Annotated in this window: 55 protein-coding genes and 2 pseudogenes (2 of these 57 running past the window's edge); 21 read left to right on the top strand and 36 right to left on the bottom strand. The window is 68.1% G+C overall.

Annotation, left to right across the window (positions count from 1 at the left end):
- From G6N07_RS19495 to G6N07_RS19465, 7 genes and pseudogenes are all read right to left on the bottom strand, one after another.
- Positions 1-1,258: the 5' portion of a virulence factor Mce family protein gene (locus G6N07_RS19495; RefSeq protein ID WP_085190589.1), read on the bottom strand. It extends 389 nt beyond the left edge of the window; the window shows 1,258 of its 1,647 coding nt (coding positions 1-1,258); it begins with the start codon at positions 1,256-1,258; the stop codon falls past the left edge of the window.
- Positions 1,259-1,272: 14 nt separating this feature from the next.
- A complete protein-coding gene (locus G6N07_RS19490) occupies positions 1,273-2,856 on the bottom strand; it encodes a virulence factor Mce family protein (protein ID WP_085190725.1) in 1,584 nt (527 codons plus the stop codon).
- Complete coding sequence (locus tag G6N07_RS19485; RefSeq protein ID WP_085190591.1) at positions 2,853-3,884, bottom strand: virulence factor Mce family protein; 1,032 nt, start codon at positions 3,882-3,884, stop codon at positions 2,853-2,855. Before G6N07_RS19485 ends, G6N07_RS19490 begins: the two co-directional genes overlap by 4 nt.
- The gene (locus tag G6N07_RS19480) at positions 3,881-5,101 is read right to left on the bottom strand and encodes an MCE family protein (protein ID WP_085190593.1); all 1,221 of its coding nucleotides are present in this window, start codon (positions 5,099-5,101) and stop codon (positions 3,881-3,883) included. The genes G6N07_RS19485 and G6N07_RS19480 overlap by 4 nt, the downstream gene beginning before the upstream one ends.
- Before the next feature lie 2 nt (positions 5,102-5,103).
- Positions 5,104-5,997 carry an MlaE family ABC transporter permease gene (locus tag G6N07_RS19475; RefSeq protein WP_085190595.1) on the bottom strand — a complete coding sequence of 298 codons (894 nt, stop codon included), beginning with the start codon at positions 5,995-5,997 and terminating at the stop codon, positions 5,104-5,106.
- Between the two features lies 1 nt (position 5,998).
- Positions 5,999-6,796 (bottom strand): MlaE family ABC transporter permease, encoded by a 798-nt coding sequence (locus G6N07_RS19470; protein WP_085190597.1) that lies wholly within the window; start codon positions 6,794-6,796, stop codon positions 5,999-6,001.
- 380 nt (positions 6,797-7,176) lie between these two features.
- Positions 7,177-7,551, bottom strand: a pseudogene (locus G6N07_RS19465) (AMP-binding protein); the annotation flags it as partial.
- A 116-nt stretch (positions 7,552-7,667) separates the two neighbouring features.
- Here G6N07_RS19465 and G6N07_RS19460 point away from each other — a divergent pair.
- Together G6N07_RS19460 and G6N07_RS19455 are read left to right on the top strand one after the other, a co-directional pair.
- On the top strand, positions 7,668-8,141 hold the full coding sequence (locus G6N07_RS19460; protein WP_109749307.1) for a GntR family transcriptional regulator: 474 nt from the start codon (positions 7,668-7,670) through the stop codon (positions 8,139-8,141).
- 274 nt (positions 8,142-8,415) lie between these two features.
- Entirely contained in the window at positions 8,416-8,760 is a 345-nt protein-coding gene (locus G6N07_RS19455; protein WP_085190599.1) for a hypothetical protein, read from the top strand.
- Here G6N07_RS19455 and G6N07_RS19450 read toward each other — a convergent pair.
- The gene (locus G6N07_RS19450; protein WP_085190601.1) at positions 8,757-9,203 is read right to left on the bottom strand and encodes an SRPBCC family protein; all 447 of its coding nucleotides are present in this window, start codon (positions 9,201-9,203) and stop codon (positions 8,757-8,759) included. The genes G6N07_RS19455 and G6N07_RS19450 overlap by 4 nt on opposite strands.
- Before the next feature lie 16 nt (positions 9,204-9,219).
- Positions 9,220-9,660, bottom strand: a complete 441-nt coding sequence (locus G6N07_RS19445) for an acyl-CoA thioesterase (RefSeq protein ID WP_085190603.1) — start codon at positions 9,658-9,660, stop codon at positions 9,220-9,222.
- Between the two features lie 41 nt (positions 9,661-9,701).
- On the opposite strand from G6N07_RS19445, the gene G6N07_RS19440 reads away from it, so the two are divergent.
- Positions 9,702-10,808: an alcohol dehydrogenase catalytic domain-containing protein gene (locus G6N07_RS19440; RefSeq protein ID WP_099050215.1), complete on the top strand. Its 1,107-nt coding sequence runs from the start codon at positions 9,702-9,704 to the stop codon at positions 10,806-10,808.
- Between the two features lie 63 nt (positions 10,809-10,871).
- Here G6N07_RS19440 and G6N07_RS19435 read toward each other — a convergent pair.
- From G6N07_RS19435 to G6N07_RS19425, 3 genes and pseudogenes are all read right to left on the bottom strand, one after another.
- Positions 10,872-11,314: pseudogene (locus tag G6N07_RS19435) on the bottom strand (acyl-CoA dehydrogenase family protein); the annotation flags it as partial.
- Positions 11,311-12,084 carry an SDR family oxidoreductase gene (locus G6N07_RS19430; RefSeq protein ID WP_085190607.1) on the bottom strand — a complete coding sequence of 258 codons (774 nt, stop codon included), beginning with the start codon at positions 12,082-12,084 and terminating at the stop codon, positions 11,311-11,313. The gene G6N07_RS19430 and the pseudogene G6N07_RS19435, both read right to left, overlap by 4 nt.
- Positions 12,077-12,736, bottom strand: coding sequence for a TetR/AcrR family transcriptional regulator (locus G6N07_RS19425; RefSeq protein WP_085190609.1), 660 nt, complete (start codon positions 12,734-12,736; stop codon positions 12,077-12,079). The genes G6N07_RS19430 and G6N07_RS19425 overlap by 8 nt, the downstream gene beginning before the upstream one ends.
- A 147-nt stretch (positions 12,737-12,883) precedes the next feature.
- Between G6N07_RS19425 and G6N07_RS19420 the strand changes: the two genes are divergently transcribed.
- A complete protein-coding gene (locus G6N07_RS19420) occupies positions 12,884-13,012 on the top strand; it encodes a hypothetical protein (protein ID WP_099050212.1) in 129 nt (42 codons plus the stop codon).
- 113 nt (positions 13,013-13,125) lie between these two features.
- Here G6N07_RS19420 and G6N07_RS19855 read toward each other — a convergent pair whose 3' ends face one another.
- On the bottom strand, positions 13,126-13,647 hold the full coding sequence (locus G6N07_RS19855) for a cation:proton antiporter family protein (RefSeq protein ID WP_179960008.1): 522 nt from the start codon (positions 13,645-13,647) through the stop codon (positions 13,126-13,128).
- Positions 13,648-13,763: 116 nt separating this feature from the next.
- On the opposite strand from G6N07_RS19855, the gene G6N07_RS19410 reads away from it, so the two are divergent.
- The 7 genes from G6N07_RS19410 (at position 13,764) to G6N07_RS19385 (ending at position 20,962) form a co-directional block, all read left to right on the top strand.
- Complete coding sequence (locus tag G6N07_RS19410; protein WP_085190611.1) at positions 13,764-14,450, top strand: SDR family oxidoreductase; 687 nt, start codon at positions 13,764-13,766, stop codon at positions 14,448-14,450.
- Positions 14,451-14,503: 53 nt separating this feature from the next.
- Complete coding sequence (locus G6N07_RS19405) at positions 14,504-16,039, top strand: Re/Si-specific NAD(P)(+) transhydrogenase subunit alpha (protein ID WP_085190613.1); 1,536 nt, start codon at positions 14,504-14,506, stop codon at positions 16,037-16,039.
- 3 nt (positions 16,040-16,042) lie between these two features.
- Positions 16,043-17,485 (top strand): Re/Si-specific NAD(P)(+) transhydrogenase subunit beta, encoded by a 1,443-nt coding sequence (pntB, locus tag G6N07_RS19400; protein WP_085190615.1) that lies wholly within the window; start codon positions 16,043-16,045, stop codon positions 17,483-17,485.
- A 9-nt stretch (positions 17,486-17,494) separates the two neighbouring features.
- A complete protein-coding gene (locus tag G6N07_RS19395) occupies positions 17,495-18,673 on the top strand; it encodes an acyl-CoA dehydrogenase family protein (protein ID WP_085190617.1) in 1,179 nt (392 codons plus the stop codon).
- A 10-nt stretch (positions 18,674-18,683) separates the two neighbouring features.
- Positions 18,684-18,818 carry a hypothetical protein gene (locus G6N07_RS20770; protein ID WP_263858051.1) on the top strand — a complete coding sequence of 45 codons (135 nt, stop codon included), beginning with the start codon at positions 18,684-18,686 and terminating at the stop codon, positions 18,816-18,818.
- Positions 18,819-18,935: 117 nt separating this feature from the next.
- The gene (locus tag G6N07_RS19390; RefSeq protein WP_085190619.1) at positions 18,936-20,162 is read left to right on the top strand and encodes an acyl-CoA dehydrogenase family protein; all 1,227 of its coding nucleotides are present in this window, start codon (positions 18,936-18,938) and stop codon (positions 20,160-20,162) included.
- A complete protein-coding gene (locus tag G6N07_RS19385) occupies positions 20,162-20,962 on the top strand; it encodes a tyrosine-protein phosphatase (protein ID WP_085190621.1) in 801 nt (266 codons plus the stop codon). Before G6N07_RS19390 ends, G6N07_RS19385 begins: the two co-directional genes overlap by 1 nt.
- A gap of 18 nt (positions 20,963-20,980) precedes the next feature.
- Here G6N07_RS19385 and G6N07_RS19380 read toward each other — a convergent pair whose 3' ends face one another.
- From G6N07_RS19380 to G6N07_RS19360, 5 genes are all read right to left on the bottom strand, one after another.
- A complete protein-coding gene (locus G6N07_RS19380) occupies positions 20,981-21,466 on the bottom strand; it encodes a DUF456 domain-containing protein (RefSeq protein WP_085190623.1) in 486 nt (161 codons plus the stop codon).
- A gap of 112 nt (positions 21,467-21,578) precedes the next feature.
- Complete coding sequence (locus G6N07_RS19375; protein ID WP_085190625.1) at positions 21,579-22,445, bottom strand: SDR family oxidoreductase; 867 nt, start codon at positions 22,443-22,445, stop codon at positions 21,579-21,581.
- Positions 22,446-22,474: 29 nt separating this feature from the next.
- Positions 22,475-23,887, bottom strand: a complete 1,413-nt coding sequence (locus tag G6N07_RS19370) for an aldehyde dehydrogenase family protein (RefSeq protein ID WP_085190627.1) — start codon at positions 23,885-23,887, stop codon at positions 22,475-22,477.
- 114 nt (positions 23,888-24,001) lie between these two features.
- Positions 24,002-24,940, bottom strand: a complete 939-nt coding sequence (locus G6N07_RS19365; protein WP_085190629.1) for a class I SAM-dependent methyltransferase — start codon at positions 24,938-24,940, stop codon at positions 24,002-24,004.
- Between the two features lie 58 nt (positions 24,941-24,998).
- A complete protein-coding gene (locus tag G6N07_RS19360) occupies positions 24,999-25,634 on the bottom strand; it encodes a TetR/AcrR family transcriptional regulator (protein ID WP_085190631.1) in 636 nt (211 codons plus the stop codon).
- A 165-nt stretch (positions 25,635-25,799) separates the two neighbouring features.
- On the opposite strand from G6N07_RS19360, the gene G6N07_RS19355 reads away from it, so the two are divergent.
- Both G6N07_RS19355 and G6N07_RS19350 read left to right on the top strand, forming a co-directional pair.
- Complete coding sequence (locus G6N07_RS19355) at positions 25,800-26,366, top strand: TetR/AcrR family transcriptional regulator (RefSeq protein ID WP_085190633.1); 567 nt, start codon at positions 25,800-25,802, stop codon at positions 26,364-26,366.
- A gap of 31 nt (positions 26,367-26,397) precedes the next feature.
- Positions 26,398-28,551 carry an FUSC family protein gene (locus G6N07_RS19350; RefSeq protein ID WP_085190635.1) on the top strand — a complete coding sequence of 718 codons (2,154 nt, stop codon included), beginning with the start codon at positions 26,398-26,400 and terminating at the stop codon, positions 28,549-28,551.
- A gap of 1 nt (position 28,552) precedes the next feature.
- Here G6N07_RS19350 and G6N07_RS21125 read toward each other — a convergent pair whose 3' ends face one another.
- Entirely contained in the window at positions 28,553-28,876 is a 324-nt protein-coding gene (locus G6N07_RS21125) for a pirin-like C-terminal cupin domain-containing protein (RefSeq protein WP_372507528.1), read from the bottom strand.
- A gap of 216 nt (positions 28,877-29,092) precedes the next feature.
- On the opposite strand from G6N07_RS21125, the gene mycP reads away from it, so the two are divergent.
- From mycP to G6N07_RS19325, 4 genes are read left to right on the top strand one after another with little or no spacing between them, the layout of a single operon-like run.
- Positions 29,093-30,439, top strand: coding sequence for a type VII secretion-associated serine protease mycosin (gene mycP / locus G6N07_RS19340; protein WP_085190729.1), 1,347 nt, complete (start codon positions 29,093-29,095; stop codon positions 30,437-30,439).
- Complete coding sequence (gene eccE / locus G6N07_RS19335; protein ID WP_085190639.1) at positions 30,436-31,833, top strand: type VII secretion protein EccE; 1,398 nt, start codon at positions 30,436-30,438, stop codon at positions 31,831-31,833. The genes mycP and eccE overlap by 4 nt, the downstream gene beginning before the upstream one ends.
- A gap of 50 nt (positions 31,834-31,883) precedes the next feature.
- On the top strand, positions 31,884-33,503 hold the full coding sequence (locus G6N07_RS20765; protein WP_085190641.1) for a PPE domain-containing protein: 1,620 nt from the start codon (positions 31,884-31,886) through the stop codon (positions 33,501-33,503).
- Complete coding sequence (locus tag G6N07_RS19325) at positions 33,500-33,832, top strand: YbaB/EbfC family nucleoid-associated protein (RefSeq protein ID WP_235849747.1); 333 nt, start codon at positions 33,500-33,502, stop codon at positions 33,830-33,832. Before G6N07_RS20765 ends, G6N07_RS19325 begins: the two co-directional genes overlap by 4 nt.
- 44 nt (positions 33,833-33,876) lie before the next feature.
- On the opposite strand, the gene eccD is transcribed toward G6N07_RS19325, so the two are convergent.
- The 12 genes from eccD to G6N07_RS19265 form a co-directional block, all read right to left on the bottom strand.
- The gene (gene eccD / locus G6N07_RS19320; protein ID WP_085190643.1) at positions 33,877-35,406 is read right to left on the bottom strand and encodes a type VII secretion integral membrane protein EccD; all 1,530 of its coding nucleotides are present in this window, start codon (positions 35,404-35,406) and stop codon (positions 33,877-33,879) included.
- A complete protein-coding gene (locus G6N07_RS19315; RefSeq protein WP_085190645.1) occupies positions 35,403-36,920 on the bottom strand; it encodes a MinD/ParA family ATP-binding protein in 1,518 nt (505 codons plus the stop codon). Before G6N07_RS19315 ends, eccD begins: the two co-directional genes overlap by 4 nt.
- Positions 36,921-37,025: 105 nt before the next feature.
- Complete coding sequence (locus G6N07_RS19310; RefSeq protein ID WP_085190647.1) at positions 37,026-37,313, bottom strand: WXG100 family type VII secretion target; 288 nt, start codon at positions 37,311-37,313, stop codon at positions 37,026-37,028.
- A gap of 30 nt (positions 37,314-37,343) precedes the next feature.
- On the bottom strand, positions 37,344-37,643 hold the full coding sequence (locus G6N07_RS19305) for a WXG100 family type VII secretion target (protein ID WP_085190734.1): 300 nt from the start codon (positions 37,641-37,643) through the stop codon (positions 37,344-37,346).
- Between the two features lie 92 nt (positions 37,644-37,735).
- A complete protein-coding gene (locus G6N07_RS19300; protein WP_085190649.1) occupies positions 37,736-39,082 on the bottom strand; it encodes a PPE family protein in 1,347 nt (448 codons plus the stop codon).
- Between the two features lie 41 nt (positions 39,083-39,123).
- The gene (locus G6N07_RS19295) at positions 39,124-39,417 is read right to left on the bottom strand and encodes a PE domain-containing protein (protein WP_085190736.1); all 294 of its coding nucleotides are present in this window, start codon (positions 39,415-39,417) and stop codon (positions 39,124-39,126) included.
- A 147-nt stretch (positions 39,418-39,564) separates the two neighbouring features.
- On the bottom strand, positions 39,565-41,343 hold the full coding sequence (eccCb, locus tag G6N07_RS19290; protein ID WP_085190651.1) for a type VII secretion protein EccCb: 1,779 nt from the start codon (positions 41,341-41,343) through the stop codon (positions 39,565-39,567).
- Positions 41,340-43,580 carry a type VII secretion protein EccCa gene (gene eccCa / locus G6N07_RS19285; protein ID WP_085190653.1) on the bottom strand — a complete coding sequence of 747 codons (2,241 nt, stop codon included), beginning with the start codon at positions 43,578-43,580 and terminating at the stop codon, positions 41,340-41,342. The genes eccCb and eccCa overlap by 4 nt, the downstream gene beginning before the upstream one ends.
- A complete protein-coding gene (gene eccB / locus G6N07_RS19280) occupies positions 43,577-45,070 on the bottom strand; it encodes a type VII secretion protein EccB (protein ID WP_085190655.1) in 1,494 nt (497 codons plus the stop codon). The genes eccCa and eccB overlap by 4 nt, the downstream gene beginning before the upstream one ends.
- 3 nt (positions 45,071-45,073) lie before the next feature.
- A complete protein-coding gene (eccA, locus tag G6N07_RS19275; protein ID WP_085190657.1) occupies positions 45,074-46,795 on the bottom strand; it encodes a type VII secretion AAA-ATPase EccA in 1,722 nt (573 codons plus the stop codon).
- Positions 46,788-47,318 (bottom strand): secretion protein EspD, encoded by a 531-nt coding sequence (locus G6N07_RS19270; protein ID WP_085190659.1) that lies wholly within the window; start codon positions 47,316-47,318, stop codon positions 46,788-46,790. The genes eccA and G6N07_RS19270 overlap by 8 nt, the downstream gene beginning before the upstream one ends.
- 13 nt (positions 47,319-47,331) lie before the next feature.
- Entirely contained in the window at positions 47,332-48,180 is an 849-nt protein-coding gene (locus G6N07_RS19265; RefSeq protein ID WP_085190661.1) for an ESX secretion-associated protein EspG, read from the bottom strand.
- A 542-nt stretch (positions 48,181-48,722) separates the two neighbouring features.
- On the opposite strand from G6N07_RS19265, the gene G6N07_RS19260 reads away from it, so the two are divergent.
- Complete coding sequence (locus tag G6N07_RS19260) at positions 48,723-49,946, top strand: MinD/ParA family ATP-binding protein (RefSeq protein WP_244949087.1); 1,224 nt, start codon at positions 48,723-48,725, stop codon at positions 49,944-49,946.
- Positions 49,947-50,064: 118 nt separating this feature from the next.
- Complete coding sequence (locus G6N07_RS19255) at positions 50,065-50,952, top strand: MPT63 family protein (protein WP_085190665.1); 888 nt, start codon at positions 50,065-50,067, stop codon at positions 50,950-50,952.
- A gap of 31 nt (positions 50,953-50,983) precedes the next feature.
- Here G6N07_RS19255 and G6N07_RS19250 read toward each other — a convergent pair whose 3' ends face one another.
- Positions 50,984-51,841, bottom strand: coding sequence for a hypothetical protein (locus G6N07_RS19250; protein ID WP_085190667.1), 858 nt, complete (start codon positions 51,839-51,841; stop codon positions 50,984-50,986).
- Between the two features lie 121 nt (positions 51,842-51,962).
- Positions 51,963-52,724, bottom strand: coding sequence for a transcriptional regulator (locus G6N07_RS19245; RefSeq protein ID WP_085190669.1), 762 nt, complete (start codon positions 52,722-52,724; stop codon positions 51,963-51,965).
- 359 nt (positions 52,725-53,083) lie between these two features.
- Here G6N07_RS19245 and G6N07_RS19240 point away from each other — a divergent pair, with 359 nt between their 5' ends.
- Complete coding sequence (locus G6N07_RS19240) at positions 53,084-53,377, top strand: WhiB family transcriptional regulator (RefSeq protein ID WP_085190674.1); 294 nt, start codon at positions 53,084-53,086, stop codon at positions 53,375-53,377.
- A 342-nt stretch (positions 53,378-53,719) separates the two neighbouring features.
- Positions 53,720-54,025: a GNAT family N-acetyltransferase gene (locus tag G6N07_RS19235; protein ID WP_085190676.1), complete on the top strand. Its 306-nt coding sequence runs from the start codon at positions 53,720-53,722 to the stop codon at positions 54,023-54,025.
- Positions 54,026-54,064: 39 nt separating this feature from the next.
- On the opposite strand, the gene G6N07_RS19230 is transcribed toward G6N07_RS19235, so the two are convergent.
- The 3 genes from G6N07_RS19230 to G6N07_RS19220 all read right to left on the bottom strand — a co-directional run.
- The gene (locus tag G6N07_RS19230) at positions 54,065-54,574 is read right to left on the bottom strand and encodes a pyridoxamine 5'-phosphate oxidase family protein (RefSeq protein ID WP_085190678.1); all 510 of its coding nucleotides are present in this window, start codon (positions 54,572-54,574) and stop codon (positions 54,065-54,067) included.
- A 186-nt stretch (positions 54,575-54,760) separates the two neighbouring features.
- Complete coding sequence (locus tag G6N07_RS19225; RefSeq protein WP_085190680.1) at positions 54,761-55,918, bottom strand: hypothetical protein; 1,158 nt, start codon at positions 55,916-55,918, stop codon at positions 54,761-54,763.
- Position 55,919: 1 nt separating this feature from the next.
- A protein-coding gene (locus G6N07_RS19220) for a GAP1-N2 domain-containing protein (protein WP_085190682.1) crosses the window boundary here: on the bottom strand, positions 55,920-57,100 show its end. It continues 1,321 nt past the right edge of the window; the window shows 1,181 of its 2,502 coding nt (coding positions 1,322-2,502); the start codon falls outside the window, past its right edge — the gene reads right to left on this strand; its stop codon occupies positions 55,920-55,922.

The raw sequence follows: 57,100 nt of genomic DNA, 5'->3' as shown, positions 1-57,100 counted from the left end.
ACAGCGTGTCTCGAGAGAAGATGCCCGGCACGGTGGTGTCCTTGTACCCCGCCGGCGGCTGCAGCCGCGGTTCGGAATACGCAATTTGCTTCGGCAACGTGCTGGCCGTGTTGATCGGATTCAAGCCGAACGGCAGGAAGTTGAACTTGATCGCATCCATGATCGGCGCCAGGTACTGCGCGCAGAGCTCCGCCGACTCCTGGTAGCCGAGCCGGCTACCGGCCTGGATAGCGCTGCAGATGAACTGCATTGGGTTGGCGAATGACGCTATCGCCGGTGCGGCTGACAGATTCCCACGGGTCGCTTCGTAGATGTTGACAACGTTGGCACCGGCATTCGGATATACGTGCAGGACCGTCTCTAGGCCGTTGAGCGGGCCCGGCTGCAGGAGCGCGTTGGTTACCTCGGCCAAATTGTTGACGTCGTCGACCAGCACCTCGCTGTTCTCGTCGAGGAACTCGCGGGTCGTTGTGAGGAGCTGGTCGAGGTCCTGCAGCGCACTCGCCAACTCACGGTCGGTGTTGGTGAACGCGTTGGTGAATTGAGCCAGGTCGTCGTTGAGCGCGACGAATTGCTGGTCGCTGCGGTACAGCGCGTTGACGAACAGCGCGAGGCTCTTGACCACGCTGAAGAAGTCGCCGCTGCCCTCGTTCAGGGTCGTCAGCGCCTCGGAGAGGTTGGTGAGCGTCCTGTTGATCTGCTGGCCCTTACCGGCGAACCCGTCGGCGGCCGACTCGATGATGTCGCCGAACGGACCCCTGGGCTGCTCGGCAGTGGGCCCCAGATCGGTCAGGATCCGGTCGATCGAATTGCGCAGCTCGTCGTACTCGACCGGAACCTGTGTACGGTCGAGCGGGATCACCGCGTCGTCCCCCAGCACCGGGCCACCGGTATAGGCGGGCGCCAACTGGATGTTGCGTGATGCCACCAGGCTGGGGTTGAGGATCGACGCGGTGGCATTGGCCGGCACCTTGTATTTGTTCTCGTAGCTGAAGGTGACCTTCATCTTGTCGCCGTCCGGCTCGATACTGTCGATCGAGCCCACCCTGACACCCATGATCTGCACCTTGTCGCCCGGATAGAGCGCCACCGTTCCGGTGAAGTAGGCCACGACCGTGTTGGTGGTCAGCCTCTTGTACAGCTGCCAGCCCACCAACCCGGCGACCAGCGCGAGCACCACGATGACCGTGCCGATAACCAGCGTGGCCCGCGACACCCCGGGCAACTTGAGGTTACGCACGTTGAAGATCGTCGACATCGGTCAGCCCCTCGTCATTCTTGGGATCCCGGCGGAAGGAAAGGCGGATTGCCCGGCAGCGGCGGCGTACCAGCCGGCGGCAGTTGTTGGCCCGGCCCCGGCGGGGGTGGCGGACCGACCAGTGCAGGTGGCGGCGGTGCGTGGGTCACCTGCCCGCCCACGGCCGTCGGCCCGGGGAACGGCCCCGGCGGCTCATGGCGCGCACCGGGCGGTGCCGGCGCCAGCGGGACCGGCGTGCCCGGCACCGGCGGCGCCTGCTGGCCGGGGACGCCGGCGCTGGCGATCCCCGGCGTCGGCGGCAGGCCGTTGGGATTCGGCGCCGACGTGGCCACACTGGGTGGGCCGTAGTTAGGTCCGTACGGGTTGTCCCCGAACGGCCCGACCGACAGGCCGGCGCACGGCAACGGGTTGGCCGGCGAAGGGAGCCCGTCCGCAGGTGGGGTGTAGGAGCACGGGCTGCCCTTCGGCACCGCGGGGCCCGGGTTTTCCGGCGTGCCCTCCAGCGGCGTCGGTGCCTGCGGCGGCGCACCGTTGGGGAGGCGCTGCCCATTCGGGTCGGGGAACCGGAACGCCGGCAACCCGGCGTTGCGCCAGAACTGCTGCGGGTCGATGCCGCGCTTCTGGAAGGCGGCGTCGACAAACGGCTGCAGAATCTGGTAAGGCAGCAAGTTGACCAGCAGCACCTTGAAGTAGGGTGCCGTGGCGACGCCCTCGGCCAGAGAGGTAAGGAACCCGCCCAGCAGGGTCAGTACGTCGGCCAGTTCGACCTTGCGCTCCACCAGGATATCGCTGACCGTCCGCAGCTGTTCGAGCACCCGGCTGAGGTTCGGGTTGTCGTCGATGAGGCCCCTGACCTGCTCGGAGAACGCCGACACCCGTTCGAGCAGCTGACCGACGGCGTAGCTGCGCTCGTTGACCGCGGCGAGCAGGGTCTGGGCGTTGACCAGCAGTTGGTTGACCTGCCCGCTACGCTCACCGAGCACGCCGGCGATCTTGTTGGCGTTGGCGAGCAGTTGCCTGAGCTGTTCGTCGCGCTTGCCGATGGTGTCGGAGAACCGGGCCACCCCGTCGAGGGCTGCGGACAGGTGCGGATAGGTCTGGTCGATGGTCTCCGACAGCACGTTGAGCGACTGGCGGACCGCCTTGGTGTCCCACCCGGACGCGGACTTGGTGACGTCATAGAACGCGTCGTAGATCTGGTATGGCGTCGTGGTCTGGCCGACCGGCAGGACGCCGTTGGCCTGCAGCGCCGTGGATCCACGCGGCTCGATCTGGAGGTTTCTGCGACCGAGGATCGTATCGGTGCGGATGGCGGCGCGGCTGTCGGTACCGATCTGGGTGGCGCCGAGCGTGAAGCCGACGACGACCTTGTCGCCCTCGATCGCCGTGGTGGTCACCTCTCCGACGTCCACCCCGGCGATGCGCACCTTGTCGGCGGGGTTGATACCCCCGGTGTCGGTGAACTCGGCGTAGTACCTCGGCTTCGCGAACAGCATTGGCACTGTGGAGAAACTCTGACCCACGCCGATGACGAGCACCAGGATGATGATGCCCATCAACCCGCCACGGACCCGGTTCGACCCTTCGAGCGTCCTCATCGCGGCGCGCACCTCCCAGAGGGCTGCGAGGTGACCCGCACGGTCCGGACCGGACCGCCGGGCTGCAGACCGTTCAGTTTCAGCGTGATGTCGCACAGGTAGAAGTTGAAGAAATCGCCGTAGATGCCACCGGTGCGGGCGACGATCCTCAAGGCTGGGGGGAGTTTCGTGATGGTCTCATTGACCTGTTCCTTCTGGTCGATCAGAGGCTGCTGGATGGCCTCCAGGTAACCGACCGTGTCCTGTAGTAACGGTCGGTTGTCGGCCAGCAGGTCGGAGACGGTGCCGGCTGCGTCGCTGATGTCGGCGACCGACGTGGCGATCGGGTCGGCCCGGTTCTTCAGACCCGTGATCAGCCGCTCGAAGTCGACCAGCGTCTCGTCGAACTGCTGCTGGTGCTGGACGGTCGTCTCCAGCACGGTGTTGAGGTTGCCGATCACCTCGCCGATGGCCTGGTCACGGTCGGCCAGTGCCGCCGTCAGCGACGCGGTCTGGTCCAAGATGTCGTTGACAGTGCCGCCTTGGCCCTGAAAGACGGTGATGATCGACTGGGCGATGTTGTTGACCTTCTCTGGGTCGAGCGCCCGGAACAGCGGCTGGAAGCCGCCGATCAGCGCATCAAGGTCGAGCGCCGGCTCGGTGCGCTCGACCGGAATGGTGGCGCCCGCCGGCATCCGGCGGTCGCTGTCGCCCCGTTTGAGCTCGAGGTAGCGGTCCCCGATCAGGTTGAGGTAGCGCACCGATGCGGTCGACTCGTCGAACAGCGGAAGCGAACGGTCGACGCTGAAGTCGACCTTGGCCCGGCTACCACCCTCGACCAGTTCGACGTTGGCGACCTTGCCCACCTCGACACCCGATGCGCGGACGAACTGCCCGGGCCGCAACCCGCTGGCATTGCTGAAGATCGCCGAGTAGCCGGTGGTGCGGTCGAAGCGCATCTGGCCGAACACCACGACGATGAGCGCGGTGAACAGCAGCAGCACCAGTGAGAAGGCGCCCAGTTTGATGGCGGTTCCGGTGATTTTCATGGGTTGATCGTGTGCTCCCCGACTTGGCGTCCCCAGACATATTCGCTGGCGAGCGGCTGCCCGAGTTCGAAGTGGTTGTACGGAGCTATCGAGGCGCCGGTGTCCATCACCAGATACGGCGCCGGCCACAGATTCCGCGTGATCGGTTGCCAGCAGCCCGGCCGCCCCTCTGGGCCGCCCCTGGCATTCACCCTGGGCAGGTTGTCCGGGTACACATACGCGTTCTCGGCGCCGGTGATGGTGGTGTGTGTACGGAGCGAGTAACCGTCGCCGCCCACTGCGGCGGCAACCTTGGGGGCCACGTCATGGTAGTTGCGGACGGTGCAGAACAGCGCAGGGCTGTACTCGTCGAGCAACCCGCCCGTCGGGATGAGGTCCTCGGTGCCGCGCACCAGGTAGGGGCCGCCGCGCTCGAACACGTCACCACCGGTGTTGCCGAAGCCGACCGACGCCATCAGCGCCTGGTCGAGGTTCGCGCGCTGCTCGTTGAGTGTGCGGGCCGTGGTCACCGCATTCTCCAGACCGTCGAACAGGTCCGGGGCCGCGCCGGTGTACACCTCGCTGAGGTCGGCCAGCCCGCGGACGTCGCGTCGGATCTGGGGCATCTGCGGGTTCAGGTCGGCCAGGATCGCGTTGCCGTCGATCACCGACTCTCCGAACCGGTCGCCCAAGCCGTCGAGGGCCTGCGCCGTCGCCGTCAGGGTCTGGTTGAGCTTCACCGGGTCCACCTTCTGCGCCACCGCCAGCACGGTCTCGAACAGGGTGTTGAACTCGGTGGTCACCGTCCTCACGTCGATCACGTAGGAGGAGTCGATGCGCTGCGGTGTCGGGTTGGGGGGCGAGGCGAACGACACGTATTTGTTGCCGAAGACAGTCGTCGCCGAGATGTCCGCGACCACGTTCGCCGGGATCAACGGCACGTACTTGGGATCCACCTCGAGGGTGATCCTGGCCGTTGGCTCAGCGGCGACGTCCGCCAGGCTGACGTCGGCGACCTGCCCGATCTCGACACCGTTGAAGGTCACCTTCGTGCCAGGGTCCAGATTCAGCCCGGCCCGCGCTGACATCAACGTCAGCTTCTCGCGCGGTGTGAAGTCACCGCGGAACTGGAACCACACCAGGGCGGCCGCCACAGCGAATATCACGAGCAGGACCAGCCCGGCCACTTTGTACGGGGGGGTGCGCGGATTGTTGATGGGTGCTTGAGGTCCGGTCATGGTCACACCGTCAGGTTGAAGTTCGGGTCGGTGCCGTAAAGCGCCAACGAGGCCATCAGGACCACCAGCACGATCGCCACCAGCGATGCCCGCATGGAGCGGCCGACCGCCTCACCCACGCCGACCGGTCCGCCACTGGCGAAGTAGCCGTAGTAACAGTGGTTCAGCATCACGATGATCGAGATGATGATCGCTTGCACGAACGACCATGCGACGTCCTCGGGTCGCAGGAAGGTGCGGAAGTAGTGTTCGTAGGTGCCGGTCGACTGCCCGTAGAACAGCGTCGTGGTGACCTGCGCGGACAGGAAGCTCATGATGATCGCCATCGCGTAGAGCGGGATGATCACGATGAAGCCGGCCATGAGGCGGGTCGAGACCAGGTAGGAGATCGACTTGATGCCCATCACTTCCAGCGCGTCGACCTCCTCGCTGATCCGCATGGCGCCGATCTCGGCGGTGGCGCCGGCACCCACCGTGGCGGCCAGCGCGACACCGGAGACCACCGGCGCGGCGATGCGCACGTTGACCAGGGCAGAGAAGAATCCCGTGAACGCCTCGACACCGATGTTGCCCAGGGAGGCAAAGCCTTGGATCGCGATCAGCGAGCCGCCCGAGAGGGTGACGAAGCCGACGATCGCCACCGTGCCGCCGATGACGGCCATCGCGCCGGTGCCCATGCCGATCTCGGCGATCAGCCGCAGCATCTCTTTGCGGTAGTACCGCAGCGCGTGGCCGATGGAGCCGACGGAGCTGACGACGAACCATGCGACGTGGCCGATGCTGTCGAGCCCACGCGACGGCGCGGAGACGAGCTTTTCGACACGGGCGTAGCCGCGGGGAAAGCGCTGCCGCAGGACGGTGCCGGTAGTGGTGTGCGTCTGCGATGTGGTTGCCATGTCAGCTCCCCGTTCCGAACCGCACCCCGATGGTGGTGAGCACCACGTTGACCGCGAAGAGCGCGATCACGCACAGCACCAGGGTCTCGTTCACGCCGGTGCCGACGCCCTTGGCGCCGCCGCCGACGGTGAGCCCCCGGTAGCAGCCGACCAGCCCTGCGATCAGGCCGAACAATGTGGCCTTGACGATAGAGATCACGACCTCCGGCAGGCCGGTCACCAGCGTGAGCGTGGAGAGGTAGGCACCTGCCGAGATGTTTTGGATGTAGACGCCGAAGAGGTAGCCGCCGACCAGGCCGATGGTGATGACCGCGCCGTTGAGCAGGAGTGCGACGAAGGTGGAGGCGACGACGCGCGGGACCACGAGCCGGTGGATGGGGTCGATGCCGAGCACCTCGAGGGCGTCGATCTCCTCGCGGATGGTGCGGGCGCCGAGGTCGGCGCAGATCGCGGTCGAACCCGCACCGGCCACCACCAGCACGGTGACCAACGGTCCGAGCTGCGTGACGGCACCGAGCGCCGCACCTGCGCCGGAGACGTCGGCTGCTCCGAACTCGGCGAGCAGGATATTGAGCGTGAAGATGACGAGCACCGTCATCGGCACCGACACCGCGACGGTGGGCAGGAAGGACACCCTGAACAGGAACCATGCCTGGAGGATGAACTCGCGCCACTGGAAGGGACGGAACAGCCCCTTGCCGGTCAGCACGCACATCCGGACGAAGCCCCCGACCGCTTGGAGCCCCGGCCTCACCTGATCGCGCACGTATCCGGTCAAACCGCCGTTGGCCGCGGTCATGAGTGCGTCCCGACGCCGGGACCGTCACACCCGTGGCGCACCGGCAGAACCTCTCGCATGCCGCCTCCTTGCCCCGTCCCGACGATCGTGACCGATGTCTCTTTACTCTCAAGTAGTAACTGAGACCACAGGACTGTACCCGATCGTCCTCCGGCCGTGCACCGCATCGGGAGGATCGCGCACCCAAAAGTTAGCAAGCCTTCCCTCATCCACTAACCGCCGGAACCCGTGGCCGAAGCCGTTGTGGCAGTGCACCTTTCGCCCGCATCACGGTGGACCACGCCTGCGTACCGCTGGCGGAGCTCCGTCTTGAGCACCTTGCCGGCCGGGTCACGGGGATTGGCCCGCTGCGCAGCGCACACCACCTGCCACTGCGCAGGCACCAGGAAGGCCATCTCCGGGGGTGTGATACGGAACTTCACCGGGACGGCGATCCCGCCGAGCTTGTTGACCGCCAGGACCGACTCGATGAATTCCGTGCGGTTGAGCATGAGGATCAGCACGCGGTCACCGAAGCCGACGCCGCGGCGGCTCAGCGCGCCGGCCAGCTTGGTGACCCGGTCGTCGAGCTCGCCCCAGGTGGTCGTGCGGCCCATGAACCGCAGCGCCGTATCGGCGGGCTGCATGAGGGCATGCCGGGCGAGCTGATTGGTCCAGTTCTGCCTACGGGCCAGATACGGCTGCTCAGTGGCGGATGGCTCAGTGGCGGATGGCTCAGTGGCGGATGGCTCGGCAGTCAACGGCGGTGGCTCCATCGTCTCCGGGTTCGCGTGTCGTCGGAATGTCATCGAACATCGAATGGCCCGGGTCACACTATGGCCAAGGCGCTTTGTGGACAAGCCCGTCCAATCCCGCCGAACCGCAGAGCCCCCTGAACGCCCCCGTCAGACGACGTCCGGCGAGGCGGCGCGCCAGTCGCCGCGAACAGCTCTCCGACGAAGTGGCGGGTCATCTGCGGGCGGCGATCATGACGGGGTCGCTGCGGCCGGGCACGTTCATGCGACTCGACGAGACGGCCGCCGAGCTGGGGGTGAGCGACGAGGGGATGGTCCAGCTCGAGCCGCACCGCGGTCACGTGGGGGTGCCGATGACGCGTGGCGACATCGAGGAGGTGGCGTTCGCGGAGTTCGGTGGTTCCTTGCTGCATGTGGCGCGGTATCTGCCGCTCCTGCTGTACACGACTGATCAGAACTGCGGCGTGGAGGCGGTCGCGAGCCATCGCGAGTTGATCGCCGCACTGCGAAGGCGTGACGCAGAGACGGTGGTGCGGTTGACGACGGGTCCGTTCACCGACGGGGCACAGAGGTTGATCCTCCGGCCGGAGCAGATCGGGCTCTGGGGGTAGCGGGAGCGGCACATGGTTCGGCCGCGACGCCGTCAGAATCCATACACGTCTGCCCGGCTATCCGCGACAGGCGAGCGACAAGATCTCCACGAGCACACCGCACGAAACGACGTCGCTGAGGAGTCGCTAACAGGCGGGCAAACCGCATAGTGGCTGACCGAGAGACTGGTGTGACGCCTGTGGCGATCTTGCGGATCTGGGGACAAACCCACCCCTGGGGATGAGTCTCTCCCGACGCCCCGGACGCGTCTGCCCGCCCTGACACCGTCGACCCATGACCAGCCGACGTCTGCTCCGCGGAGTCGAACTCCGCTATGTGCTCACCATGTACCTGCAACAGCACGGCACTCAGACCGTCCGCGAGCTCGTCGACGGACTCGAAGACCAGGGCTTCGGATTCGTCGGCCGCCCATCGAAAGCCGTCTCCGACGCGCTGCGCTGGGAGATGAGCCACGGCCGGGTCGGCCGGAGAGCACGCGGGCGCTACGGCCCGCTCGAAATGCCGCGCTCCACCGAGTACCGCATCCACCGGCGCGTCCTGGCCCTGAGAGCCGAAGCGGCCGCCTTGGCCGGCGCCGACGACGATATGTTCTGGGACCGGAAAGCAGGCGTCGGCTAGGCGCTACCCGCACCCAGCTGTTCGGCCCGGGCCTTCAGGTTCTCCGCCAGATAGTCCAGCGTCTCCCCGACCGCCTTCTTCACCATCGGCTTCGGGATCGGCAGCTTCGTCTCGACATCCATGTCCACCGTCAGCAGCGACGACGCCCCGATCGGCACCACCGAGAACCGTTGCTCGTGCTTGTCGAAGTGATCGCCCTGCTGCAGCAGCGTGAAGATCTGGTTCTCCCCGGGGTAGTAGACCGCGGTGATGAACGTGCCCGCCTGCCCCTGCACCTCGACGTCGAGCCGCAGCTGGCTGGGCCGTCCATCGTCATAACGGGCGAGAATCCAGCACCCCCTGACTTCCGGGTTCCATTCCGGGAACCTCTCGAAATCGGCGACGATCGCCATGACGGCCTCGGCTGGGGCGTCGACCTCGACGGTCTTGCTCACGAGCGGCATCGGGCGAGCATATCGACTACTCGACGAGCGCCGTCTCCAGCAGCGGCCTGATCTGATCCGGGATCGGGACCGGCCGACGTTTCGAGCGGTCGACGTACACGTGCACCCAATGCCCGATCGCCGCGGCCTGCACCGCGTCGCGTTCGAACAACGCCAGGCGATAGGTCACGCTGCTGTTGCCCAACCGCGTCACCCCCAGCCCGACCACCAGTGGATCCGGGAACCTCAACTCCGCGAAGTACCGACAACCCGATTCAGCGACCACTCCCAGCCACGGCGCGCTCACCGGGTCGACGCCCACTGTGGTGTTGACCCACCCGTTGATCGCGGTGTCGAACATCGCGTAGTACACGGCGTTGTTGAGATGACCGAACATGTCGTTGTCGGTCCACCGGGTCGTCACCGGCCACTGCACCGGGAAATCACTGCTCGTCGGCCGTCCAGATTCGGGGGGCATGGTTTCAGTCTCGCAGTCGGGGCAGTCTGGTGAGCATGACCATGACGATCCGCGGCGCCGTCCTGGAAGAGATCGGCCGGCCACGACCCTTCGCCCAATCCGTACCGCTGTCCGTGTCGGAGCTGCAGCTGGATTCGCCCGGGCCCGACGAACTGCTGGTGCGAATCGAGGCCGCGGGTCTGTGCCACTCGGATCTGTCCGTCGTCGACGGCAACCGGGTGCGGCCGGTTCCGATGCTGCTCGGCCACGAAGCCGCCGGCGTCGTCGAGAAGGTCGGTCCGGGCGGCTCCGATCTCGCCGTCGGCCAGCGGGTGGTGATGACGTTCCTGCCGCGCTGCGGCCAATGCACCGCGTGCGCCACCGACGGCCTCAGCCCCTGCCAACCGGGCACCGTCGCCAACAGCGCAGGCACTCTCATGCACGGCGGCATCCGCCTGCACCGCAACGGCCGACCGGTGCATCACCACCTCGGCGTGTCGGGATTCGCCACTCATGCTGTGGTGGATCGGCACTCGGTGGTGCCCGTCGGCGCGGAGGTCCCGCCGGTGGTGGCTTCCCTGCTCGGCTGCGCAGTGCTCACCGGCGGAGGCGCGGTCCTCAACGTCGGCAGGCCGCAGCCCGGCCAGACGGTGGCCGTCGTCGGTCTCGGCGGTGTCGGCATGGCGGCGGCGATCACCGCCATGGCCCACGACGACGTCGGCGTCGTCGGCATCGACCAACTGGAGGAGAAGCTCGACCGCGCCCGGTCGATGGGCATCAACGCCGCCTACACCCCGGAGGAGGCCGCCGAACGGGCCCTCAAGGCCGAGGTGGTCGTCGAGGCGGTCGGCCACCCGGCCGCATTGGAGACGGCGATCGCGCACACCGCTCCCGGTGGCCGCACGATCACCGTGGGCCTGCCCCGTCCCGATGCGCGAATCTCGTTGTCGCCGTTGGGGCTCGTCACCGAAGGGCGCTCGTTGATAGGTAGTTACCTGGGCTCGGCGGTGCCGGCCCGAGACATCCCCCGCTTCGTCGAGCTGTGGCGCTCCGGCCGTCTCCCGGTGGAAACTCTGGTCTCCTCGACGATCCCCCTCGACCAGATCAACGAAGGCATGGATCGCCTCGCCGAAGGCAAGGCGGTGCGCCAGGTGATCGAGTTCGACTAGCACCGCTGCGGCTCAGAACCAGGCGTCGCGCATCTCCTACGTCGTGCGGTCCAGGCTCTCGAGTGGTGCCGCCGGGTCTTTCGCGGTCACCGGCCGTCGGCCTCGACGAGGTACCTGGGGACGATGAACAACGCCGGATATCCACATCTTCGACCCGAACACTCGGTAGGTGCCGTCGTGCTGGGGTTCCGCGCGGGTCGCGATATCGGCCAGCGACGACCCGAGCATCGGACGGACGAACACGTCGACCTGTTCAGCGGTGCCGGACTCCGCGAGCAGGTTGGCGTTGGCGATCGTGCGCATGATGTAGCCGGAGGTCGCCGCCCAAGCCTCCTTCACCTCGGGGATGAGCGTGACCTTCTCGCTGTCGAACGTCGGTTCGTGGGCGTCGCTCGCCTTGTCGCGCGAGTGCTCGCGAATCGCGGCCGCTGCGTCAGCTCGTCGACGCGTAACCACTCGAAGAGCAGGAAGTCCAGGTCGCGGCGCGACAGCAGCGTCGATTTCATCGGATCGTGCTCACGCCGCCGTCGATGGGGATCACCGTGCCGGTGACGTATGCGCTGGCCCGGCTGGCGAGGAACACCGCGATGCCGGCCATGTCGTCGGGCTCCCCGACGCGCCCGAGCGGCAGCGCCGCGCCGACGGCTTCCTCCCCGGCGGACAGCAGTACCTTGGTCATCCGCGACGGGAACAGTCCTGGGGCAATGGCATTGACGAGGATGCGCGGTGCGAGCTCGGTCGCCAGGTGCTTGGTCAGCATGTGCACCGCGGCCTTGCTCGCCGCGTAGGAGAAGTTGTTGCGCCCGCGCTCGGGGGTGTGGAAACCGTCGACGCTGCCCGTGTTGACGACCCGGGCCGGATCGCGTTCGGTTGCACCGGCTTGCAGCATCGGCACCAAGGCGCGGGTCAGCAGGAACACTCCCTTGACGTTGACGTCGAAGACCCGGTCGAAACCGGATTCGGGGAACTCCGCGAACGGCGCACCCCAGTTCGCGCCGGCGTTGTTGAACAGCGCGTGCAGGGCTTCCTCGCGCGTGGTCAGCGCATCGGTCAGCGTCTGCACACCTTCGGCGGTCCCCAGGTCGGCGGGCACCGCCTCGACGCGGCCCAGCGGCGACAGTTCGGCGACCGCGGCGGCGAGCTCGGCTTCCTTGCGGCTGGACAGGTAGACCGATGCGCCTGCCTGTAACAGCCCGCGGGCGATCATCACACCGATGCCGCGTCCACCGCCGGTCACCACCGCCACCTTGCCGTGGAGTGAGAATAGATCAGTCACGCGCAGCTCCGCTCCTGACGTCGACACCCAGCGGTGACTCGGTGCGCACCGTCTCGTCGCGGATCAACCCGCGCAGTAGCGCGGTGCTGAACTCCTCGGCGATCTCCTGCGCGGTGCGCCGTCCTTGGGGACGCAGCCAGCGGTACGCACCCAACGTCATCCCGATGTATCCCAGCGCCAGCACGTGCGAGTCACAGTCGTAGAACTCGCCGCTCGCGATCCCCCGGTCGATCACGTCACGGACGTGCTCGTAGACCTGGGCCTCCTTCTCGCTGATGTACTCCACCTGCTCCTCGGTGAACCACTCGCTGATGTAGGGGCCCTCCTGGAAGTACACGGCCGCGCGTTCGATGTCGCTGGCGATCCCGACGAGCAGCCGGCGGGTGAAGTGGTAGATCGTCTCGCGAGCCGATGCGCTCGGATCGTCGTGCAGCGCATCGACGGTGAAGTCGGCGGCGCCCTTGTAGATGTCGTAGAGGATGAGCGACTTGCTCGCGTAGTAGTGGTAAACCGTGGCCTTGTTCAGGCCCACGGCGTCGGCGACGTCGTCCATCCGGGTGCCGTGGTAACCGCGCGCGGCGAACAGTTTGGTCGCGACGCGCAACAGTTCTGCACGCCGAGTCGACCCGTTCGGCGAGGCTTCGGGAGACATGACACCTCACTGTCTGCGGGCCCGTCGAGCGGGCATCGATCAACTGGCTGGTTGGTCAGTCTATGGCAATGCCATCGAGCCCTGGTCACGTTCGGTGTTGTCGTTCTATACTCCCGACGAACAGCCGCGTCTCACCCGGAGGTACCGATGGACCCGAATCCCGATTACGACGCGAGCGACGAGATCGAGTTCTTCTTCAGCTACCTCGCCTGGGGTCTGCGCGGGGTCTCCGGCCCGGGCGGCGGGTACCCGCCGCCGGCATATCCGCCGGTCTGAGCAGCGGAGGCCGGTTTCACGGCTACGCCGGTCAGGCTGCGCCGGTCAGGCTGCGCCGGTCAGGCTGCGGCGGTCAGGCTGCGGCGGTCAGGCTGCGGCGCTGTGACCGTCGGTCATTCGGGCTGGCTGCCGCGGGCGTCGAGTCGACGTAGAACCCGGTCGACGACGGTCGGATCGGTGCCCGACTCGGACCGGGCCCGCACCACGGCCTCGCGTGCGACGGTCAGTATCTCTTCCTTGGTGCGTTGACCGTCATCGCATGGTCGGTGTGCGCGTCGTGGGATGGGGCGTCGGGCGGGGCGAGTCCGACCGAATGCCACATTCGTTCGGCGTTGTCGCGCGCGTTCGATGACCTCGGGGTCGGCTCCCTCGCGCTCGGGGAACTCGGGCGGAAGCGCCAGCACCGCGGCGAGCGTCACCACGCCGCGCATCCCCGCCCACGACGAGATGGTCATCTCCCGCCAGCCGATCGGCTCGGCCACGTGCTGCTTACGCCGGTGCAGTCGCTCGTCGATGGTGGCGACCGGGAACATCCACAGGAACCGCACGACGATGACCACCAGCGAGGTCGCGTCGTTGGACAGCCCTTCCCCCTCGATCGGCCAGAGGTGTCTAGGTACCCGCTGACGACCCACCGCACCCGGCGAGGACCCCCGCCATAACGTGCCTTACCGTTACCTTATTTTTCCCTTAACTTCCTTAATTCGGGTGTACGGTGGCACGCATCGCTCGGTCGAGGAAGGAGCCAGACATGCACCACGGACCCGAACGGACTGTCATGATCACGGGTGCCTCAGAGGGCATCGGCGCCGAGGTCGCGCGGCACCTCGCCGGCCCCGACACCCACGTCCTCGTCCACTACCACCTGAACTCCGGTGGTGCGGACGCTGTCGCGGACGCGATCCGCAGCGCGGGCGGTCACGCGTCCACGCTGGGCGCCGACATCTCCGACGAAGCCGAGGCGGCGGCGCTGATGGATTCCGTCGCCATGCGGTTCGGACGGCTGTACGCGCTGGTCCTCAACACGGCGGGCCGGTCGGAACTTGGCGCCGACCCCCGGTACGCCATGCGCCTCAACCGGGATGCGCAGCGCCGACTCGCCCGTTTGGCGGTGCCACTGATGCCGGCCGGCGGTCGCATCGTGTTCGTCACCAGTCATCAGGCGCATTTCTTCCCGAACAAGGCGGTGCCGAAGGGTTACGTCGCGGTCGCCGCGAGCAAGCGCGCCGGCGAAACCGCCCTGTACGGGATGCGCTCGGTCCTCGCGCATGCCGGCGTTCATCTCACCGTGGTCTCCGGCGACCGGATCGACGGTCCGAACACGGCCCCGCTCCCGACGGCCGACGAGTTCGCCGAGGCAATTGTGGGTGCGGCCAGGACCCCGCTCCCGCCGAGCATCGTCTATGTCGGTAAGGCCGACTATCTGATGAGTGCCTGACCGACGCAGAGGGCGGCCGCCCACTGTACTTCGGCGGATGGCAGACTATCGCGATGCAAATCGCGATACCCCGCGAATCTTCGCCCGGCGAGACTCGCGTCGCCGCCACACCGCAGACAGTCGGGCAGATCGGCAAGCTCGGATACTCGGTCGTCGTCGAATCAGGTGCGGGTGCGGCATCGAGTTTCTCCGACGCCGCCTATGTCGAGGCGGGTGCAGAGATCGGCGATCCATGGTCGGCCGACGTGGTCTTGAAGGTGAACGCACCGACCGATGACGAGATCGCGGCGCTGCGCGACGGTGCAACGCTGGTCAGCCTGATCTCGCCCGGGCTCAACCCCGACCTCGTCGAGAAACTGTCCAACCGTCGGATCACCGTGCTGGCCATGGACGCCGTCCCGCGGATCTCGCGGGCGCAGTCGCTGGACGTGCTTTCCTCGATGGCCAATATCGCCGGGTACCGCGCGGTGATCGAGGCGGCGCACAGGTTCGGCCGGTTCTTCACCGGTCAGGTGACCGCGGCGGGCAAGGTACCGCCCGCGAAGGTGCTGGTGGTCGGAGCGGGCGTCGCCGGTCTGGCGGCCATCGGCGCCGCCGGGAGCCTCGGCGCGATCGTGCGGGCCACCGATCCGCGCCCCGAGGTCGCCGATCAAGTCCGGTCCCTCGGCGGGGAGTACCTGGCTGTCGACCCGTCCGCCGGCGAGGTGTCGGCCACCGGCTACGCCAAGGAGATGGGCGAGGACTACAAGCTCCGCGAGGCGGCGCTCTACGCCGAGCAGTGCAAGGACGTCGACATCATCATCACCACTGCGCTGATCCCGGGCCGTCCCGCCCCGCGGATCATCACCGCGGACATGGTTGCCTCGATGAAGCCGGGCAGTGTGATCGTCGACATGGCCGCCGCCAACGGGGGCAACGTGGAGGGAACCGTCAAGGACCAAGCCGTCGTCACCGACAACGGGGTGACGATCATCGGCTACACCGACCTCGCCGGACGGCTGCCCGCAACGGCTTCCCAGCTCTACGCCACCAACCTGGTCAACCTGCTCAAGCTGCTCACCCCGGAGAAGGACGGGAAGCTGACCCTCGACTTCGACGACGTCGTGCAGCGCTCGGTCACCGTGGTGCGTGACGGCGAGGTGACCTGGCCACCGCCGCCGGTGCAGGTCTCAGCCGCACCGGCGGCCACGGCCGCAGCGCCGGTCGAGCCGAAGCCGGCCAAGCGGCCCATGACGACGGCGCGCCGCCTCGGAACCACCTTCGGTGTAGCCGCGGTGCTGCTCGTCCTGATCGCGCTCTCGCCCGCCGCCCTGCAAGTCCACCTGACCGTGTTCGCGCTGGCAATCGTGATCGGCTACTACGTGATCGGCAACGTACACCACGCGCTGCACACTCCACTGATGTCGGTGACCAACGCGATCTCGGGGATCATCGTCGTCGGCGCGCTGCTGCAGATCGGCCACGGCGACGCCGCGAACAGCACAGCCGTGACCGCGCTGGCCTTCGTCGCGATCCTGCTCGCCAGCATCAACATCTTCGGCGGCTTCGCGGTCACCCGCCGCATGCTCGCGATGTTCTCGAGGAGTTGAACCATGTTCACACTGGAAACCGCCGCCACCGCTGCCTACGTCGTCGCGGCCTTGCTGTTCATCCTGGCGTTGGCCGGGTTGTCGAAACACGAGACGTCCAGAGCCGGCAACACTTTCGGTATCGCCGGGATGGCCGTGGCGCTGATTGCGACCATCGCGCTGGCGCTGGCCCGCCACATCGAGCCGCTCGGCCTTGCGCTGCTGCTCCTGGCGATGGTCATCGGGGCGGCGATCGGGCTGTGGCGGGCCAAGATCGTCGAGATGACGGGCATGCCGGAACTGATCGCCCTGCTGCACAGCTTCGTCGGTCTTGCCGCCGTGCTCGTGGGCTGGAACGGTTACCTGTACGTCGAGGGTGACCCCGGCGGCAGCGAGGCGGCCGCTCTGGCCGGCGACGGCATGCTCGGCATCCACTCGGCCGAAGTCGTCATCGGCGTCTTCATCGGCGCGGTCACGTTCACCGGGTCGATCGTGGCCAACCTGAAACTCTCCGCGCGGATCAAGTCCGCACCGATGATGCTGCCCGGCAAGAACATCCTCAACGTCGGTGCACTCGTGGTGTTCACCGTGCTCACGGTCTGGTTCGTGATCGACCCACAGCTGTGGCTGCTGATCGTGGTGACGGTGCTCGCACTGCTGCTGGGCTGGCACCTGGTCGCCTCGATCGGCGGTGGCGACATGCCGGTGGTGGTGTCGATGCTCAACAGCTACTCCGGCTGGGCCGCCGCCGCCTCCGGCTTCCTGCTCGGCAACGACCTGCTGATCATCACCGGCGCCCTGGTCGGCTCCTCCGGTGCCTACCTGTCCTACATCATGTGCAAGGCGATGAACCGGTCGTTCCTCTCGGTCATCGCCGGCGGCTTCGGCATGGAAAGCCCAGGGGCCGGAGCCGATGTCGACTACGGCGAGCACCGCGAGATCAACGCCGAGGGGGTGGCCGAGCTGCTGTCCTCGGCCAGTTCGGTGATCATCACGCCGGGCTACGGGATGGCCGTCGCCCAGGCCCAGTACGGAGTCGCCGACCTGACCCGAAAACTGCGCGAGCGCGGCGTGAACGTCCGGTTCGGCATCCACCCCGTCGCAGGCCGACTGCCCGGGCACATGAACGTGCTGCTCGCCGAGGCCAAGGTCCCCTATGACATCGTGCTCGAGATGGACGAGATCAACGACGACTTCGCCGACACCGACGTCGTGCTGGTCATCGGCGCCAACGACACCGTCAACCCCGCCGCGTCGGAGGATCCGGGCAGCCCGATCGCCGGTATGCCGGTGCTCACGGTGTGGAACGCCAACAACGTCATCGTGTTCAAGCGCTCCATGGCTTCCGGCTATGCCGGCGTGCAGAACCCGCTGTTCTTCCGGGAGAACACCCAGATGCTGTTCGGCGACGCCAAGGACCGGGTCGACGCGATCAACGCGGCGTTGTCGGTCGCCGAGAAGGTGTGACGTACGCGGATGCCGGTTGATCGTCTGCTGCCCTCCGACGAGGCACGCGAGCTGATCGCGCTGACCCGCGACATCGCCGACAAGGTGCTCGACCCCATCGTCGATGCGCACGAGAAGTCGGAGACGTATCCGGACGGTGTGTTCGCCCAGCTCGGCGCCGCGGGGCTACTGAGCCTGCCGCAACCCGATGAGTGGGGTGGCGGGGGTCAGCCCTACGAGGTGTACCTGCAGGTGCTCGAGGAAATCGCGGCGCGGTGGGCGGCGGTCGCGGTTGCGGTCAGCGTGCACAGCCTGTCGTCGCATCCGCTGCTGGCCTTCGGCACCGACGAGCAGAAGCAGCGGTGGCTGCCCGGCATGCTGTCCGGTTCACAGATCGGGGCGTACAGCCTGTCTGAACCGCAGGCGGGTTCCGACGCCGCGGCGTTACGGTGCGCTGCTGTGCCTTTCGCAGGGGGCTACGCGATCACCGGTGAGAAATCGTGGATCACCCACGGCGGCCGGGCCGATTTCTACACCCTCTTCGCACGCACCGGGCAGGGATCGGGTTCCGGAGGGCAGAAGCGCAGCGACCGGGGAAGCAGGGGGGACATCTCCTGCTTCCTGATTTCCGGCGACCAACCGGGGCTCTCCTTCGGCAAGCCGGAGGAGAAGATGGGCCTGCACGCGGTGCCGACGACGACGGCGCACTACGACCAGGCCCGTGTCGACGCCGACCGGCGCATCGGCGCCGAAGGCCAGGGTCTGCAGATCGCGTTCTCCGCACTCGACTCGGGCAGGCTGGGCATCGCGGCGGTGGCCGTCGGGCTGGCGCAGGCCGCGCTCGACGAGGCGACGTCATACGCCAACGAACGAACCACCTTCGGCCGCAGAATCATCGACCATCAGGGGCTGGGATTCCTGCTGGCGGACATGGCGGCCGCGGTGGTCAGCGCCCGCGCCACCTACCTGGACGCGGCGCGTCGGCGCGACCTCGGCCTGCCATACTCGACCCAGGCCAGCGTCGCCAAACTGGTGGCGACCGACGCGGCGATGAAGGTGACCACCGACGCGGTGCAGGTGCTCGGCGGCGTCGGCTACACCCGCGAATTCCGGGTGGAGCGCTACATGCGGGAAGCCAAGATCACGCAGATATTCGAGGGCACCAATCAAATTCAGCGCCTGGTCATCTCGCGCTCGTTGACGCGTTGACGGGTTCGGCATGGAAGACCGGTTCGAAACCGGCGGCGCTGGCGCGGCCCGTCTCGGTGTAGCGGTGGCGCCGATGGAACGTCGGGTCTCCGTCGTCGCGACGTTCGTGGACAACCGCACCCACCGCGATGGGGTGAAGGAGTAGCTCGTCCTCACCCGCCATGGTGGTCGTGGGTCGTCGGCGCGGCACAGATCATGCTACGTCATCGCCGATCAGGGTAGGGCGGTCTGGCAGCTTCGACACGTGTCATATCGTGACGGCATGGACTTCACGATGTCGGCAAAGGCGCAGGACTACCACCAGCGGCTCACCGATTTCATGACCGAGTACGTCTTCCCCGCCGAAGCCGACTACCACCGTTACCGCGAGGAGGCCGGCCGCAACGACCACACCGTCCCGCCGGTCGTCGAGGACCTCAAGAAGCTGGCCAAGGAACGTGGGCTGTGGAACCTGTTCCTGCCGTCGATCTCCGGGTTGTCGAACCTGGACTACGCGGAACTGGCCGAGCTGTCCGGGTGGAGCCTGGAGATCGCCCCAGAGGTGATCAACTGCGCCGCCCCCGACACCGGCAACATGGAGACCCTGCACCTGTTCGCGACCGAAAAGCAGCGCAAGCAGTGGCTCGAGCCGCTGCTCGCCGGTGAGATCCGCAGCGCGTTCGCGATGACAGAACCCGCCGTCGCCTCCTCCGATGCCCGCAACATCGAGACCACGATGCTGCGCGACGGCTCGGACTACGTGATCAACGGCCGCAAGTGGTGGATCAGCGGCGCCGCCGACCCGCGTTGCAAGATTCTGATCGTGATGGGCCGCACCAACCCTGACGCGGCGTCGCATCAGCAGCAGTCGATGATCCTGGTGCCCATTGATACAGCTGGAGTCGACATCCAGCGCTCGCTCCCGGTGTTCGGTTGGCAGGACCAGCACGGCCACTGTGAGATCGTGTTCGACAACGTCCGGGTGCCGACCGAGAACCTGCTCCACGAGGAGGGCAGCGGTTTCGCGATCGCCCAGGCCCGTCTCGGCCCGGGCCGCATCCACCACTGCATGCGCGCTCTCGGCGCCGCCGAACGGGCACTGGCGTTGATGGTGGACCGTGTGCAGAAGCGGGTCGCGTTCGGCAAGCCGCTGGCCGAGCAGGGTGTGGTGCGCGAAGCGATCGCCAAGTCGCGCAACGACATCGACCAGGCCCGGCTGCTGTGCCACAAGGCGGCCTGGACCATCGACCAGCAGGGCAACAAGGCCGCCCACGTGCTGGTGTCGCAGATCAAGGCGGTCGCCCCGCAGGTGGCGTGCGACGTCATCGACCGCGCCATCCAGGTGCACGGCGGGGCCGGGGTGTCCGACGACTTCCCGCTGGCCCGGCTCTACGCCTCGCATCGCGCCATGCGGTTGTTCGACGGCCCGGACGAGGTGCACATGCGGACCATCGCGCGCGCCGAACTGGGCGGCGAGAAGTCCCCGTTCGCCGCGGCGGTGTGTCGCTAGTGGTCTCGGCCGGCGACGAACTGTCGGGAGCGTGGAACTTCCGCGACGTCTCCGAGCAGACCGGCGTCGCCTCCGGCGTGTTCTTCCGCGCCAGTGAGTTGTCCCGCCTGAACGACGACGGCCGCGCCGCGCTCGCCGGCTACGGCGTCACCGACGTCGCCGACCTGCGAACGTTACGCGAACTGGAGCGGCACGGTCGCGGACTGGTGCCCGCCGGGGTGGACGTCCACCATCTGCCGTTCATCGAGACCGTCGCCTCGGACGGGCAGGCGCCGCACGAGCACGCCTTCCAGCGGATGATGACCGACAAACCCGACGGCGAGTCGGTCGGGGCCGCCGCCGCACGCTACATGACCGAGGAGTACGGGCGCATCGCGAGCGCCCCGCTGGCCCAACGGGCCGTGCGGCAGGTGGTGACCCTGTTGGGCTCGGGACACCGCGTGCTCGCGCACTGCTTCGCGGGTAAGGACCGCACGGGCTTCACGGTCGCCGTCGTGCTCCAGGCCGCCGGAGTGGACCATGACGCGGTGATGGCCGACTATCTACGCAGCAACAACGCCGTGCCGCGGTTGCGCGAGAGCATCCTGGCAACCGTGCGCGAACGCGCCGCCGGGACTCCGGAGGTGCTGGAGATGGCGGAGGCCCGGCTCACGGATTCGGTGCTCGGAGTCCAGGAGGAGTACCTCGTCACAGCACTCCGCACGATCGGCGACGAGTACGGCTCGATCGACGGGTACGTGGCGGCCGCCGGCGTCACCGACGACGAGCTGGGGCGGCTGAGGTCGGCACTGCGCGGCTGATTGCGAAACGGCGATGCGCTACGACGTCAGGTAGACCCCGACCGCCCACGCCGCTGTCGCGAGCAGCGCGCCCGCCAACTCCACCCCCACCGACAGCGCGACCCCCTTGACCGCGTGCACTGTCGACGCCCACGCCACCCGCTGGTCGCGGCGCACCCCGAGTTCGGCGATGTACACCCCTCCGACGAAGCCGATCACCAGACCGAGCACCGGGATCACGAAGAACCCGATCACGCCCAGCACACCGCCGGCCACCAGACTCATCGTGCGGACCTCGGCCGCACGCATCCGCCGCATGGGCCACAGGTACTTGATCAGCAGCGCCGCGCCGAGGATCCCGGTGACCACACCGAGCGTCACCCAAGCCGTGACGTTCTGCTCCACGACCGCCCATACCGCGATGGCGCCGAACACCAGCAGGGTGCCCGGCAGCAGCGGCACCACGATGCCGGCCATGCCGACGGCGACCGCCAGTGCGACGAGAATAATCCCACCTGCGCTCATGGGCGCCGACCCGGCGCTGTTGTCGCGGAGCTAATCCGGACGCCTCTGCGTCGGTGTAGACCAGGCCGGACGGCCACCGGTGAGCTGCTGCGCCAGAACCGCTTTCACCCGCTCAGCCGAGCTTGAAGCTCGCCTGCTGCGCTGCGGACAGATCGGTGATCTCGCCCCACTTGGCGGCGACGTCGTCGAGGGTGGGCACCCCGTCGGAGAACGTCACACCCTCGTTCTGGAACAGTGCGGTGCGCTGCACCTTGCCGCCGCCGACGATGAAGACCGAGCCGGTGTCGACCAGCTCCTCGGTCATGAGGTGGCCGACGACCGGGGCAACATACTCGGGCGTGAGCTTCTCGAAGACCTCCGGCGGCAGGATGTCCTGCGTCATCCGGGTGGCAGCGATCGGCGCGACCGCGTTGGTCTTGATGTTGTACTTCGCGCCCTCCTGGGCGAGCGTGTTGATCAGGCCGACGAGGCCGAGTTTGGCGGCGCCATAGTTAGCCTGGCCGAAGTTGCCGAACAACCCGCTGGTCGAGGTGGCGACCACCACACGGCCGAAGCTCTGCTCACGGAAGTGCGGCCAGGCCGCGCGGATGACGTTGTAACCGCCGTACAGGTGCACCTTGAGCACCGCGTCCCAATTCTCGAACGTCATCTTGTGAAACGTGCCGTCGCGCAAGATGCCCGCGTTGCTGACCACACCGTCGACCTTGCCGAACTCGTCGAGCGCGGTCTTGATGATGTTCTCGGCGCCCTCGGGTTCGGCGACGGAGTCGTAGTTGGCCGCCGCATGCCCGCCGGCGGCCTTGATCTCGTCGACGACCTGATCGGCCATCGCCGACCCGGCACCGGTGCCGTCGCGCGCACCGCCGAGGTCGTTGACGACGACGGCGGCGCCCTCGCGGGCGAGCGTCAGCGCATACTCCCGGCCCAACCCTCCACCGGCTCCGGTCACGACGATGACGCGATCTTGGACTCCTGGCATGGTTTCCTTTCGAGTTACCGGTGATTTCGCTAGAAGAGGCGACGGGCGAGTTTCCAAGCCCTCTCTGTATACGGCGGGTAGATGAAGGCGCCCACGTCGGGTCGGGTGGGCTTGGACATCACGGTCTTCTTGTGGCTGAACGTCTCGAAGCCGAACCTGCCGTGGTAGGCGCCCATCCCGGACGGCCCGACACCGCCGAACGGCAGCTTGCTGGTGGCGAAGTGGAACAGCAGGTGGTTGATCACCATGCCGCCGGACGACACGTCCTTGACCACACGCTCGCGAATCGACTTGGACTTGGTGAACAGGTATGCCGCCAACGGTTTCGGCCGGGCGTTCACGAAGGAGATGGCCTCGTCGACGGATCGGACAGTCACGATCGGCAGGATCGGCCCGAAGATCTCCTCCGTCATCAGCGGCTCGGCGGGGTCTGGGTCGACGACGACGGTCGGCTGGATGCTCATCGTCGACGGGTTCGAGCCGCCCCCGACCACCACGTCGCCCTTGGTCGCGGCCAGTGCGGTGGTGAGCCGGTCGAAGTGCCGCTCGTTGACGATGCGCTTGCCGTCGGGGTTCTCGGATTCGAAGGTCCGCACCGCGGCCTTGATCTTGTCGACGAGCTGGTCGCGGATCTGTGCCTCGGCCAGTACGTAGTCAGGAGCGATGCAGATCTGGCCGGAGTTGATCAGCTTCGTCCAGGCGATGCGCTTGGCAGCCACGTCGATGTCGGCGTCGGCGGTCACGATCACCGGGCTCTTGCCGCCGAGCTCCAGCGTGACGGGAGTCAGGTGCGGTGCGGCGCCCTCGTAGACCTTGCGGCCGACCTCGGTTCCGCCGGTGTAGAGCAGGTAGTCGAAGCCCTGGGCGATGAGTTCCTGGCTTACCGCGCCGTCGCCCTCGATCACCACGATGGCCTCGTTGTCGAGGTAGCGCGGTACCAGTTCGGCCATCAGCGCCGAGCTGGCCGGCGCCACCTCCGAGGGTTTGAGCACCACGGTGTTTCCCGCGGCGATCGCGCCGACAGCGGGCCCGAGCGTCAGCGCGAACGGGAAGTTCCAGGCGCCGATGATCAGCACCGTGCCGTAAGGCTCGTATTCGACCCAGCCGAGCCCCGGCAGCTGCGACAGCTCCAACATCCGGTAGCGGCGGCGCGTCCACTTGCGCAGGTTCTTCGCGGCGTCCTTGGCCTCGCCGGCGACACTGGCGATGTCGGCGAGCCACGCCTCGAACGGTTTACGGCCAAGGTCCTGCTCGAGCGCGCCGGCAATCGCCGTCTCGTTCTCGATTATCAGCCGTTCCAGCGCGCGCAATTGTCGTCTACGCCATTCGATGTCGCGGGTGCGGCCGGTCGCGAAGGTACGACGAAGACGTTCGACGGTAGCGGGGATGTCGGAGGTGGGCCGGACGGCCTGGGTGACCTGAGCGGCGGAATTAGTTGTCATGGCTGGTCCTTCCTGACCGGAATGACTCGATCGTAACCAACCGGTTGCCCCCGCCCACCAGGGTCCGCGATGTTAGTCGACTTTCTCCGCGGTCACCCGGGCGTCCTGTTTGTCTCAGGACAGCTTCTCGGCGGTGACGAAGTCAGAAAACGCTTCCTCATCGGTCAACTCGGCCGGCAGGGCCCACCTGTTCAGCCGGCGCATCTCCTGCTGAGAGCGGACCGCGGTCGCCGTCCAACCGTGGGTGTCGAGCCACTCGGCGACGTCGGCGCGGTCGACGTCTTCGTAGATGAGCTGCTGGATGTCCAGCGTCGCGGCCATCCCGAACCTCTCGGCAATGCGCTCGAAACGCTCCCGCATCTCCTGGCGCCGATCGCCAGCCTGCACCCCCGTCGTCTCCACGGCGACGCGACTCCCCGGCGCCGACAGTGCGGTGATCTGCTCGAACAGCCGGTCCTGCGCCCCGGCAGGCAGGTACATCAGCAGACCCTCGGCCAACCATGCGGTCGGGGTCGGCGGGTCGAACCCGGCCACGCGCAGTGCGGCGGGCCAGTCGTAGCGCAGGTCCATCGCCACCTCGCGGCGGGTGGCGGCGGGTTCGACGCCGTGCTCGGCGAGTCTGGCGGCCTTGTACTGGAGCACCTTGGGCTGGTCGATCTCGTAGACCGTTGTGCCCGAGGGCCAGGCGAGGCGATACGCCCGCGAATCCAGGCCGGAGGCCAAAATGACTACCTGGCGGATCCCGGCCTCGCCGGCGGCGGCGAAGAACGCGTCGAAGAAGTGCGTGCGCACCGCCTGATAGCTGTTCATGTGCTCGAAGATCGCGGCGGCCTCGGTGTCGGCATCGGCGACCTTCCCGACGAAGTCGGCGTCGAGCACCTTCTCCCATATGCCGGTGCCCGCCCCGCTGACGAGCAGCCTGGCGTACGGATCCCGGATCAACGGCTCGGGACGCTCGGTCTCCGCGGCACGCGATGCGGCCACCATCACCGCGGTGGATCCCACGCTCGTCGCGATGTCCCAGGTGTCGTCGTCGGTGCGCAGGGAGCTCATCAACCCGACGCTACCGAAATGACTTAGAGCAGCTATCGATTGTGGTTGATCTCACCCCTCAGTTGCTGAGCTGCCACAAATCGTTGGCCATCAGCAACTCGAATTTCTCCACGATGCCGGCGAGTTCCTGTTGGCCGCCCACATAGCCGGCGTAGAAACCCATCCCCCACATCACCGCGACCAACATCTCGACGATCGACGGGACGTCGGTGTCGGTACGGAGCTCACCGCGGTCGATGGCGTCGTTGACCGCCCAGGACACGAACGACCGCGACATCCGCAGCGCGTCGTGTTCGTCGCTGCGCAGATCGGGATGTCGCTGGGATTCGAGCACCGACGTGACGAGAAATGCGGCGGCCGAACGGTCTTGGGAGTCGGCGTGGATGGCGGCCGCGAAGAAGGCCGACAACCGGCCCAGCAGCGTGCCCTCACCGTGGGCGCGTTCCATGCCCGCGCTAATCACCCAGGCATTCGTCTGTTCGACGACCTCGCGATAGAGAACGCGTTTGTTGGAGAAGTAATGGTTGATCGCGGGACGAGTCAGATCGGCCCGAATCGCGATTGCCTGGAAAGTCGCAGCGTCGTAACCGAGTTCGCTGAAGACCTCTCTGGCAGCGCGCAAAATGCGCTCACGTGTCTCTGCGGCCTTCGCTGCGGGCGGTCGTCCCGGCCCACGGCTGGCAGTATGCGGCACGGTGAAATTGTGCCATAGGTAACGTCGGTCACTCCCACACGGTCTAGGCCGCGCGCCCGCGGGTGCATTTCCAGCAAATCCCGGCCGCGCGCGGACGAATCATCGCAGGCAGACGTGTGGCGATGTCGGCCACAAAAGCAGCCGCAGCAACTAATCTGTCGTCCCATGGGGGCGGTGGTCACTCGGGAGGCGTACTTCGAGACCGGACTCGCCATACTCGCCGACCGGGGTTACGGCGGGCTGAAACTCGCCGAGGTATGCCACCGTCTCGAAGTCACGACCGGGTCGTTCTACCACTACTTCGCCAACTGGTCGGCCTACACCCGCGAGCTCGTCGACTACTGGTGCGAGCACGCCACGACGCGGATCGTGGACGCCGTCCGCGCCGAGGACGACCCCCACCGGCGAGTCGAGACCCTGATCCGGGAGGCGCTCGCGCTGCCGCACGGAGCCGAGGCCGCGATCCGGGTGTGGGGCGCGATCGATCCGAACGTGTGTGCCGTGCAGGCCCGGGTGGACCGTCAGCGCTACGACATCGTGCGGGAATCGTCGCTGGAGCTCGTCGGCGACGCGCGGCAGGCGGAAGTCTTCGCAGCGTGGTGTGTCTACGTCCTGGTCGGGTACGAGCAGACCACCCTCCCCCGGGACCATGACGCCATGACCTGGATCGCCGCCGAAATCATCCACGCCCTCGACTCCGGCCGTTTGAGCTCGCTGTCCGGCCCCGCCTGAGCCACCTACCGGCGGTCTACCATCGGCGATCATGCTGACCCCGGCCGTCCTGTGGCGCCGGGCCGCCGACCGGATCGAGCACCGCGACCCCGAGCGCGACGCCCTGCGCCGCGCGACCCGGGCGGGCATCGTGATGCCGATCGCCGCGGCCGTCAGCTTCACCCTCGACGGGCAGTCGCAGACGCCGATGTTCACGATCTTCGGCTCGGTGGCGCTGCTGATCCTCGCCGACTTCCCCGGCAACCGGCCTGCCCGCGCGCTGGCCTATGCCGGCCTGGGGATCAACGGCGCGGTCCTCATCACGGTCGGCACGCTCGTCGCGCCGTACCCGTGGCTCAGCGTGGGGCTGATGTTCGTCCTCGGTGTCGCGGTGATGTTCGCCGGAGTGCTCAGCGAGATCATCGCGGCAGGCCAGCGTGCGACGCTGCTGACGTTCGTGCTGCCGGCCTGCACGCAGCCGGGCCCGATCGACGAACGGCTGACGGGTTGGCTGATCGCCCTGGCGGTGTGTGTGCCGGCCGCGCTGTTCCTCTTCCCGCCCCGGCATCACGACGATCTGCGGCGCCACGCCGCCCGCGTATGCCGCAAGCTGGCCGACTGCCTGGAGGGGACGGCGACCACCCGCGACGTCACGCGGGCGATGAACGCGCTGTACGACACCTTCGTCAACGCGGATTTCCGCCCCGTCGCCCTCACCGCGGGCAGTCGCGCGCTGGTGCGGGTGGTCGACGACTTAGGCTGGCTGTCCGACCGGATCACCGACCATCACGGCGCCCTGCTGGGCGATATGAAACCCCCGATCGTGCGGGTGCTGCGCGATTCGGCCGCGGTACTACGCATCCGCGACGGGACCGCACGCGCCGCGCGCGCCGCCGACCTCGACGCGGCGCTGACCGAGCTGCGCGCGGTCGCCCATGGCCGCTACCGGGAGGACATCGAGCAGATCCTCGCCGTGCCCGACGACGCCACCGCGCTCGACGTGGGGCGAACCCTGCTCGGCCGCCGTACTTTCTCGGCGACGGTCGGGGTGACAGGACGCGTCATCCGCAACGCCGCCCTGGCCGACGCCCGGCCGGTCTGGGCCCGAGTCCTCGGCCGTCGGCTCCCCCAGACGGGCGCGGCCGACTGGGTGATGCCGGAGACGACGGCCATCGCGGCCATCACCAAGGGCTTCGTCGCCACCCGCGCCGTCGTACTACAGAACAGTCTGCGTACGGGACTCGGCCTGGCACTGGCCGTGGCCGTGACACACGTCTTCCCGGTCGAACACGGCTTCTGGGTGGTACTGGGCGCGATGTCGGTGTTGCGCAGCAGCGCGCTGACGACCGGAACCCGTGTGCTGCGCGCCGTCGCCGGGACCGGCATCGGCTTCGTGATCGGGGTGGTGGTCATCGAACTGGTCGGGATCCAACCGGTGGTCATGTGGCTGCTGCTCCCGGTGGTCGCGTTCGGCTCGGCCTACGTCCCCGAGGTCGCATCGTTCGTCGCGGGGCAGGCCGCGTTCACGATGATGGTGCTGATCATCTTCAACGTCATCCAGCCGACGGGGTGGTCGGTGGGGCTGATCCGCGTCGAGGACGTGGTGGTCGGCGCCCTCGTGGGGATGACGGTGTCGATGCTGCTATGGCCCCGCGGGGCGTCGGTGATGGTCTCGCTGGCCGTCGACCACGCCGCGGTGGCGGGCGCCGCGCTGCTCAAGGCGGCGGTGCTCCGCGTAACCCGCGGTGCGTCCGAGACCGCCGACGACCGCGTCGTCACGCTGAGCCACGAGGCGCTCGAGGCGTCCCGCACCCTCGACGACGCGCTGCGGCAGTACCTGTCGGAGAACCACGGAGAGACCGCCGCCAAGGCCCCGGCGGTTGGCGCCGCCAACCGTGCGGTCCGATTGCGCGGCGCGGCAGAACTGGTCGCCGACGTGGTGCCGCCACCGCTCGGCGTCTATCCGGGGACCCGCAAGGTGCTCGAGAGCCACGCCGACCTGGTGCCGCTACGGCTCCTCGGCCGGCCGGTGGCGCGGTCCCTGCCGCCGATCAGCGACGACTTCGTCCGGGCCCTTCGCGCCGAGGCCGGTGGCAGTGAGCTCGCAGTGTCGGCGGCTTTGCCGCTGGTCACCGTCGCTGCGCAGCTCGGCGAACTCGAGCTGCTCTACCCCCGGCGCGAGGAACACCGCACCGTCCGCAGCTGAGTCACCGGCCCGTGGTGGGGGGCATCAGCGCGTCCGGCGGGATGTTGCCGAACTTGCCGGCCTGAAAGTCCTCGACCGCTTGGATCACTGAGGATTTCGAGTTCATCACGAACGGCGCGTAATGAACGACCGGCTCACTGCTGGATCGGATGCCCGGCAGGTTCACCCACAGCTGGATGCCGTGGAAGTTGCCACCGCTGCCGACCAGTTCGAACCCGCGGTGCGGATGCCAATCGGTGCCGCTGGGTTCTCCCCGCGCCGCCGCCGCGTCCGCGCTGTTGATCATGGCGCTCAACTGATCATGGCGCTCGACGCCGCCGGGCACGGAGTTCCTCACGGCAAGAAACCGCAGTGACCCGCCCCCCAATGCCCTTAGGCTTGCTCCGTGCAATCGACCGGTCCGCGTGGCGCGATGGGATGGGCCGCCCGGGAGGCGGGTCGAGATTTGCTGTCTACACTGAGGCTGCTGTCTACACTGAGGCTGCTGTCTACACTGAGGCGCGAAGCCGTCGGCGGGTCGACACGGGGGGTGCGCAGCGCGGTGCAGCGGGTGGGTGTGGTTCTGGCGGCCCTGCTGTTGGCGCTGGCCAGTGCGCCACCGGTGGGAGCGATCGAACCACCGAGCATCGACCCGGCGGCGCTGCCGCCCGACCAGACGGGGCCTGATTCGCCGACGGAGCAGCGCAGGATCTGTTCGGCCCCCACGGTGCTGCCCAACTTCAACTTTGCCGACAAGCCATGGCCGAACGACTATCTCCAACTGGCCGAGGCCCAGGAGTTCGCCACCGGCGCGGGCGTCACCGTCGCGGTGATCGACACCGGTGTGAACGGGTCGACCCGCGTGCCGGCCGAACCCGGCGGTGACTTCGTCGACCAGGCCGGCAACGGGATGTCGGACTGCGACTCGCACGGCACGCTGACGGCATCGATCATCGCCGGACGCCGGTCGCCCACTGACGGGTTCGTCGGTGTCGCCCCGGATGCCCGCGTGCTGTCGCTGCGCCAGACCTCGGAGGCCTTCCAGCCGGTCGGCGCCCGCCAGGACCCCAACGACCCGAACACCACGCCGACCGCGGGTTCGCTACGCAGCCTGTCTCGCGCCGTGGTACACGCCGCCAACCTGGGCGCGCAGGTGATCAACATCAGCGAAGCCGCCTGCTACAGAATCACCCGTCCCATCGACGAGACCGGGTTGGGGGCGGCGATCAACTACGCCGTCAACGTGAGGAACGCCGTGGTCGTCGTCGCCGCGGGCAACACCGGGCAGGACTGCACGCAAAACCCGCCGCCCGACCCGGCGATCCCGGCCGATCCGCGCGGGTGGCAACAGGTCCAGACCGTCGTCAGCCCGGCCTGGTACTCGCCGCTGGTGCTGACCGTCGGGAGCATCAACGACAACGGTCAGCCGAGCAACTTCTCGATGTCCGGGCCGTGGGTGGGTGCGGCCGCGCCGGGCGCCAACATCACCGCACTAGGGTACGACGGTAAGCCGGTCAACGCGCTGCAGGGTCAGGACGGTCCGGTCCCGATCGGGGGCACGTCGTTCTCCGCTGCGTACGTCTCGGGGCTGGCCGCACTGATCAAACAGCGTTTCCCCGCGTTGACCCCCGCGCAGATCATGAACCGCATCACGGCAACCGCGCGGCATCCGGGCGGCGGTGTGGACAACTACGTCGGCGCGGGTGTCATCGATCCGGTGGCGGCGCTGACATGGGAGGTGCCCGAGGGGCCCGCAGCGATTCCCTACCGCGTCAAGCAACTGCCTGCGCCGGTGTACGTGCCGCCGCCCGATCGCGGGCCGATCACCGGGGTGGTCGTGATCGGGGCGGGTCTGACGCTGATCCTCGGCATCACCGCACTGACCCGGCGGGCGTTGAGGCGCCGATGAAATCCCTCGCCGCGCAGTTCGGTCTGCGCCTGAGCACCGGCCACCTGATGTGGGCGGCGGTGCTGATCCCGGCGTGCATCGCGATCTTCGTACCGCTGGACGCGATGTGGGTCGGGATCATGGTCTGTGTGCTGATCGCATTGATCGCGACCGTTACCCTGCGTGGACGCCGGTTGACGGGCTGGGTGGCGGCCCTGTTCTCGTGGCGGCGCAGGCACCGCAGCACCCCGCCGGCGCCGTCGGAACCCGCGGTCGGTGCCACGGTCATGCCCGGTGACCACGTCGCGGTGCGCTGGCAGGGCGATCACCTGATGTCGGTGATCGAATTGGTACCGCGACCGTTCACGCCGACCGTGGTGGTCAATGGGCAGTCCTTGACCGACGACGTGCTCGACACCGCAATGGTGGAGAAGCTGATCGCGGCGCACTGCCCGGAACTCGAAGCCGACGTGGTGGCCGCGGGGTACCGGGTCGGCAAGACGGCGCCGGCCAGCCTGGTGGCGCTGTACGAACAGGTGGTCGGACCGTATCCGGCGCCGGCGAGCCGCCGGACGTGGATCGTTTTGCGTGCCGATCCAGAGCTGACCCGGAAACCAGCGCAGCGCCGCGACTCCGGCGTGGCCGGTCTGGCGCGGTATCTGGTCGCCGCGACGACCCGACTAGCGGATCAGTTGGCGAGCAACGGGATCGACGCCCGGCCCAGCCGCAGCTTCGACGATTTCGACCGGGCGACCGAGGTCAGCTTCGAAAGGGAGACCTGGTCGGCGATCAAGGGCCGCAGCACCTTCACCGCCGCCTACAGCGCATCCGGCGGTCCGGACGCGTGGTGGTCGGCGCGCGCGGACCACACCATCACCCGGATGAGGATCCGCCCGGGCACGGTCCCGACGACCACCGTGCTGTTGACAACATTGGCGAATCCGTCTACCCCCCGCGGGTTTTCGTGTCTGTTCGGGGGCCAGCGCGCCGCGCTGCAGGGCATCAGCCCGGTGACCGACAAGCACCACGAGTTGCCGATCGGCTCGGCCGGCGTCCTCGTCGGCGAGACCGTCGACCGGTACCCGGTGTACATGCCGTTCGACGACGTCGATGTCAGCATCAATCTCGGTGATGCTCGGCTGTTCACCCAGTTCGTGGTCCGGTCCGCGGCCGCGGGTGCGGTGGTGACGCTTGGACCGCAGCTCGGCGAGTTCGCCGGCTTCGTCAACGGAAGGATCGGCCACGAGGCCAAACTGTCGTGGCCGAACGCCACCACCTATCTGAGCCCACATCCCGGCGTCGGCCGGGTGATACTGCGAGACAACTTCATCGACACCCCGAGGCACCGGCAGCTGCCCATCCGATTGGTCAACCCACGCGAGGAAAGCCGCTACCAGATGGCACTCGAGCAGTGACCAACCGTTTGCCGACCGCCAAAATTCAGCGGTGACCTGAGGAGGAAGACATGGCGGGGGACGAAGTTCGGGTGGAGCCGGCGGATCTGCGGGCTCGAGCCACCTCACTGGACGAGGAGGTCCTCGACGAGTCGCAACGGCCGACGGCGCCGTGCGGACTCCCATTCGTCACGGCGTCGGCGGCCGGCATCGCGGCGGGTTCTGACACGCTGCGTAGCCATCTGGTCTCCGGCAACCGCGAAGCCGAACGGCTCGCCGCCGTGCTGTCCGAGGCGGCCGACGTCTATCAGCAGATCGACGACCGCGCGGCCAGGGCGCTGGAGTATCCCGGCGGTCCCCGTTCCGTGAAGCCCGTCGCGGTCAACCCCACCCTGCCGCCGCCGATCCCGCCGATCGAGTTCCCGTCCACCGTGCCGGCGGTGCCGGGCGGCCAGACCGACGCCGGATTCATGGATGTGAAGGCGGCCGCGCAGATCATCCATTCCGGCGACTCGGGTCCCATGCGGGCCTACGGCGAGCAGGCGAAGAGGTTCGCCGGGACACTTCGCGACAGGGCCGCGTCGTTCAACCTCGACGGCATCAACTGGGACGGCACGGCCGCCGAGAAGGCCGGCGACGCGGTTCGTCAGCACAAGGAGTGGCTGCAGAAGCTGGCCGAGAGTTACGCGTTCCTCGGCACCGAGGCGATCGACATGGCCGATGCGCATGACAAGTGGGCGGGGCAGCATCCGACCGTCGCCGACGTCGAGGCGGTCGAGGCCCGGGTGGCGCAGGCCGGCCAAGCAGGCGACCAGAACGCGCTCGCCGCGGCGGTGTTGGGATACCTCGAGCTGCAACGAAAATCCGAGGACGTCCGGACGCGCTACAGCGCGGACGTCGGAGGCAAGGGCCTGCCCAAGGTGCAGGACCCGCCGCAGGGAGCGGCACCGGTACCGCCGATCAGCAGCAACGGCGATCCGCGGAAGGGCAAGAAGGAGCCGTCCGGTGAGGACGGACCGGGCGAACCGGGCGCCGGTGGCGGTGAAGGCGGCGGCGGCCAGCCCAGCGGTCAGCCCAGCGGCCACCCCCCGGCCACCCCGATGGGCGCTGGCACCCCGAGCGGGCAGGGCGCGCAGCAACCTGCTGGCGCCGGCTCGCCGGCAGGTGGTGGCGGTTCGCCCGCAGGTGGTGCCGGCTCGCCCGCAGGTGGTGGCGCACCGGCCGGAGGTGGTGGCGCACCGGCCGCAGGTGGCCTGCCGGGCGGATTACCCGGAGGCCTGCCCGGTGCCGGGCCGGAGGGTCCGCGGCCCCTCGACGATCCCACACTCAAGCCGGCCGCCGCGAGCGGTGGGGGTGCCGGTGGCGGCGCGGGCGGCGGAGCAGGCGGCGGTGGTGTGCCACCTGCGCCGCTGCAGCCCGCGGTGGGTGCGGATTCGGTCGCGCCCGGCGCGGCCGCCGGACGTGGTGGCACAACCGCCTCGGCGGGACCGGCAGGCGCCATGGGCGCAATGGGTGGCATGGGGGGTATGCCGATGGGCGGACACGGCGCGGGCCGAGGTCAGGACGGGGAGAAGAAGCGCACGCCAGGCCTGGCGCCCGACGAGGACCTCTACGTCGAGGACCGCCCGTTCACCGAATCGGTTATCGGTTACCAGCCCAAGACACCGCGCGATCGGAAGGACTCGAAGTGACCGGCGACATACACCCGCAGGTGGCGGCCGTCCTCGCCCAGGCGCAGCAGTTGCAGTCCATCATGGACGCGCAACTGGACAAGATGAAGCATCAGACGTTCACCGCTGCCGACGAAACCGAGACCGTCGAGGTGACCCTCGACGGGCACCAGCAGTTGACGAGCGTGCGCATCGAGGACGGTCTGTTGCGCCAGGGCGTGCACGTCGTCGAGCACCGGTTGAACGAGGCGCTGCAGAACGCCACCGAGGCGGCGTCCGCCGCGATCGAAGCGGACCGAGAACGGATCGACGCCCAGGTCGCCGAGCTGACCGAATCGTGGAAACCCTGAACTAGTCGCCGGCAAGCGCGACCTTCGCGATGGCGTCGCGTCCCCTAGAAACGCAGGTTGCGCAGCACGTCGTAGACGCTGGCGATCCACAGCAGCAGCGGGATGACCGCCGCGATCGCCGCCCCGTCGACCAGTTCGAGAATCCTCTTGGTCACCGGCGACACGCGGCGTACACCGTCGGTGGCGCCGATGATCACCAGCGCCACCGCAGCCAGCGCGGTGTAGATCGCGAGGATCAGCCACGCGTCGTCGGGATACCACTGGCACAGCCTGACCATCACGCCCGTCGGGACGACGACGGTCACCGCCAGCAGCGCCCATGCGCACCAGCGCTCCGCGTACAACCGGGACCGGAAGCCGCAGATGGCGGCGACCAGGCCGGCGACGATCAGGCTGTGGACGAAGAAGTGCCCCTCCACGACGACCGTGATCGCGCCGACGGCGAGGACGAGCGCACCGGCGGTGAGGAAGCCGATCAGCAACTGCTTGGCCAGCACGCTGCGTTCCTGCAGGCGCGCCGCCGATTCGGGCACCGACGCGATGATCGCCTGCCACGTCGGCGATTCCTCGTCGACACCTTCGCGTGAGGTCACCGGGTCGAGCAGTTCGTCGTTGCTGACCGTCTCACCGGGCGCGGGGATCGGGGGCAGGGCGATGCGGGCCACCGCCACGGTCAGCTTCGCCGCATTGGTCAGCACGATGAGCCCTAACGCGACCGCACCGGCGGGCACCCAGTACTCCCAGCCGTATCCGTACGCCACCGCAGCCGCTGTCAGCGCCGCCGTGGCGATCGCCATGAACGCCGCCAACTCGGCCCGCTTTCGAGGTCCCCCTCTGGTGGCCAGCGTCAGCAACAGCACCACAGCGCCCGCTCCCGCCAGCTGCGGCGCGCCCGGCGACCCGACGCCGTTGGGCAACGGCACGGCCAGCGCCGCGCCCCCGGCCAGCGCGGGCAACGAGGCGATCAGCAGGCTTTCGGCCATGTTGAGGTTGTCGTAGCGGTTCTGCGCCAGCAGGCTGCCCCCTAAGAGCCCGAGGCCGAGCACCGCCAACGCCAGCGCCCACCAGAGGCTTTGCCCGGTACGGTCCCACGAGACCAGGGACATCAGCGTGATGGCAACGGACACAAGGGGTATCGACACGCCGACGAAGCGGTTGAGTGCGGCGCGGTCGAACTCCGGTGACTCGTCGAGCACCGCGATCGCGTCGATCACATCCTCGACGAGCGGGCGGTAGCGTTCGGTCCGGCTCACCGACACCAGCGTCAGCAACGATCCGTCGATCACCCCCGCGTCGTCGAGGGACTCGCCGGCCTTCATCGGCGGCGCGCCGGGACGCGCGAAGGTCCACACCCCCTGCGCGGCGAAGTCGAACCCCGCCAACACGTCCTTCGGGGTGTCTTCGAGGATCTCGGCGAGCACCGCGACGGTCTCGTCGATGTAGGTCTCGATGGGTGCCGCCGCAGGCAGCACGAGGTCGGTCATTCGCCGGCCGGTCAGGATCGTCACCCGGGTGGTCGACGGCCGCCCGGGCGTGACGCTCGTGGTGGTGGATGCTGCGGCGGTGGTGGTCAACGGCGTTCGAGTCTGTCGAAATCGTCAGACAGGGCGGCCGCCAACTCGATGATCCGGCGCTGGAAGACCTTGTCGAGCAGGTCCAGGTGGATCTCCGTGCCCGCGGCGATGTGCTTGTCCCACGGCAGCACGATGACACGCCCGGGCGCTACGTGTCGCTCGAATTGCTGAACGAGGTCGTCGACATCGATATTGGGTTTGCTCGGGACGATGTGGTTGATGACCACGCAGGACCGACTCAGCAGGTCCTGGTAGCCGTTCTGGCGCATCCAGTCCATCGTCACCGCGGCCTGACGGGCTCCGTCGATCGATGCGCTGGCCACGATCACCAACCCGGACACGGTCGCCAGAACCGCACGAGACGAGGGCTGGAACAGACCGGCCCCACAGTCGGCGAGCACCAGGTTGTAGTACCGCGACACGACCTCCGTCGCGCCCTTCCAGTCGTCGTCGTTGAACTCACGGCGGGCCTGGCTGTACTCCTCCGACGACAGCACCTCGAGGTTGGCGCCGTTCATGCTGGTATAGGCCCGGATGTCGTTGTAGCGGGCCAACTCCTTGTCCGAGAGCAGATCGGCGATCGTTGCCGCGGACTGGCGGCCGGCCCGATCGGCGAGGTTGCCCGCGTCGGGGTCGGCGTCGATGGCCAGGATCCGGTCACCGCGCACCTTGGCCAGGGTGGAGCCCAGCGCCACGGTGACGGCGGTCTTACCCACGCCGCCCTTGAGGCCGAGGACGCCGATCTGATAGGAGTCGCGGGCGTTACGACGAATCCGCGCGTGGAGGTCCATCTCGTAGAGCTCGTCCGGCGACAAACCCAGGTTGATCCGGGTGAGTAGATACAGGATGTGGCGCCAGCCGCGTTGCGACGGCATCTTCACCGCCGACTTGACCCCGACGTGGGACAGCGCGTCGATGGCGCGGTGGTTGCCCATCGCCGCCGCGGACGTCGGTGCGGGTTGAGCGGGAGGCTGACCATGCGGCCAGGCCGCCTCCGTCGGTGGAGCGTCGGCGAAATGCGCCGACGGCGGTGGCGCAGGCGCGGGCCGCGGAGCGGGGGTGGTGGCCTGCCGCGGCGCCTCGAACCGGGCGCCACCCGGCAGGTTGGTCTGCGGGGTGCGCATCATGCCGTTCGGAGGACGCTGCGGCGCCGGGCTCTGGGCGGGCGGCGCCTGGGTGGTTGGCGGCATCTGGGTGGTTGGCGGCATATGGGTGGTTGGCGGCATATGGGTGGTTGGCGGCATATGGGTGGTTGGCGGCATCTGGGTGGTTGGCGGCATCTGGGTGGTGATCTCGGCGTGCCGGGGTGGCGGTGCCGGTGCGGTCTGGGTGCGTGGCTGGGTGATCGGCAGCGGCGGCGGCACTGCGCCGTCGGCATGGTTGGATCCGCCGGCCGGTGCCGGCGCCGCGGCGTTGCTCCGCATCAGGGCGTCGCGGTCGACGTGCAGGGTCGCCTCGTCGGGCGTCTGAGCGGCGTCCGGGGAGTGGAAAAGCCGGTCATAGTCGGCCGACATGGGGTGCCTCTCGATGGTGGGTTTACGCCGTAGCGCAGGAGGTGGGCGAGTTCGGCCGGTACCGTGATGCCCGGCCGGTCCCGCCCACCTTCATGCAGCTGTGTGTCAGGCGAACATTCCGGTGACGCCGGCTTCGGTCTGAGCCATGGTGGAGCCTGCCTCGCTGATGGTCTGGGCGAGGTTCTGCAGGGCCGCGTTGAGCTCGGCCGAGGTGTTGTCCCAGCGGGCCTGGACGGCCTGGTAGGCCTCCGAACCCGAACCGCCCCACACGGCCGCCAGCGCGCCGAGGGACGCCTGGCCCTCGTCGAGCAAGCCCTGGGTGGTGCTGACGGCGCCGTTGATCTCACCTGCGCCGCCCTCGATGCCCGCGAAGTTCCATACCTGTTCCGACATTTATTTCTCCCTTCTGTGGTCTGTGAGTGGTCAGAGGTTCATCGACGACGCGAGCGTGCCGGCCTGATCATCGTCGGTCGAGCCGTACTGCGTGCCCGAAGTGTGGATGTTGGAAGAAATCTCGGTCAGGGTCTGGATCTGCGCCGCAGCGGCCTCCTGGTAGCGCAGCAGCGCCGCCTGCGCCGCCTCGCCGGCCTGGCCGCGCCACTGCGGGATCAGGCTGTTGGCGGTCGCGTCCACCGACCGCATCACGCCCTGCAGCTCGCCCGAGATTCGCTCAAAGTTGCTGGCCTCCTTGGCGAGGACAGCAATATCGGTGTTCATTGCCATGTGCGGATACATCCTTCTTTTCCTGTGTCCTCACCACGGGAAATGGCGAGTCTTCCGGCATGTGACCGGGAAGTCTGCGTTCTCGCGACGACTCACCAATCGTCGCCGTCGTCCTCGTCCAGGCCGTGGGCCAGTGGTGCGGGCGCGGTCAACCCCGGTTTCGAGCCACCGCTCTTGGCGCCCTGTCCAGCCATCCCCATCGGACCCGTCCCGCCGCCGGCGCCGCCGACCGGCGCGAGCCCGCCGACGGTCGGCCCTGCCGCCGCGCCGGCACCGACAGGTACCGGGGCCGCACCCATCTTGTCACCGATCAGGTCGGCCATCAGCGGGGTTCGCGCCGCGGACCCGCCGGCCCCGGGCAGCGAGGCCGCCCGCACCAGCCCGGCGCCCGAGCTCGCACCCGAACCGCCGGCCAGCGGATGGTTGGAGAAGGGCGCTGCACCGATGAGCCCGACCTGCGCCTGTGCCTTCTCGCCACCGAGACTCCCGCCCAGCTGGCCGAAGATCGACGACACCTGCTGCAGCGGCTGCGTCAGCATCTGCATCGGGGTCTGCACCATCTGCCCGAACTGTTGCGGGACCTGAGCGACCATCGAACCGATCTGGCCGGCCATCTGTACACCCATCTGCACGCCCTGCTGCATCATCTGTTCCTGCGGCTGCTGACCGGTCTGCTGAGCAGCGTTATGCCCCTTCTGCACGGCGCCCTGGGACCGTTGGGCGGCCATGTTGCCCTGGGCCATCGCCCGGCCGGCGTTGAGGCCGACGGACTCCATTTTGGCGGTGGCGCTGGCTTTGGCGACGAGCCCGTTGCGGGCCACCCCCATCGGAGCGCGCGCTGCCGCCTGTGCCGCCGCGGCGGCACCGGCGCTCTCCCCGACCCCGGGGATGACGATCGGCGTCATCGGCGGGATCGGCTCGAACAGCAGATTCATCTGCGTCTCGGCCTGATACACGTTCATCGCCGTGGCGGCCTGGTTCCACATCCGTACGAAGTAGTCGAACTCGTTCACCCCGATCGGCACGGCGTTGACGCCCAGGAAGTTCGTCGCCTCGAGGACGGCGTGTGTGACGTGGTTCTGTTCGATCTCCGGCAACGGCGGAGTAGTTGCCATTGCAAGGGTGTAGGAGTTTGCCTGGTTGGCCGCCTGTAAAGCCCGCTTCATGGCCTGCGCCGACGTGGTACGCAACCAGACGACCATCGGCATGGTGGCGGCCACCGCCCGCTCACTGGCAGAGCCCGTCCACATGGACGACAGGTTCGCCAGGCTGGCGGCGAGCTCGTCGGCCTGGGTCTCCAGCAGAACGGCGAGCGCCTCCCACCCGGCCGCGGCCTGCAGCATCGGCGCGGGGCCGGCTCCGGCCATCAAACGGCCGGTGTTGACCTCGGGCGGCAGCGCCGTCCAGGTCGGTGGGAGGGGTATGCCCGTCAGTGCCATGGTGTGTGACCGGCTCCGCTAGGGGATCCGCTGCGTCCTGGTCAGAACGTGCTGGCGTTGGCCGAGTCGACGGCGGCGTAGATACCGGCGATCTCCACGAACGCCGCGCCGGCGCGGGACAGCTCCTCCTGGGCGAAGGTGTTCAGCGCCAGGGTCTCGGCACCCTCGGCGGCGAAGGTGGCGGCGGCCATCGCCGACACCTCGTCGGCGCCAGCCGGAACCAGCGCGGTCACCGCCGCGGTAGCCGCCGTGCCGCCGGCGAGCCCCCGTGCACCGTTGGCGACGACCTGGCCGCCGACGCCCGCCGCACCCGGATTGTGTTCGAGAGGTTGCACGTGCACATCTCCTTTGCTGGTTCCCCGTAAGCAGGACAAGCGATGGCGGACGGCTCGGGCACGTGTGCCGCGTCGTCCCCGGACGCATCCCCCGACTGGTTTGCTGGCAGTTAACCGCCAACGTTGCTGTGATGTTCTCGCTAGATACTAACCGCCCTGTGGGGGTGGTGCGAACACTTCTTCTTCCGGTGGATCCACGTAGGCCGCCTGGACGACTTCCTTGCCGTCCGGTGACACCATAAGGGCCTGGCCAGGCGGCCGTTTACGCAGTTTGATCTCGCTCGACGGGAACTCCGTCTTCTCCCCCGACAGGAACAGCGTCGGGGTCCCGGCGCCGTACGCCGCACCAACGAACTTGTCCATCGTGGCGCGATGCGCCTGGCTCATCTGGCAGGTCACGATGATGTGCAAACCGATGTCGGCTGCCGCGGGCAGCAGCGGCGCCAGTGGCGCCATCGGCGGCACCATGCCGGACGCGGCCACGATCATGTGCCAGTCGTCGACGAGCAGCACCACGTCCGGACCGCTCCACCACGATCGTGACCGCAGCTGGGCGGTGGTCAGGTCGGGCGGCGGCAGCCGCTTCTGCAGGTTGGTCGCCAGCGCCTTGATTGCGGCCTCCAGCGATGCGTGGTTGCGGTTCACCGCGCCGGCATCGAGAAGGTGGCTCTGGGGTACCGCATCCAGCAACGCCGACCGGTAGTCGGCAAGCATGAACCGCACTTGCTGTGGGGTGTTGCGGCGGCAGATCGCCTGGGCGACCGCGTGGGCGATCGTCGTTTTGCCGGACTTCGGCGCACCGAAGACCAACAGGTGCGGCGTCATGTGCATCTCGTTGTAGGCCACGCTGAGATCGGACTCGCGTACGCCGAGGGGCACGCGCCAGCGGGTGCGGTAGTCCGAATCGGGTCCCGGGGGGGCCGGGTCGAGTTCGTCCAGATAGACCCGCTCCGGGAGCACCCGCACCTGCGGCGCCCGAACCGTGTGTTGCGCGGCGATCTGGGCGACCGCCGACGTGATCGCCGGGACGAGGTTGGCCGCGCTGCGCTGCCCGTCGAGGCGGGGCACGCCCATCATCAGGTGGTGTTTCTCCATCGAGATCGCCCGGCCCGGCCGGTTGGGCGGGATCTCGCGGGTGATGCGGTCGATCTGCGTCTCGTTCACGTCGCCGAGCCGGAACTCGATCTTGGTCCCGAGGTAGTCGCGGACCCGGGACTTCAACTCGGTCCAGCGTGGGGTGGAGATCACCACGTGCACCCCGAAGGCGAGGCCCTGACCGGCGAGATCCTGGACGACCGGCTCGAGGTCGGGGAACTCCGCGACAAACGCCGGCCAGCCGTCGATGACCAGGAACACATCGCCGAATGGATCGGCGGCCGCCGGGTTGTCCGGATCCTCCCGCATCTGCCGGTATCCGGCGATCGAACCGACCCGCAACTCCTTGAAGGTCCGCTCGCGTTGCCGCTGAACGGCTTTCACCTCGGCAACCACGCGGTTCACACGGTCGGGCTCGGCCCGGGTGGCGACGCCGCCGACGTGCGGCAGGTCCTCAAGGTACATCAGACCGCCGCCACCGAGGTCGACGCAGTAGAACTGCACTTCACGCGGTGAATGGGTGGCCGCCGCCGACATGATCAACGTCTGCAGGAAGGTTGACTTGCCGGTCTGCGGGGCGCCGCCGACGGCGATGTTACCGCCGGCAGCCGACACGTCCACACCCCAGATGTCCTGGCGGTGCCTGCGGGGTTCGTCCATGATGCCGAGCCCGAACCGCAGCGGCTGGCGCTGATGGTCGCGCTCGACAAGTTCGTTCACCGGCGTCGGATCGGTCAGCGGCGGCAACCACATCCGGTAGGCGCGGGTCTCGCCCGTCGTCAACTGGTCGAGGACGACCTCACGAAGGACCTTTTGCTCGGAGGTGGTCATGACGTCAGCGCCGTATCGAAGATCGGGGTGGCGGTGAACTTGTGGATACGCATCCGGTTGCGTTGGGGCTGGCGGGGTGTCACCTCACCGTCCTGCTGCACCGCCGTCGCCGGGACGTACGGGGTACCGGTGTAGACACTCTGGAACTTGACCGGGTCCTCCATGCCCACCCGCAGAAAGCCCACACCACTCTCCTTGTTCGTGATGTACTGCGCCTCCGGGGTGCCGATCACCGCCTTCGATTCCGCCGAGCTGGTGGTGCGCAGGGCGATCCGATACGTCAGGTTCGGCTCCAGTTTGTCGATGCGGACACCGCCGGTGTTCAGCGACTGGGTGGCCAGCAGCAGATGCACCCGCAGTGAACGGCCCACCCGGCAGATGCGGTCGAAGAGGGCGATGAAGTCGGGGTGGTTCTGCAGCAGTTCGGCGAACTCGTCGACGACGACGAACAACGTCGGCAGCGGCGGCAGGTCGGCGCCACGTTCGCGGTGTTTCTCGTATTCCGCCACACCCGACAGCGCGCCGGCCGCGCCGACCCGCATACCGGCCTGCCGCAAGATCGACTGGCGCCGGTCGAGCTCGCCGGTGAGCACCTCTCCCATCCGGCTGACGAGTTCGGCTTCCTCTTCCATGTTCGTCACCACCGCCGCTGTGTGCGGCAGTTTTTCCATGCCGAGGAACGTCGAACCGCCCTTGAAGTCGGTCAGCAGCAGGTTCACCTGGTCGGGATGATGGGTGGCCGCCAGCGACAGGATCAGCGTCCGAAGGAATTCGGATTTCCCCGAACCGGTGGTGCCGATCAGCATGCCGTGCGGTCCCGCGCCGAACTCGGCGCCCTCCTTGATGTCGAGATACATGATGTCGCCGGTGCGCAGCTCGTGTCCGAACGGGATCTTGAGTCGGTCGCGGTCAGTGTCGGCGAACATCCGCCAGCGCGCCGGTGTCACCTCTGCGACCGTCTGCGCGCCGACGAGTTGGTGCCACTCGGTGGCGACCTTCTTCTGCACCCGGACGTTCTTGTCGATGATCGCACCCGTGATCGACCAGCCCGCCAGCTTGCGGGCGATACGGCCGGCCTGACCCGGTGTCAACCGGTCGCCGGTGGTGGTGACCGGCCGGAAACCCTGGTTGGGCAGCCGGTCATCGGCGGCGCCGTTGGCGGCGACCCGGATTCGGTAGGCAGACCCGTTGTGGTTTCCCAGCGTGAGCACCGTGACACCGGCGCGGCCATCGGCCGGGAAGCCGGCACGACCACCGGTGAGGTCCACCACGACGACGTACGGGCCGCTCGGGGAGGAGTCGGCGGTGTGCGGTCCACGGGCGGTCAGATCGCTCAGCCCGTCGGGGCGGGTGAACACCATGCGGGTGGGTCCGGCGGCGTCGACGTCGCTCTGGTGCTGCACGTGCGGCAGCCACTTGAGCCAGCTCCAGTTCGGGTCCTCGGGATTGTCGGTGAGCACCCGCACCTGCAACAGGTCCGGCGGGTGGAACACCGCCAAGTGGCAGACCATCGCCGTCAGCAGCGCAGCGGCCCCGTCGACGTCACCGCCGATTGCGATCGTCGGGAAGGACCGCAGCTGTAGGAGTTTGGGGCAGTCGTGGATGAGGCCGTGGGTGCGCAGGAACTTCGTCACCCACATGTGGCTGACCGGTTCCAGATGTGGTTGCGGCGCCGCCTGCGGACCGGCGAGCCCGTTGACGTCCCCGCCGACGGACGGTTTGAGCAGACGGTCCACCGCTGGTTCGGAACCCAGGCCGATCCGCGTCGCGGCGAAGAACTCGCCGTTGGTCTGCCGTGACCACTGACGGTTCGTGCCGATGATCGACAGCAGATCCTCGGGGTGCGGTGCGTGGTAGTTGAAGAACGTCACCTGAGCGGCCGCCGACGACGTGACTCGAGTGCGCAGCCCGGAGAGGTACCGCAGATACTCCTTGCGGTCGGCGTTGATCTCGGGCACCCGTTTGGCGCCCGATCCGCCACCGGCCATGAAACCGACCGTGGCCATCACCATCATCAGCGGCATCATCAGCATGTAGGGCGACAACTGTCGGACACCGGTGAAGATCATGATCGAGATCATCCCCAGCATGCAGCCACCCATCACCCACGGCAGCGCCCGCTGAATCCCCGACGGGGGGATCTCGACGCCCAGATCCTCCGGCGGCGTCACGGTGATCTCGCCGGGGGTGAGTCGCGGACCCCGCTTGATGATCGGCGTGAACTTCTTCGTGGTCATCCGCCACCTCCGGTGCGTGATGTGGCCGGTTGCGCTGCGCCGTCGTCGCCGACCCTGCGTGGGTTCGGACTCGCGGGCAGCGTGTCGTGTTCGAGCAGAGCCGCCTGCTTGGACAGCACCGGACCGTCGACGAGCAGGCTGACCACCTGCCAGGGAGCGGTCAGCGGCCCGGTCAGGCCGATGTTCATGGCGGTCTCCTCGTCGGGGATGCCGTACCGCACGCCCTGCGGGTCGACGTAGTACAGGCTCTCGCCGTACCGCGGATCCGGGGACTGCAGCCGGATGAACTGACCGCCGTCGATGTACACGGTGGAGTCACCGGTGATCTGCCGGATGCCGGTGTTCAGCGCCGATGCGGCGATCGGCAGTCGACGGCCGGCGATGACCGTCGTGCGGGGCGCCTGGTCGCCGGCGACGCGCTGCCAGGACCAGCACAGTGTGGGATCGTCCTGGCGCAGCAGGATGTCGAGCGCCTGGTCGGGTAGTGGTGAGACGTAGACCTGCTCAGGGATCCGTGCCACCATACTGGCTTCCACCATCGGTGGCTCGATCAGACCGTAGGAGTTGGTGGCGCGCAGCGCCGCCGCGGTCGGGTCGTTGACGCGGGCCACCCCGTCGGGCAGCACGACGTAATGCTGCGGCTCATCGGATTCGGTCACCGTCTCGAACACCGAGCCGATCACAGAATTGGACGGCAGCCCGACGGTATTGGGCTCACCGGCGCGGGGAACCTGGGGCAGCTGCCAGGGCCCGGCGTTCGGCAGCGCGTTGAACAGACCCTCGGAGATGGGGGTCGCCCTGGCGGTCACCGGTATCCCGACGGCTGACGTCACCGCCCGGTCGGCCAGGTCGATCGAATGGCGACCACCTTCGGTGACCAACCAGTTCGCACCCTTGAACGCGACGAGCATGCCCTGGTCGGGACGCAGCGGTCCGACCGTCGAATCGACCACCAGCGGGCGCACCAGCACCGAGGTCTCCACCATCGGCACCACGCTCTGCGGTTTGGTGACGGTGTCGCACAGGGTCCATGCCGACGTACCCATCGACTGAGCCGCACCAGAGACTGGAGTCGCATAGGGGGCGCCCGGGATGCCGATCGGCTGGCCCTTCGATATGCGATCGAGCTCGTCGGATTTCACTTCGACGGGTGTTCCGGGGTTACCGAGCACAAGCCGCGCCGAAGTGAGGTTGTACACCGGCCGCAGTTCCCCGCCACCCGGCATCACGACGTAGAGCTGGTTGGTGGTGCGGTCCACGAGCAGCTGGTCACCACCACGCTTGCCGAGTGGCTTGAAGTACGCCATCAGCGCCGCGCCGAGGCAGATCAGCACCGCGATGATGATGCCGGCGCTCACCGCGCGGCTGTAGAACTGCAACGGATCGTCGAACATCCGGGTGTCGCGGCGCACGATCGCGTGCTCGACCCGGCGCAGCAGAAAGCGCCAACCGCTGACCTGCACCTTGGTGGTAAGCCGGAAACTCGCCATACCTCACCTGCTGATGTTCAGGCGGGAATGGACGGCGGCGATCGCCGACGCCATGTCCTCGCCGTTGATTTCGCTCAGCTGCTCTACATCGAGACTCTCGAAGTCCAGGGACCGGGCCAGGCGCATGTCGCGGCTCTGCTCGCCGGCCTCCACCAACTGCCGGGCATAACGGCCGTTGCCGGCGATGTCCAGTGCCGGCTTGCCGTTCAAGGTGCGCTGCCCGAGCAGTGTCGCGGCCTCGAGCACGAGTTTGGCGGCATCCTCGTTGACTGACGAGTCGTTGGCTGATGCAATCACTTTCGCGATCTCGACGATCTCGTCGGGAGAATACGAATCGAACTCGATCCGGGTGGCGAAGCGCGACCTGAGGCCGTCGTTGGTCTCCAGCAGCCGGTCGATGTCCACCCTGTACCCGGCGATGATCACCACCAGGCGGTCGCGGTCGTTCTCCATGCGTGCCAATAGGGTGTCGAGCGCTTCGGTGCCGAATGGGTCGGCGCGGCCGTCGCGCTCCTGCACCAGCGTGTACGCCTCGTCGATGAAAAGCACGCCGCCGACGGCCCGGTCGATCGTGCGGGCCGTCTTGACCGCCGACTGGCCCTCGTACTCGGCGACGAAGTCCTTGCGTGAGGTCTCGACGAGCTTGGGCTCGGCGATCACGCCCAGCCCGGCGAGGATGTTCGCCACCACCCGCGCGATGGTCGTCTTACCGGTGCCGGGCGGGCCGGCGAAGATCATGTGCTTCGACGTCTGCGCCACTTTCATCCCGCGAGCGGCGCGGATCTTGGCCATCTGGGTGGCGGCGCGGTAGGCCTCGATCTGGTCCTTGACCCGGCTCAAACCGATCTGCCGATCCAGTTCCGCCTGCGCGTCGACGAGTAGCTTCTCGCGTCCGGAGGTGTCGGCCACCGCGCTGGCCGGATCCCACGGATCGGTACGTGCGGCGATCTTCTCCGCGGTGGTCGTCACCAGCCGGTACGACGGGTCGCGAAGCGCGGCAGTCACCTTCGGCTCCGGATGGGTGGCCTGCAGCCATTCCAGCAGCGCCCGGGCGCCTTCTTCGTTGCCCTGGCTGCGGTACGTCATCGCCAGATACCAGGCGATGGTCGGAGCACACGCCTGACCGGCGGGTGAGGTGTTCATCTCCGTCAGCCGGCGCTCCGCCTCGGTGAAAAGTCCGAGGTTCGCGGCGGCCACACCGTGGGCCACGCCGGCGGCGGCGGCGAGGAACTTGTCCGGCCAGGTGGCGGCGCTGCGCACCTGGTCGATCACATCGGTCCAGCGTTCGGCCGCGCCGTAGATGACGGTCTTCACCCAGGCGATCAGGTGGTCGGCGCCGCCGGGTGGCACGTTCTCCAGCGCCTCCATGGCGTCGGTGAAGTTGCCTTCCTTCGCCTCGTGCACGGCGAAGCCCATGGTGATCCCCAGCGGCGAGGTGATCGGATAGGTGATCTCCCCGAACAGTCCGCCGATCGGGATGCGCGCGGCCAGGGTGTTCATCGAGATTTCGGCGGCGCCGGCGAGTTGTCCGAAGTTGCCGCGCGAGTACCACGCCCGGAACAGCGTCACCCGGTCCATGTCACCGCAGCGGATGCGTCCGACCCATGCGTCGCAGGCGGTTTCGTCGTAGTTGGTGATGTCGGTGAACAGCTCGTAGGAACGAGCGGGGGCGTTGGGCAGCATACCGACCGCGCTACCGAACAGGCTGGCCAGGTGATCACTCATGACTACCTGCATACCTGGTGGCGAAAACCTCGGCGCGGCGTGCTCGGGCTTCCTCGGGTGTGGGTAATTCGAGGTCACGCTGCAGGAAGTCGCGGGTCGCGGGATCATCGTGGCCCTGTGCCCGCATCCCGTCGAGCACGACCTCGTACTGCGCCGACCTGGCGTCCTGTGCGGCCAGTCCCGCGATCACCACAATTTCCTCCGCCAGTTCGGTTTCGGACACGCCCGCCACCCGCGGTGACAGTTCTATACGGTGGACGCGACCGTCGAGGTAGCTGGTGACGGTGACGGTCCCGGGCGGGTTCGTCACCGCGAACAGCGGCTCTGTTTCGGGCGCCGCTTCCTCCACGGGCACCGGTGCGTACGGCTCGCCGCCGTCCTGGTCGGACCGGACATAGGCGGTGAACGCGTCGAGCGCAGCGAGGTCGGGCCCGTCGTCGTCGACGACGGGTTGATAGAAGTCGAGCGCCGACAGGTTGTCGGCGTCGTCATCGGGCCCGTGCGGCGAGAAGTCACCCACCATGGAGGAGTTTCGCTCACTCCCCGTGGAGGCTGTCGGCGTCGCTGTGGTCGAACCACGTCTTGGACGGGAGGAAATCGACCAGACCGTCGAGCGCCCGCTGCAAGTTCTCCTGCGTCCCCGGCAGGAAGCTGCCGTACAGCTCACCGCTGACCCGGCGGGGGATCGACACGATGCGGCCGTGCGGGGAGTCGAGCACCCCGGCGGCGACGTCCGTGCTGGTTTGGGTGCCGCCCGGGTGACGTTCTGTCGCGGTGAGCTCCACCCAGCTCGACGGCTCGCTGATGATGTCGGCGTAGGCGCGCGCAGAGGTCAGCGGTATGCCGTAGGCCTGGAGCTCAACGGCCGTCCGGCACTGGGCGAGCTCGCCGGCAACGCCGGTCAGCGGTTCCACGTCGGCGGGCGTGGCACCGCCCAGAACAGTGGTCACCATGTTGGCGAGGCCGATCTGCGGGGCGACGCGCTGCAGCACCAGCATCTCGTCGTCGCGGGCGGCCACGAGGTGCCGGTCACCCTTTCGGCAGACCACGAAGCGGATCATCTTGCCGCCGACGTCGCGGCGCCACCAACGCCCTTCGAGAACACGGTCGGACCGGCTCAGGGTGTCCACCATCGCGGCGACCTCGGGGTGCGGATCACCGTAGAGGTTGAGGACGTCCTGCTCGGTCAGATCACGGGCGACCTGCTCCCAGACGATCTTGCGCAGATCGGGCTGTGGGATGTTGAGCCGGATTCCGAGCGACGGCGGGAACTCGTGGGCGCCGATGCGGTCGGCGACGACGAGCATCCCGTCGATTGTGACCTCGACGGCGACGACGTCGTCGTAGTGGGTGCCGCTGGACACGGCCGATGCGCCGGCGATCATCGGACTCCCGCGACCCGCAGATCACCCATCGGACCCCCAACTCTCATCGCGCAGTGCGCGCGGTGGATTCTGCCCTGGCTTGTTCGGACATTTGCCGCATCCCGCAACAGCGGCGGCGAAACACCGGGTTCGGCGTCCCTTCGCCGAGAGTCAGCGTACCAGCGCACCCGGTACCTTCAGCGCACATTCTTGCAGGCCGCAGGACTGCATCGCCCAGCGCGTCGACCCATTGGTCAGCAATATACGATTTGGCCTACTTCTGCGGTTCAACTTCGTGGAATGCGGTCCTCAGCGAACGCCGAGGCGAGCGGTGTGATTGCGATTCGAGGATCGCTGACGTTCGATATGCACATCCGGGGACGCGCAAGCGGGGCATCCCGCCGCAGGCGCATCCCCGACGGTGCGACAGTGGCACCGCTGCGGAGCCCCACCCGCCATGACTTTGCTGATGTTGCGCGGCGGCCGGGGCCGCGCGAATTGTCGACGACGTGGTCGATACTGGGTCGATGTCCGTCTCGCCAGACCTCAGGAGGAGGACCGTAGTGACCGATCCTGACGACGCCCTGCGCGGAGAGCCCGACGGCCAGCAGGGGCGCACCAGCTTCCGAGATACCCAGCAGATGCGACCCGGGCCGCCGCCCGCTCCGCCCCGCCCGCAACCCGCCGGATGGGCTCAGCCGCCGGGGCGGCAGCCCGCCGGCGGACCTCGGCCACCGGCGGGACCGCCGGCTGCTCAAAGTCGGCCGCCGATGCGACCGGGTTGGCCGCAGGAGGGGTACGGGGCTGCCGGTCCGATGGGTGCACCCCCGCCGTACCACGGTTCCTACACCGACCGGATTCGGGTCGACCAGCTGGTTCCCCCGCCCCGCAGGCCGCCGGCACACGGCTGGCGGCGGTGGATCTACCGACTCAGCTTCGGACGGGTCAATCCGGGTCAGTCACCCGATGAACTACGTCAGATCGCGCTGGAGAACAAGATCCGCGGCATGCTTCGAGGGCATTTCAAGGTCGGTGTGATGGGTAAGGGCGGCGTCGGCAAGACGACCGTCTCGGCGAGCATCGGCTCGGTTTTCGCCGAGCTTCGGCAGGACGACCGCGTGGTGGCGATCGACGCCGACACCGCATTCGGCAAATTGGGCAGCCGGGTCGATCCGAACGCGCAGGGGTCCTACTGGGAGATCGCGTCGGATCAGCACCTCGAATCCTTCACCGATGTGCGGAGCCGCGTCGGCAACAACGCGGCAGGGTTGTTCGTCCTCGCCGGAGAGGGTTCGCCGGCACGTCGAAGAGTGCTCGATGCGGCCATCTACCGCGAGGCCACCTCGCGGCTGGACCGGCACTTCTCCATCTCGGTCGTCGACTGCAGTTCCACCATGGACTCGCCCGTCACGCTGGAGGTGTTACGCGACCTCGACGCGTTGATCGTCGTCTCCTCGCCCTGGGTGGACGGCGCGGCGGCGGCCGGGCAGACGCTGGACTGGCTGGCGGCGCGAGGGATGACCGGTCTCCTGCAGAGAACAGTGGTGGTGCTCAACGATTCCGACGGTCACGCCGACAAGCGCACGCGGTCTATCCTGGTGCAGCAGTTTGCCGGACACGGTCAGCGGGTGATCGAGATCCCGTTCGACGGACACCTGCGGCCGGGCGGGGTCATCAGCGGAACGCGCGAGATGTCGCCCGCGGCGCGACGGAAGTTCCTCGAACTCGCCGCCGCCCTCGCCGACCACTTTCCGGTCACCGATGATCGTTCCCGGGAACGCGGCTGAGGGCTCCGACCTGCCGCCCGGGGGTGCTTGGCGACGTCGTCATTTGCTAGGTTCGCTAGCGGGTCCGCCTCCAGGAACGGGGGAGTCGGCCGTAGGACGACTCAGGGAGTGAACCACGTTGAAGATCACCGATGTTTTCGCCGCAGCCGCAGCAGCCGCGGCAGCCGCTGTCGCCGGTGCGGTCATGGCTGCACCGATCGTCGGGGCGGAGTCGGGCGCGCCGGCAGGCCCGGCCGTCCACGGGATCGGCCAGCAGGCTGATCTCGTCAACGGATCGGTCGTGCAGGGCTGGACCGTCACGGATCTGAAGACCAGCACCGACACCATCCCCTACGTCGTGCGCGGAACGCTGTGGGAGGCCACCGCCACCGACGAGGCGGTCCAGGGCGCCGCGACGCCGATCGTGTCGAACTTCAATGCCCGCGCCAAGAATGGCGAGACCTACCGCGTGCTGTGGCAGGTCGCCACGCCTCAGGGCGTCAACCCGTCGACGCTCAACCAGGGTCAGCAGACCACCGGCAAACTGTACTTCGACGTCACGGGCGCTCAGCCGGACAGCGTCGTCTACAACGACGGCAGCCGGGATCTTTTGCTGTGGGTGCAGCCGGCGCCGTCGAGCACCCCGTCGAGCACCCCGTCGTGGACCCCGCGGCCGAGGTCGTCGCCGTCCGGAAGCGCCACCTCGTCATCGCCACAGGCCGCCGAGCAGACTCCACCCGCCGCCGCCGAGGCCGTCGAGCCCGCGACTCCGGGTGCGCCCGTCCCCGCCAGCGCCGAACTCGTCCCGGCCCCGGCCGGCAGCTCGGGCACCCCGCTCCCCGCGGGCAGCGTCGGCACCCCGCTACCGGCCACCAGCTCGGGAACTCCGCTGCCCGCGACCAGCTCGGGCACTCCGCTTCCGTCCGGTGCACAGGGTGACCAGGCTCCCGTGCCGCACGGGCCGGGCGCGGTGATCCCCACGCCCACCCCGGTGATCCCCACGCCCACCCCCGTGCCGGTGCCCTGACGCAGCCCTCGGCGGGAACACATCGGTTCGATCAGGAGTGGGAACTCCACCAGATGTAGAGCTGCTCGAGAGCCGGTCCCTGCGGGCCGGACTTCACCACCGCGATGAGTGATTCCTCGGAATTGGTCCATGCCACCACCGGGCCGTCGGCCTGAAGTCCGCAGAACAGCACACCGCTGACCTTCTGCGGGGTGGCGTTGCGCCGCCACGGTCCCGGCGACTGGATGTTCCCGGGGCAGGTGACGATGGAGGTCGCCTCCACGACGTCGTTGAACGCCGCGTCCAGCGCGGTGTCGTCCGCCGTGATCGTGTAGGTCGCCGACGGCGGGCCGCCGGGGTCGGTGTTCGCGCCGCAGGATGCCTTGGCGAGCGCGCGTTCCGGCGGGGGCTGCATATCGCAGGCGTCGGGGGCATAGCCACGCGGTATGAGTCCGCGCAGATCGGCTTCGGCTCGTGGATCGGCGGTGCGCGTCGGTGAGGTCGTCGAGGCGGTGATCGTGCCGCCGCCCTCGCCGGACGGAACCAACAGCCACACCGCGACGCCGACCAGGATCACCCCCAGAACCGCGGCGGCGATCAGCCACACCGGCCTCTTCGGCTGCCGCGGGGCCATCTGCGCCCGAGGAACCACCGGCGGCGGCGTGCCGTATCCGGCGGAGGGCGAGCCACCGTCGGCCACCGGCTGGTCGATCGGTCGATCCACGGGTTGATCGATCGGTTGCTCGACGGGTTCGGAGAACTCGTCGGGGCCGGAATCCGCGACCGGCTCCGAGACCGGCTCCCACAAGGGTTCTAAGGCCGGCTCGGCCGCGGATTCGCCGTCATCGCGCCCGGGGACGGGACCGGTCGCCCAGGGGTCCGACGACGGGGGCGGAGGCGGCCACGTCATGTCCGGACCTCCACGTACCTCGTCGTCACTTCGGGACCCCCGCTCGGGTGAACTCGCAAAATGTACCCATGGAAGCGTAGTAGGCCGCATCTGGCGACGGCGGACGTGAATCGCCGCCCCATCACGTCAGCGCACCGATCAGTGCCTCGACAGCGGCTGCTGCGCCGGCCGAGACCGGTAGTTCGGCTTCCGCGCCCGCGATGTCGTCGTCGGAGACGCCGGCCGCCTGCGCCGTCTCGCTGATCGTCAGATTGGCTCGCCGGCGCACCGCGTACAGCCGCTGCCCCAGGGTGGCGTTCGGAGCAGTGGCGGCCAGCATCGTCAGTTCGTCGATCCGTCGGCGGACCGCGCCGAGCGCCTTGATCAGGGCCGGGGTGACCTTTCCGATCCGGGCAGCGCGGGTCGCGACTGCCTCGAGCTGTCGCAGGTCGGAGAGGATCGTCGTTACCCGGGGGGTGAAGTAGGGGTCGTCGACCGGCGGCAGCACATCCGCGGTGGCGCTGAGGGTATGAACCGCGGCCTCCACGGCCTGCGCGATCAGCGGCGCCTCGGCAGCCGTGGTCGCCGCAGGGCCCGCCGAGGTGACGGGGGTGGTTGTGGTGGTGGCGTCGCGGGCGGCGACCGGCTCGCCACGGCGCAGCTTCGCGATGGTCCCCGGAGGCCAGCGCAACACCTGTTCCAACTTTGCCCGGGTACGCTCGCGCGGCCAACTGCGGCCCTTTTCGAAGGCGATGAGCGCCCCGGCGTTGATGATGCCGTCGGCGGCCAGGCTGCGCTGGCTGATGTCGAGTTCTCGGCGTCGCGCCGCAGCCGCCGCACCGGCGCGGGCGACGCCGGGGTCGAGCACCCCGGTCGCCTCGTCGATCGACTCCGCGTTGGTCATGGACGGCGCTCATCCTCGCTGGCTCGACGACGGCTCGGTGCCGCAATACTAACCGTGGAACGGCCAACGCTATGACTCGGTTGGTAATCCCAGTACCAATCCGTATCGGAGCTACGCCTTCGGCTGCCCGTCGGTTCGCGGAACGCTTCGGTTTGCGCTGCGCACAACCGTTGCGCCATATCGCCTCTTTGCCTTATCGCGGCAGTTCACGTCCGTACGGTTTTGTCGGCGCTGGACGCACCCGTGAGGCGGACTTTACGTGGCCGGGGACTAACCGTTGCATCGCTACGGTTATTGCTATAGATTCCACCCCACCCCGTGAGGCGCTGGCCCGCACGGCTTGTCCCAAGGAGTTACCCATGAGCGACGTGACATTTCTGGAGGTCCCGGTCGGCGCCTGCACCCGCGATCCGGAACGTTGGACTACGACGGCCGACGAAGAGGCGAAGGCCATCTGCCGACGCTGCCCGCGCCGCTGGATGTGCGCCCGCGACGCGGTCGAACTCCCGCGCGCCGAAGGCCTCTGGGCCGGCATCGTGATTCCGGAGGCCGGCCGCGGGCGGAGCTTCGCGTTGAAGCAGCTTCGTTCGCTGGCCGAGCGCAACGGTTACCCTGTCCGTGCGATCCGCCGGGTGTTTCCCGAGTCCGCGTGATCCCGTCCGGATTACGCCGCCGAGTCCGAGGGGTCGGCGGCGGGCCCGATGGAATACCACGACGGCGAGGGTCGTTACATCTTGCGACGGTGCCGGGCATGCCCCGGGCCCCAACATTGAACGTCGCTTCGAGCGACCACTCGCCGAGAGGCGCCATGGCGGCACCGTCCCCACTTCTGGGCGATTGTCGAGCGCGGCGAGCCGTCGACTCCCTCGACTGAGCGGGAACTTCGATTCGCCCGCTGATCGAGGGTCGGCGACGGCGGCGGCGGGTATCCGCGGTACAGCAGCACCGCTCAATGACACCCCATGATCAATGACACGCAATGACCAGGAGAGCCCGTGACCACAGACAAAACCGGCGCGCCCACCACGGTCAAGGCCGAAGCCGACCGATTCACCATCGGCGTGGACGGCCAGACAGTGGGCTTCGTCGAGTTCTCCGATCGTGAGGGTCAACGGGTGTTCACCCACACCGAGGTCGACGGGCGGTTCGAGGGCCGAGGGCTGGCCACCATTCTCGTCGGGGAGGCGTTGCAGCAGACGAGCTCGACAGGCAAGCGGATCGTCCCGCAGTGCGAACTGGTCGCGAACTACGTCGGAAAGCACCACGAGTACGCCGACATCGTCGACCCAGTCGAGGGCTGACCGAGCCCCACGTCCGCTGCTAGGGCGCGCCGGTGGCGGTCACTGCTCCCCCAGGTACTGGGCGGTGCTGCCGCTCAACGGCATCTCGGGCATCCCGAGCTTGCGGTGGTCCCAGCTTCGTGTCCGCTCGGGCACCACGCGTATCGCGATCCGGTTGTGCATCATCTGATCGACGAACGGCCTCATGTCGTCACCGTAGGGGCCGGTGTAGCGCTCCCAGACGCTGATCCCCACCCGCAGAAGCTGATCGGGATCGGAGTCGATGATCTCCGCGCGGCCGTCGATGGAGACTCCGCGCAGCGTGTTGTACGTCAGGCCGTCCTCGATCATCACCGTCACCGTCGGATCGCGGCGGAGGTTGACCGCCTTCTGCGATTTGGCCTTCGTCTCGAACCAGATCTCCCCGTCGAGTACCGCGTACCACATCGCCACCAGGTGCGGCCGGCCGTTGGACAGCACGGTGGCCATCGTGGCGGTGCGGCTGCGGTCGATGAATTCGGCGATCTCGGCGTCCGACATCACGATCTTCGCCCGCTCGTTCTTGCCCACGATGTATGCCTATCAGGCCCGTGCGGTCGGCGTCACAGGAGTCGTCGTGTTTCTTCGAGTGCGGCGGCAACGGTGTCGTCGACGACATCTTCGGCCTCCGAGCCGTGGACGGCGATTCGGCATGGATGCGCGCGGTCATCCCGCCGGCAGCGGTTCGCCCGGCGCCGCCCGCTATCAGCGGCTCCGTCAGAGCACACCGTATGACGCGGTCACCCACCGCACCGGGTCGACGGTGCGGAACGGCGCGATCCCGCGCGAATGCAGGCGGTTCCCGCTCGGGGGCGCGCCGAGCGCGGAGACGGCGAAGTAGCGGTGCACCAGCCGCATGCCGGTGGCCGGGTTCTCCACCGCCGTGACGACGGACCCGCCGTGCAACCGGGTGAGCAGGCTGCGCATCTCTTCGTGCAGCAGCTGCCCGTCGGATTCGTCGTACTGCGGGGTGTCCGACGGGTCCCGCAGATACGCCGCCCCGGCGTTGGACATGATCAGGCTCCACTCGGATCCCTCGACGTCGCGCAACACCCGTAGCGCGTCGAACTTCGACACGATCACGGCAAGTTTCGGTTGACCGGTGCCGACGGCGTTCAACACGTTGTTGAGCACCGCGCGCGGATCGCCCCCGCCGGAGGCCTGCGCCGGGAGCAGATCCTGGAGTTGGTCGCGGATCCCTTTGATACGCAACGGATCAAACATGAACAACACCGCGTCGGCGTTGGCGAAGAACCGGAACGGCGCGGTATACAGATCGCCGGACTCGAGATCCTCGCCCGCGACGTCCCGCAACACCAGATAGCGCCGGACGCCGTGCCATACCCCGATCCCGTAAATCAGTGGCTCGCGTTGATGCGAGGCCTGGGTCTGCACGGTGGGGGTCGGCGGCACCAGACCCCGCTGGACATACAGCGGCGTCTCGTAGTTCATGGTGTAGGCCGTCGCGGTTGCCCGGGTGGCCGGCTGCATCGACACCCCGAGGTGTTCGCACAGCAGCTCGAGTTGTTTCACCAGCACGCCGATGTAGAGGCTCTTGCCCGTGGCGCGTGCACCGGCCATCGCGATGCAGATCGCGTGGCCGTTGCGCCAGTCGTCGGGAAGCATGTAGTGACAGACCGGGCAGATTTCCACTGCCCGACCCTGCAGCGCCTGGCTTGCTTCCGACAGCGGTGGCGGCGGTCCGGTGTAGCCGGGCGGACGGGCCCAGGTGTAGAGCGCACCCGACTCGGCAGGAGCCCCCAGATAGGACGAGGCGAGGTCGTCGCGGTAGCGGGTGCCTCCCGCGTGCGGCGGAAGCGTCCACAGGTACTGGTTCGGGTCCAGTACCGAGAAGCACCGCGGGCATTTCGTCACGTCAACGACTCCAGCGGTTTCGGGCGATCGGCGCGGTCTGCGTTTCCGGTCGGCGGGCCAGTAGTTTCTGAACGGTTCTTCGATGCCGGCGGACGGCACCGTCGTTCGGCTCACCGGTGAGCTTGGCCATGGTGGCGGCGATCATGCCGGGGTCGATCGAGTCGGGATGGCGGGTGGCCATGACATGCCTTGCGCTCTGCCACAGCAGCTCTTCGATCCCGTCGGTGGCCGCCACGGCATCGTCGCCGTTGTGCGCGAACCGCAGCGCGGCCACCGCCAGCACCGGCATGGCGTTGAGGACGTAGTCGTCCAGCAGGGCCGCCAACTGCCCGAACGCCTCGGCAGCCACGTGCGGTTCGGTGGTCAGGTTCGCGCTCGACCGCGGATACGGCCGCCCGTGGGCCAGCGCGATCACGGCGAACGTCACCAGACGCACCGCGAAGTCGTGATGCACGGCGCTCGTCCCGACCGCCTCGAGCCCCTGCTCCCACAGCGGCGCGTAGGCGGATTGATGGCTGGCGGCGTAGCCCTGTTCGATCCAGGCTCTCGGGCCGAAGATCCGCACCACCGCACACGCCACCGCGACATCGTCGTTGTTGGCGCGCAGCACCGTCTGCGCCAACCGGTCCAGCGCCGCAGACGGCGGCGCACCAACCAACGTGCGTACCGCCGTCGCGCCGGGTAGAGCCGAATCCCCTGCCGCAGCTAGCAGTTCGTCCGGATGCCACACCGAACTGGCCGCGACCTCCTCGAACCGGTCCGACCCGCTGACCCGCAGCCACCACAGGCTCGCCCAGCGGTCCGCCTGGTCACTGGCACCGCGCATGACCGTCCGCACACCGCGCAGCGCCGCCGTGGTCCACACCGGATCCCACGGCTCGGCTTCCCGCAGATCGTGCGGCGCCGGGGCTCTCATACCGTCGGCCAACCAGTCCACGACGTCTCCGCCGACCGCGGGGGTGTCGCCGCAGTCCTGCAGTTCCTGCAGGAGTGCGGCAGCCAACGCCAGCCGGGTCGGCGCGCCGACGTTCTCGCGCAGCTCACTGAGCAGAGCAGGCGCCGAGTCGGAGTCCAGCAGTTCCGTGGCCACCTCGGTGCGGAGCGCCGCTGTCACCCGGTCGTCGTCGATCCCCGAACACAGCAGCAGATCGGCCAATCGCGCCACCCGGTACGGGCCGCCGG

Source organism: Mycolicibacterium doricum (genome assembly GCF_010728155.1).
Lineage (GTDB): Bacteria > Actinomycetota > Actinomycetes > Mycobacteriales > Mycobacteriaceae > Mycobacterium > Mycobacterium doricum.
Note: the sequence above shows the minus strand (reverse complement) of the source record. Positions and strands in the feature narration are given on the sequence as shown.

Coding starts and splice junctions, on each gene's coding strand:
- G6N07_RS19490 (WP_085190725.1), bottom strand. CDS start 2,856: ATGAGGACGCTCGAAGGGTCGAACCGGGTCCGTGGCGGGTTGATGGGC.
- G6N07_RS19485 (WP_085190591.1), bottom strand. CDS start 3,884: ATGAAAATCACCGGAACCGCCATCAAACTGGGCGCCTTCTCACTGGTG.
- G6N07_RS19480 (WP_085190593.1), bottom strand. CDS start 5,101: ATGACCGGACCTCAAGCACCCATCAACAATCCGCGCACCCCCCCGTAC.
- G6N07_RS19475 (WP_085190595.1), bottom strand. CDS start 5,997: ATGGCAACCACATCGCAGACGCACACCACTACCGGCACCGTCCTGCGG.
- G6N07_RS19470 (WP_085190597.1), bottom strand. CDS start 6,796: ATGACCGCGGCCAACGGCGGTTTGACCGGATACGTGCGCGATCAGGTG.
- G6N07_RS19455 (WP_085190599.1), top strand. CDS start 8,416: ATGACCAGCCGACGTCTGCTCCGCGGAGTCGAACTCCGCTATGTGCTC.
- G6N07_RS19450 (WP_085190601.1), bottom strand. CDS start 9,203: ATGCCGCTCGTGAGCAAGACCGTCGAGGTCGACGCCCCAGCCGAGGCC.
- G6N07_RS19445 (WP_085190603.1), bottom strand. CDS start 9,660: ATGCCCCCCGAATCTGGACGGCCGACGAGCAGTGATTTCCCGGTGCAG.
- G6N07_RS19440 (WP_099050215.1), top strand. CDS start 9,702: ATGACGATCCGCGGCGCCGTCCTGGAAGAGATCGGCCGGCCACGACCC.
- G6N07_RS19425 (WP_085190609.1), bottom strand. CDS start 12,736: ATGTCTCCCGAAGCCTCGCCGAACGGGTCGACTCGGCGTGCAGAACTG.
- G6N07_RS19420 (WP_099050212.1), top strand. CDS start 12,884: ATGGACCCGAATCCCGATTACGACGCGAGCGACGAGATCGAGTTCTTC.
- G6N07_RS19410 (WP_085190611.1), top strand. CDS start 13,764: ATGCACCACGGACCCGAACGGACTGTCATGATCACGGGTGCCTCAGAG.
- G6N07_RS19405 (WP_085190613.1), top strand. CDS start 14,504: ATGCAAATCGCGATACCCCGCGAATCTTCGCCCGGCGAGACTCGCGTC.
- pntB (WP_085190615.1), top strand. CDS start 16,043: ATGTTCACACTGGAAACCGCCGCCACCGCTGCCTACGTCGTCGCGGCC.
- G6N07_RS19395 (WP_085190617.1), top strand. CDS start 17,495: ATGCCGGTTGATCGTCTGCTGCCCTCCGACGAGGCACGCGAGCTGATC.
- G6N07_RS20770 (WP_263858051.1), top strand. CDS start 18,684: ATGGAAGACCGGTTCGAAACCGGCGGCGCTGGCGCGGCCCGTCTCGGT.
- G6N07_RS19390 (WP_085190619.1), top strand. CDS start 18,936: ATGGACTTCACGATGTCGGCAAAGGCGCAGGACTACCACCAGCGGCTC.
- G6N07_RS19380 (WP_085190623.1), bottom strand. CDS start 21,466: ATGAGCGCAGGTGGGATTATTCTCGTCGCACTGGCGGTCGCCGTCGGC.
- G6N07_RS19375 (WP_085190625.1), bottom strand. CDS start 22,445: ATGCCAGGAGTCCAAGATCGCGTCATCGTCGTGACCGGAGCCGGTGGA.
- G6N07_RS19370 (WP_085190627.1), bottom strand. CDS start 23,887: ATGACAACTAATTCCGCCGCTCAGGTCACCCAGGCCGTCCGGCCCACC.
- G6N07_RS19365 (WP_085190629.1), bottom strand. CDS start 24,940: ATGAGCTCCCTGCGCACCGACGACGACACCTGGGACATCGCGACGAGC.
- G6N07_RS19355 (WP_085190633.1), top strand. CDS start 25,800: ATGGGGGCGGTGGTCACTCGGGAGGCGTACTTCGAGACCGGACTCGCC.
- G6N07_RS19350 (WP_085190635.1), top strand. CDS start 26,398: ATGCTGACCCCGGCCGTCCTGTGGCGCCGGGCCGCCGACCGGATCGAG.
- eccE (WP_085190639.1), top strand. CDS start 30,436: ATGAAATCCCTCGCCGCGCAGTTCGGTCTGCGCCTGAGCACCGGCCAC.
- G6N07_RS20765 (WP_085190641.1), top strand. CDS start 31,884: ATGGCGGGGGACGAAGTTCGGGTGGAGCCGGCGGATCTGCGGGCTCGA.
- G6N07_RS19315 (WP_085190645.1), bottom strand. CDS start 36,920: ATGTCGGCCGACTATGACCGGCTTTTCCACTCCCCGGACGCCGCTCAG.
- G6N07_RS19310 (WP_085190647.1), bottom strand. CDS start 37,313: ATGTCGGAACAGGTATGGAACTTCGCGGGCATCGAGGGCGGCGCAGGT.
- G6N07_RS19305 (WP_085190734.1), bottom strand. CDS start 37,643: ATGGCAATGAACACCGATATTGCTGTCCTCGCCAAGGAGGCCAGCAAC.
- G6N07_RS19300 (WP_085190649.1), bottom strand. CDS start 39,082: ATGGCACTGACGGGCATACCCCTCCCACCGACCTGGACGGCGCTGCCG.
- eccCb (WP_085190651.1), bottom strand. CDS start 41,343: ATGACCACCTCCGAGCAAAAGGTCCTTCGTGAGGTCGTCCTCGACCAG.
- eccCa (WP_085190653.1), bottom strand. CDS start 43,580: ATGACCACGAAGAAGTTCACGCCGATCATCAAGCGGGGTCCGCGACTC.
- eccB (WP_085190655.1), bottom strand. CDS start 45,070: ATGGCGAGTTTCCGGCTTACCACCAAGGTGCAGGTCAGCGGTTGGCGC.
- eccA (WP_085190657.1), bottom strand. CDS start 46,795: ATGAGTGATCACCTGGCCAGCCTGTTCGGTAGCGCGGTCGGTATGCTG.
- G6N07_RS19270 (WP_085190659.1), bottom strand. CDS start 47,318: ATGGTGGGTGACTTCTCGCCGCACGGGCCCGATGACGACGCCGACAAC.
- G6N07_RS19265 (WP_085190661.1), bottom strand. CDS start 48,180: ATGATCGCCGGCGCATCGGCCGTGTCCAGCGGCACCCACTACGACGAC.
- G6N07_RS19250 (WP_085190667.1), bottom strand. CDS start 51,841: ATGACGTGGCCGCCTCCGCCCCCGTCGTCGGACCCCTGGGCGACCGGT.
- G6N07_RS19245 (WP_085190669.1), bottom strand. CDS start 52,724: ATGACCAACGCGGAGTCGATCGACGAGGCGACCGGGGTGCTCGACCCC.
- G6N07_RS19240 (WP_085190674.1), top strand. CDS start 53,084: ATGAGCGACGTGACATTTCTGGAGGTCCCGGTCGGCGCCTGCACCCGC.